The 57671-nt window shown below is 34.7% G+C and carries 48 protein-coding genes (2 of these 48 only partly in view); 39 read left to right on the top strand and 9 right to left on the bottom strand.

Going from position 1 to position 57671, the window contains the following annotated elements:
- The 4 genes from M2919_RS03535 to mnmA form a co-directional block, all read left to right on the top strand.
- On the top strand, positions 1–665 hold the 3' portion of the coding sequence (locus M2919_RS03535) for an acyltransferase family protein (RefSeq protein ID WP_248849298.1). The gene continues 361 nt to the left of window position 1, outside the view; only the last 665 of its 1026 coding nucleotides appear in the window; its start codon lies beyond the left edge, outside the window; the stop codon is at positions 663–665.
- A gap of 2 nt (positions 666–667) precedes the next feature.
- Complete coding sequence (locus tag M2919_RS03530) at positions 668–1816, top strand: cysteine desulfurase family protein (RefSeq protein ID WP_248849297.1); 1149 nt, start codon at positions 668–670, stop codon at positions 1814–1816.
- 57 nt (positions 1817–1873) lie between these two features.
- Positions 1874–2215, top strand: coding sequence for a DUF1831 domain-containing protein (locus tag M2919_RS03525; RefSeq protein ID WP_248849295.1), 342 nt, complete (start codon positions 1874–1876; stop codon positions 2213–2215).
- 156 nt (positions 2216–2371) lie between these two features.
- Positions 2372–3499 (top strand): tRNA 2-thiouridine(34) synthase MnmA, encoded by a 1128-nt coding sequence (gene mnmA, locus M2919_RS03520; RefSeq protein WP_248849294.1) that lies wholly within the window; start codon positions 2372–2374, stop codon positions 3497–3499.
- Positions 3500–3539: 40 nt separating this feature from the next.
- Here mnmA and M2919_RS03515 read toward each other — a convergent pair whose 3' ends face one another.
- Positions 3540–4439 (bottom strand): helix-turn-helix transcriptional regulator, encoded by a 900-nt coding sequence (locus tag M2919_RS03515; RefSeq protein ID WP_248849291.1) that lies wholly within the window; start codon positions 4437–4439, stop codon positions 3540–3542.
- A gap of 204 nt (positions 4440–4643) precedes the next feature.
- On the opposite strand from M2919_RS03515, the gene M2919_RS03510 reads away from it, so the two are divergent.
- A complete protein-coding gene (locus tag M2919_RS03510) occupies positions 4644–6392 on the top strand; it encodes an ABC transporter ATP-binding protein (RefSeq protein WP_248849290.1) in 1749 nt (582 codons plus the stop codon).
- Positions 6392–8170 carry an ABC transporter ATP-binding protein gene (locus tag M2919_RS03505; RefSeq protein WP_248849288.1) on the top strand — a complete coding sequence of 593 codons (1779 nt, stop codon included), beginning with the start codon at positions 6392–6394 and terminating at the stop codon, positions 8168–8170. Before M2919_RS03510 ends, M2919_RS03505 begins: the two co-directional genes overlap by 1 nt.
- Before the next feature lie 65 nt (positions 8171–8235).
- Here M2919_RS03505 and M2919_RS03500 read toward each other — a convergent pair whose 3' ends face one another.
- The 3 genes from M2919_RS03500 to M2919_RS03490 all read right to left on the bottom strand — a co-directional run bounded on the left by M2919_RS03500 (position 8236) and on the right by M2919_RS03490 (position 11475).
- Positions 8236–9231: a D-2-hydroxyacid dehydrogenase gene (locus M2919_RS03500; protein ID WP_202585544.1), complete on the bottom strand. Its 996-nt coding sequence runs from the start codon at positions 9229–9231 to the stop codon at positions 8236–8238.
- A 17-nt stretch (positions 9232–9248) separates the two neighbouring features.
- The gene (locus tag M2919_RS03495) at positions 9249–10298 is read right to left on the bottom strand and encodes a PTS sugar transporter subunit IIC (RefSeq protein WP_248849286.1); all 1050 of its coding nucleotides are present in this window, start codon (positions 10296–10298) and stop codon (positions 9249–9251) included.
- Positions 10299–10776: 478 nt separating this feature from the next.
- Positions 10777–11475: a DsbA family oxidoreductase gene (locus tag M2919_RS03490; RefSeq protein WP_222317318.1), complete on the bottom strand. Its 699-nt coding sequence runs from the start codon at positions 11473–11475 to the stop codon at positions 10777–10779.
- Positions 11476–11715: 240 nt separating this feature from the next.
- On the opposite strand from M2919_RS03490, the gene sufC reads away from it, so the two are divergent.
- Genes sufC through sufB form a run of 5 tightly spaced genes read left to right on the top strand, consistent with a single transcriptional unit; the run spans position 11716 to position 16887 of the window.
- Positions 11716–12483: a Fe-S cluster assembly ATPase SufC gene (sufC, locus tag M2919_RS03485; protein WP_248849284.1), complete on the top strand. Its 768-nt coding sequence runs from the start codon at positions 11716–11718 to the stop codon at positions 12481–12483.
- Between the two features lie 15 nt (positions 12484–12498).
- Positions 12499–13782: a Fe-S cluster assembly protein SufD gene (sufD, locus tag M2919_RS03480; protein WP_248849282.1), complete on the top strand. Its 1284-nt coding sequence runs from the start codon at positions 12499–12501 to the stop codon at positions 13780–13782.
- A 1-nt stretch (position 13783) separates the two neighbouring features.
- Complete coding sequence (locus tag M2919_RS03475; protein WP_248849280.1) at positions 13784–15019, top strand: cysteine desulfurase; 1236 nt, start codon at positions 13784–13786, stop codon at positions 15017–15019.
- Positions 15006–15479, top strand: coding sequence for a Fe-S cluster assembly sulfur transfer protein SufU (gene sufU, locus M2919_RS03470; protein ID WP_248849279.1), 474 nt, complete (start codon positions 15006–15008; stop codon positions 15477–15479). Before M2919_RS03475 ends, sufU begins: the two co-directional genes overlap by 14 nt.
- A 7-nt stretch (positions 15480–15486) precedes the next feature.
- Positions 15487–16887, top strand: a complete 1401-nt coding sequence (sufB, locus tag M2919_RS03465) for a Fe-S cluster assembly protein SufB (protein WP_023606136.1) — start codon at positions 15487–15489, stop codon at positions 16885–16887.
- Between the two features lie 97 nt (positions 16888–16984).
- On the opposite strand, the gene M2919_RS03460 is transcribed toward sufB, so the two are convergent.
- Positions 16985–18127 carry a site-specific integrase gene (locus M2919_RS03460; RefSeq protein ID WP_248849277.1) on the bottom strand — a complete coding sequence of 381 codons (1143 nt, stop codon included), beginning with the start codon at positions 18125–18127 and terminating at the stop codon, positions 16985–16987.
- Positions 18128–18939: 812 nt separating this feature from the next.
- On the opposite strand from M2919_RS03460, the gene M2919_RS03455 reads away from it, so the two are divergent.
- From M2919_RS03455 to M2919_RS03425, 7 genes are all read left to right on the top strand, one after another.
- Positions 18940–19203, top strand: coding sequence for a hypothetical protein (locus M2919_RS03455; protein ID WP_248849275.1), 264 nt, complete (start codon positions 18940–18942; stop codon positions 19201–19203).
- A 71-nt stretch (positions 19204–19274) separates the two neighbouring features.
- Positions 19275–19559, top strand: coding sequence for a YjcQ family protein (locus M2919_RS03450; protein ID WP_248849273.1), 285 nt, complete (start codon positions 19275–19277; stop codon positions 19557–19559).
- A 176-nt stretch (positions 19560–19735) separates the two neighbouring features.
- Complete coding sequence (locus tag M2919_RS03445) at positions 19736–20704, top strand: Kiwa anti-phage protein KwaB-like domain-containing protein (protein WP_248849271.1); 969 nt, start codon at positions 19736–19738, stop codon at positions 20702–20704.
- 24 nt (positions 20705–20728) lie between these two features.
- Positions 20729–21307, top strand: a complete 579-nt coding sequence (locus tag M2919_RS03440) for a hypothetical protein (RefSeq protein WP_248849269.1) — start codon at positions 20729–20731, stop codon at positions 21305–21307.
- 165 nt (positions 21308–21472) lie between these two features.
- Positions 21473–22078 carry a hypothetical protein gene (locus M2919_RS03435; protein WP_248849267.1) on the top strand — a complete coding sequence of 202 codons (606 nt, stop codon included), beginning with the start codon at positions 21473–21475 and terminating at the stop codon, positions 22076–22078.
- A gap of 1 nt (position 22079) precedes the next feature.
- On the top strand, positions 22080–23156 hold the full coding sequence (locus M2919_RS03430; protein ID WP_248849473.1) for a YecA family protein: 1077 nt from the start codon (positions 22080–22082) through the stop codon (positions 23154–23156).
- 399 nt (positions 23157–23555) lie between these two features.
- Positions 23556–24197: a hypothetical protein gene (locus M2919_RS03425; RefSeq protein WP_248849265.1), complete on the top strand. Its 642-nt coding sequence runs from the start codon at positions 23556–23558 to the stop codon at positions 24195–24197.
- 91 nt (positions 24198–24288) lie between these two features.
- Here M2919_RS03425 and M2919_RS03420 read toward each other — a convergent pair whose 3' ends face one another.
- Entirely contained in the window at positions 24289–25467 is a 1179-nt protein-coding gene (locus M2919_RS03420) for an ROK family transcriptional regulator (protein ID WP_248849264.1), read from the bottom strand.
- 208 nt (positions 25468–25675) lie between these two features.
- Between M2919_RS03420 and M2919_RS03415 the strand changes: the two genes are divergently transcribed.
- The 6 genes from M2919_RS03415 (at position 25676) to M2919_RS03395 (ending at position 31251) form a co-directional block, all read left to right on the top strand.
- Positions 25676–26575: a DUF7916 family protein gene (locus M2919_RS03415; RefSeq protein ID WP_248849262.1), complete on the top strand. Its 900-nt coding sequence runs from the start codon at positions 25676–25678 to the stop codon at positions 26573–26575.
- A 20-nt stretch (positions 26576–26595) separates the two neighbouring features.
- The gene (locus M2919_RS03410; protein ID WP_376715799.1) at positions 26596–27873 is read left to right on the top strand and encodes a PTS sugar transporter subunit IIC; all 1278 of its coding nucleotides are present in this window, start codon (positions 26596–26598) and stop codon (positions 27871–27873) included.
- Between the two features lie 168 nt (positions 27874–28041).
- Positions 28042–28512, top strand: a complete 471-nt coding sequence (locus M2919_RS03405) for a FeoA family protein (protein ID WP_248849261.1) — start codon at positions 28042–28044, stop codon at positions 28510–28512.
- A 3-nt stretch (positions 28513–28515) separates the two neighbouring features.
- Positions 28516–30663: a ferrous iron transport protein B gene (gene feoB, locus M2919_RS03400; RefSeq protein WP_248849260.1), complete on the top strand. Its 2148-nt coding sequence runs from the start codon at positions 28516–28518 to the stop codon at positions 30661–30663.
- Positions 30664–30674: 11 nt separating this feature from the next.
- On the top strand, positions 30675–30806 hold the full coding sequence (locus M2919_RS10040; protein WP_274981396.1) for a hypothetical protein: 132 nt from the start codon (positions 30675–30677) through the stop codon (positions 30804–30806).
- A gap of 145 nt (positions 30807–30951) precedes the next feature.
- Positions 30952–31251: a hypothetical protein gene (locus M2919_RS03395; RefSeq protein ID WP_248849258.1), complete on the top strand. Its 300-nt coding sequence runs from the start codon at positions 30952–30954 to the stop codon at positions 31249–31251.
- Positions 31252–31300: 49 nt separating this feature from the next.
- Here the strand turns inward: M2919_RS03395 and M2919_RS03390 are convergent, their stop codons facing one another.
- On the bottom strand, positions 31301–32032 hold the full coding sequence (locus M2919_RS03390) for a response regulator transcription factor (RefSeq protein ID WP_248849257.1): 732 nt from the start codon (positions 32030–32032) through the stop codon (positions 31301–31303).
- Between the two features lie 12 nt (positions 32033–32044).
- On the bottom strand, positions 32045–33640 hold the full coding sequence (locus M2919_RS03385; protein ID WP_248849256.1) for a sensor histidine kinase: 1596 nt from the start codon (positions 33638–33640) through the stop codon (positions 32045–32047).
- A 161-nt stretch (positions 33641–33801) separates the two neighbouring features.
- Here M2919_RS03385 and M2919_RS03380 point away from each other — a divergent pair, with 161 nt between their 5' ends.
- The 3 genes from M2919_RS03380 to M2919_RS03370 all read left to right on the top strand — a co-directional run bounded on the left by M2919_RS03380 (position 33802) and on the right by M2919_RS03370 (position 37264).
- Positions 33802–35553 (top strand): flavocytochrome c, encoded by a 1752-nt coding sequence (locus M2919_RS03380; RefSeq protein WP_248849254.1) that lies wholly within the window; start codon positions 33802–33804, stop codon positions 35551–35553.
- Between the two features lie 171 nt (positions 35554–35724).
- Positions 35725–36678: a VOC family protein gene (locus tag M2919_RS03375; RefSeq protein ID WP_248849253.1), complete on the top strand. Its 954-nt coding sequence runs from the start codon at positions 35725–35727 to the stop codon at positions 36676–36678.
- A 1-nt stretch (position 36679) separates the two neighbouring features.
- Positions 36680–37264: an alpha/beta hydrolase gene (locus tag M2919_RS03370; RefSeq protein ID WP_248849252.1), complete on the top strand. Its 585-nt coding sequence runs from the start codon at positions 36680–36682 to the stop codon at positions 37262–37264.
- 58 nt (positions 37265–37322) lie between these two features.
- Here the strand turns inward: M2919_RS03370 and M2919_RS03365 are convergent, their stop codons facing one another.
- Complete coding sequence (locus M2919_RS03365; RefSeq protein WP_248849251.1) at positions 37323–38831, bottom strand: helix-turn-helix domain-containing protein; 1509 nt, start codon at positions 38829–38831, stop codon at positions 37323–37325.
- 294 nt (positions 38832–39125) lie between these two features.
- Between M2919_RS03365 and M2919_RS03360 the strand changes: the two genes are divergently transcribed.
- The 12 genes from M2919_RS03360 to M2919_RS03305 form a co-directional block, all read left to right on the top strand.
- A complete protein-coding gene (locus M2919_RS03360) occupies positions 39126–39797 on the top strand; it encodes a peroxiredoxin (RefSeq protein ID WP_126761990.1) in 672 nt (223 codons plus the stop codon).
- 231 nt (positions 39798–40028) lie between these two features.
- Complete coding sequence (locus M2919_RS03355) at positions 40029–41492, top strand: peptide MFS transporter (RefSeq protein ID WP_248849250.1); 1464 nt, start codon at positions 40029–40031, stop codon at positions 41490–41492.
- A 127-nt stretch (positions 41493–41619) separates the two neighbouring features.
- Positions 41620–42348 carry a helix-turn-helix domain-containing protein gene (locus M2919_RS03350; RefSeq protein ID WP_248849249.1) on the top strand — a complete coding sequence of 243 codons (729 nt, stop codon included), beginning with the start codon at positions 41620–41622 and terminating at the stop codon, positions 42346–42348.
- Between the two features lie 137 nt (positions 42349–42485).
- Positions 42486–45500: a histidine kinase gene (locus tag M2919_RS03345; RefSeq protein WP_248849248.1), complete on the top strand. Its 3015-nt coding sequence runs from the start codon at positions 42486–42488 to the stop codon at positions 45498–45500.
- Positions 45478–46545 carry a response regulator gene (locus M2919_RS03340; protein ID WP_248849247.1) on the top strand — a complete coding sequence of 356 codons (1068 nt, stop codon included), beginning with the start codon at positions 45478–45480 and terminating at the stop codon, positions 46543–46545. Before M2919_RS03345 ends, M2919_RS03340 begins: the two co-directional genes overlap by 23 nt.
- 181 nt (positions 46546–46726) lie before the next feature.
- Positions 46727–50416, top strand: a complete 3690-nt coding sequence (locus tag M2919_RS03335) for a SpaA isopeptide-forming pilin-related protein (RefSeq protein ID WP_248849246.1) — start codon at positions 46727–46729, stop codon at positions 50414–50416.
- Between the two features lie 66 nt (positions 50417–50482).
- Positions 50483–52342 (top strand): SpaH/EbpB family LPXTG-anchored major pilin, encoded by a 1860-nt coding sequence (locus tag M2919_RS03330; protein WP_248849245.1) that lies wholly within the window; start codon positions 50483–50485, stop codon positions 52340–52342.
- Between the two features lie 75 nt (positions 52343–52417).
- Positions 52418–53233 carry a class C sortase gene (locus M2919_RS03325; protein WP_126761978.1) on the top strand — a complete coding sequence of 272 codons (816 nt, stop codon included), beginning with the start codon at positions 52418–52420 and terminating at the stop codon, positions 53231–53233.
- The gene (locus tag M2919_RS03320; RefSeq protein ID WP_248849244.1) at positions 53226–53930 is read left to right on the top strand and encodes a class C sortase; all 705 of its coding nucleotides are present in this window, start codon (positions 53226–53228) and stop codon (positions 53928–53930) included. The genes M2919_RS03325 and M2919_RS03320 overlap by 8 nt, the downstream gene beginning before the upstream one ends.
- Positions 53931–54212: 282 nt before the next feature.
- A complete protein-coding gene (locus tag M2919_RS03315; protein WP_248849243.1) occupies positions 54213–54575 on the top strand; it encodes a DUF7006 family protein in 363 nt (120 codons plus the stop codon).
- 1039 nt (positions 54576–55614) lie between these two features.
- Complete coding sequence (locus M2919_RS03310) at positions 55615–56520, top strand: AraC family transcriptional regulator (RefSeq protein ID WP_248849242.1); 906 nt, start codon at positions 55615–55617, stop codon at positions 56518–56520.
- A gap of 60 nt (positions 56521–56580) precedes the next feature.
- Positions 56581–57671, top strand: the 5' portion of a protein-coding gene (locus tag M2919_RS03305; RefSeq protein ID WP_248849240.1) for a sugar ABC transporter substrate-binding protein. The gene runs 163 nt beyond the window's last position; only the first 1091 of its 1254 coding nucleotides appear in the window; the start codon lies at positions 56581–56583; the stop codon falls past the right edge of the window.

Raw genomic sequence — 57671 nt, 5'->3', positions numbered from 1 at the left:
ATGTTGCGTTGTATCTATTTGACCGTTTTACGCCCTTAATGGGGATGACGATTGCGATTATAATCGGATTATTAGCAGGCTATGCTCCAGGCATCGATCAGTTTTTGAGTTTATCACGGACGATGGTCTTTTTTCCCTTTTTTCTATTAGGTTTTTATTTACAGGCCTCTTTTTTTGAAAAAACAAAGAAACCAGTAATGAGAGTCGTAGGGATCATTCTTTTTGTCTTATTAGCCAAGCTAGTGACTTATGCAGAAGTTTGGAATAAGTATTGGTTTTTTGGGTCGAAGCCTTACGACCATTTTTTAGAAAACCCTGAAGTAGGTGGGGTCGTCCGTTTATTCGTCTACTTGATCAGTTTTATTGCCATTTTTGCTTTTTTCACATTGGTTCCACGAAAAAAATATCGCTTCACCTATTTAGGCGAGAATACATTGTATGCTTATTTATTACATGGTTTCATTGTTAAAAGTCTTAGAAGTATGGATATGGGAGAATTAACATTAAAACCTTGGCTATTTTTCGTAATTGTCGCATTAAGTATTGTGATGACGGCTTTATTCACACGTCCTATTTTTAAGAAAAGTTTAGACCGAATGTTTAGTATGGTGAGTGATAATTTGATAAAATGGAAAAGCAAGGATAAAACACGAAAGAAGGAATAAAGTTGAAAAGAGTTTATTTAGACCACAGTGCGACCACGCCGGTTCATCCTTCTGTGATTGAAACAATGGTAAAGAGTTTAACGGAAGATTATGGCAACCCGTCTAGTATCCATGCTTTCGGACGTTCTGCTCATGCACGGTTAGAGAAATCGCGTGAACAAATCGCGCAACAAATCGGCGCTAAAGCGGATGAAATCTTTTTTACAAGTGGGGGTACGGAAAGTAATAACTGGGCGTTTTATCAATTGAAACACGCTTCAGTTTCACGCCCACATCTCATCACGACTAAAGTAGAGCACCCGTCAGTATTACATACGGCTGAGTTTTATGAACAAGCAGGTATAGAAGTGACCTATTTAGAGGTAGATTGTCATGGTAATATTTCTATAGAAGCATTAAAAAATGCCTTACGACCAGAAACAGTCTTGGTTTCGATAATGACGGTGAATAATGAGATGGGCGTGCGTTATCCTATCCGCGAAATCGGTCAACTATTACATGATCATCCAGCAAAATTTCACACAGATGCTGTTCAAGCATTAGGTCATGAAGTAATAAATGTACAAGAACTGGGAGTAGACTTCTTAAGTGCCACAGCCCATAAATTAAATGGACCAAAAGGTGTTGGGCTTTTCTATGCTCGTACAGGGACCCCATTACACGCTATGTTGCATGGTGGTGAGCAAGAGTTAAAAAGACGACCAGGCACTGAAAATTTACCAGGAATTATGGGATTCGCTCAAGCATTGACGCGTTTAAATCCGACTCTTCAAATGGATAATCAGGCACGTTATCAAAAATTCCAAGAAACAATCATCACAGCTCTATCCGAAGCGCGTGTTGCTTTTCACGTAAATGGAGCGAAAGCGCCGAAAAGTCCACATATTTTAAACCTTCATTTAGAAGGGATTCCAAGTCAGCAAATACTCATGCAATTAGATTTGCAAGGCTTTGCGATTTCAGTTGGCTCCGCTTGTACGGCGGGGAATATCGAACCGTCACACGTCTTAACTGCCATGTATGGCGAAGGACATCCGGCAATTAATGAGTCCGTGCGGATTAGTTTTGGTGAAGGCGTCACGGAAGAAGATGTCGAACACTTTGCAGCAGCCCTCGTGAAGATTTGTCGAAAACGCCAACAAATAGACTAGAGTTCTGACTGAAAATTGCTTATAATAAAGCTATCATAGAAAAAATGAGGTGATAATATGGCATTTGATAAAGTTTCAACAGTATTAGGATCAGATGTGAGCTATCAACTAAGTGATCAAGCGAAAACTTATACATTTAAAGATTTAGGGTTTAGTGAGTCCAAACAAGGCAACTTGCAGTATAACCGACCATTAGATATGATGGCAAATAGTAAAGGTCCTCGTTTAAAGATAACTGTCGCAAAAGATTTAAAAACGTTTAAAATGAGTATCACGACAGCGAATGGCATGCGTCAATTAAATATTTTTGAAAACGACGACCAACTAGAATTACAACAAAACTTTCAATTCATTATGAATGAAATGATTAATCGTCATTGTTTTGAAGTCGTATCATAAATGATTGGTAGAAAAGAGAGTTCTTATGATAAGAATTCTCTTTTTTGTATTAAAAAGATGAAAAAACTTTGAAAAGAACGTATAATAAGAAGACTGAAAAATCCGACCTTCAAATCGTAGATGATTCAGAATCTAAAAAGAAATGATGGTGTAAACATGACAGACAATAGTCAAACACGTGTTGTCGTGGGAATGAGTGGTGGCGTAGACTCTTCTGTGACGGCGCTACTACTAAAAGAGCAAGGATATGATGTAGTAGGAATCTTCATGAAAAACTGGGATGATACCGATGAAAATGGTGTTTGTACGGCGACAGAAGATTATCGAGATGTCGAAAAAGTAGCGAATCAAATTGGGATTCCTTATTATTCTGTAAACTTCGAGAAAGAATACTGGGATCGCGTTTTTGAATACTTTTTAGCAGAATATCGCGCGGGACGTACGCCCAATCCAGATGTAATGTGTAATAAAGAGATAAAATTCAAAGCGTTCCTTGAGTATGCCATGGATTTAGGAGCCGATTATGTTGCTACAGGACATTACGCACGGGTTATACGAGATGAAAATGGTGTGAGCCATATGTTACGTGGTGTGGATCACAATAAAGACCAAACGTATTTTTTAAGTCAGCTTTCTCAAGAACAACTTGCGAAGACGATGTTTCCTTTAGGCCATTTAGAGAAGCCAGAAGTTCGACGTTTAGCTGAAGAAGCTGGACTTGCCACAGCTAAGAAAAAAGACTCGACTGGTATTTGTTTTATCGGAGAAAAGAATTTTAAAGAATTTCTCAGCCAGTATTTACCGGCAAAACCTGGAAAAATGGTGACGGTGGATGGTGAAGTGAAAGGCGACCACGCCGGATTAATGTATTATACGATAGGGCAACGTCAAGGACTAGGTATTGGCGGAGGCGGCGCGTCAAATGAGCCGTGGTTCGTGATTGGCAAGCGTTTGGAAAAAAATGAGCTAATAGTCGGTCAAGGGTTTCATCATGAATGGCTTTATGCGACGCATTTAACTGCAAGCGACATTCACTTTACGGTTAATGATTGGCAAGCGAAGACATTTGAATGTACGGCTAAATTCCGTTATCGTCAAAAAGATACGGCTGTTAAAGTGGTACTAGATGAAAATGATTCGACCAAAGCAACCGTCTATTTTAGTGAACCAGTGCGTGCTATTACACCCGGACAAGCGGTTGTCTTTTATGATGGTGAAGAGTGTTTAGGTGGCGGATTGATAGACGCAGCCTTTTATGAAGAAATCGAGCGACAATATATTTAAATAAAAAAGAGGTCTGTTCGCTTTTGAACAGACCTCTTTTTTATAAATCGGACGGTAGCGTAGATGGAATGTCAAAGGGAGAAAAAGTCTCCGTTTGATAGTGTGACGGCGAGACTCCGTAGTGTTTTTTAAAAAGTTTACTAAAGTAAAAAGGGTCATCATATCCGACGCGTTTTGCGACTTCTTTAATTGTCAGTTGATTATTCTGTAATAAAAGAGCAGCACGGTTTAATCGGATTTGAATAAGATAGTTAATCGGCGAATCTTTCGTGACTTCTTTAAATACTTTTGAAAGGTAGTTGGGACTGATATACATTGTTTCAGCTAAAGAGTCCAGGGTAATATCCTGAGCATGATGGGTTTCTAGATAGTAAATAATATTGTTAACAATCCGTTCTTTATCTTGATAGGAGCGATCGGTTAAAGAGGTCATCATCTCTGTGTTCTCAATCACGTTTCCTTGTCTTAACAGCATGACTAATAACTTCATAATAAGCGACTTAATCATTAATTCATAACCAAGTGCGCGTTCATTTTTTTCTGTTAAGATAGCTTGGCATAAATCAAGAAAGATAGCTTGTTCGTGTTTTAATTCAATAAAAGTCGTTTCAAAAGGGAGATAGTTTCGTTTTAACCCTTCAAAAGTTACGTTATTTAAACCAATGTGTAATTGGTGACTATAAGTATGTTCTTCTTGTATATGCTGATGTGGTGTGCCTGGATGGTAAAGCATGACACAGCCTTTAGTTGCATGATAGCGATGATGATGAACATGATAAGTTGCTTCGCCATCTAGGATGATACTTAATTCGACAAAATCATGTGCATGTTCTTTTCCTAAAGCTGTTCCTTCATCATAAGAGTCAAAGGCATATAAAATATCAGGATTGAAGGTCTTGGTATCGATTTGTATCAACGTTAAAGCCTCATTTCTTTCCAAATTGTCTTCTCTTTATAGTTTACCTTAAATTGCTAGAAAGAAAAGTGAAAGCTGTTAAAAACTTTACTCGTCATCATGATGAAGAAAGTGAGCGAGATGACGAAGAAGCGAGTGATATAATCCATTCGATTAAGAAAGATAGTCTATTCAAATAATGCCAGCTATCATCTAAACTAAGACAAAGTGATAAAAGGAGGAAAAAAGATGAATAACTATCAGTGGATTTGGCAATATAGCAAAGACCGTAAGAAAACCATATTTTTAGGTATTATTTTATTAGTGACTAGTTCATTACTGATGATTGCCAACCCACTTATTATCGGGCAGTTGATTGATCGAGTCATAGGAGCAGGGGAAACGGAGAAACTAATACCACTATTAATGTGGATGATTGGCTTGACCGTCTTACGCACGGTGTTTCGCTATGCGTATCAAATAACTTTTGAGACAATCGGTCAGCATACTGTTTTTGGCGTTCGTCAGCATTTATTTCAAAAATTGCAATTATTAGATTTTGATTTTTTTAATCGAACGCGTGTGGGGGATATTATGGCCCGAATGACCGGGGATATCGAGGCCATCCGACATTTTGTTTGTTGGGTGACGTACAATATTGTCGAATCTGTCTTTTGGTTTGTAATGGCTATCGTAGTAATGGCATGGATAAATCCGGTGTTAATGCTGTCTTTAGTCGCCGTTACCCCTGTGATCTATTATTTAACGCGTCAGATGTCAGCTGAAGCACATCCTGTTTTCTTAGAAATTCGTCAAAGTTTTTCAAAGTTAAATAGCTTAGTTGAAGAAAATATTAGTGGAAATCGTGTAGTCAAAGCGTTCTCGAGAGAAGACTTTGAGATTGAAAAATTTAACGAAGCAAACGAAGCCTTTAAACAAAAAAATTTAGCTTCAGCACGTGTTTCTATGAAATATTTGCCGTGGTTAGATGGGTTGGCAGGTAGCTTAACCTTAATTACGTTGTTAGTAGGGGGCTTTCTCGTAATAAGTGGTCAGATGACCGTCGGCGATTTAGTTGCATTTAATGGCTATTTATGGATGCTAAACATGCCCATGCGAATGAGTGGTTGGTTAATTAATGATACGCAACGCTTTAATGCTTCGTGTGTCAAAATTCGAGAAATGCTAGAAGTAAAACCATCGATTACAGCAGAAAAGCATATTGAGAAACACCCTCTTCAAGGTCATATTGTTTTTGAAGACGTTACTTTTCATTTTTCAGATGACCCAGATACCCCTATTCTGTCAAACGTATCGTTTGAAGCACTACCTGGGCAAACCATCGGTATTTTAGGTGAAACTGGCTCAGGAAAAACAACGCTAGTGAACTTAATTGCGCGTTTCTACGACCCTAGTCACGGTCGCGTATTGATTGACGGTAAAGATGCTCGTGAATGGCCGGTACGTCAATTACGCGAAAATATCGCGATGGTTATGCAAGATGTCTTTTTATTTTCAAGTACGATTGAAGAAAATATTACTTACGGCGCTCCGGAACTATCTGATGAGAGAATTCGTCACGTTGCTGAAATTGCTGATGCGAATCACTTTATTGAGCAAATGCCAGAAGGGTATCGCACGATTGTAGGCGAAAGAGGAGTCGGGCTATCGGGTGGGCAAAAACAACGTTTGTCCTTAGCGCGTGCTTTGGCAAAAGACCCGGCTGTCTTGATTTTAGATGACACGACAAGTGCGGTTGATATGCAGACGGAGTCTAAAATTCAAGCAGAACTGACTAAGCAGACTAAACGCACGACAACGTTTGTCATTGCACATCGGATTTCGTCAGTCCGAGAGGCTGATACGATACTCGTATTAGAAAAAGGTCGCGTCGTCGAACAAGGGACACATCAGGCGTTAGTCGAGCGTGGCGGTCGCTACTTTGACATCTATCAAACGCAACTCGGTCAATCCAGTCAAGAAGGGGGGCAATTATAATGGCACGCAATACCTTTGATCAAGATGAAACATTACAAGAGGAGTTTAATTGGCACCATTACCAACGCTTAGGTAAATACATTGCTCCATATAAACGTCCCGTCACGAAAGCTTTACTTGTCATTATTTTTGCCAATATGTTGGCCATGTTAGGACCTTACTTTACAAAATTAGCCATTGACCGTTATCTACCTAACCAAGATGTTAAAGGACTTGTATTAATGAGTTTGCTTTTCTTATTATCATTAATCGGTATAGGCTGGAGCATGCGTTATCGTATTTATCATATTACAGAAATCGGTCAAAATATTTTAAAAGATATGCGATATGATATTTTTAGTCATTTACAAACATTACCATTCTCTTACTTTGATAACCGACCGCACGGTAAAATCTTAATCCGTGTCGTAAATTACATCAATACTTTGAGTGATTTATTAAGTAACGGCTTGATTAACTTAATTTCAGATGTTTTCAGTCTCGTTCTGACTCTAGGTGTGATGTTGTGGCTCGATGTAAAACTAACACTTTATTCATTGCTACTATTACCTGTTTTACTGATTATCGTGTTATTAGTCAAGAAAGCACAACGAACCGCGTACCAAGAACTAAGTAATAAACAGTCAAATATGAATGCTTACATTCATGAGAGTATTTCAGGAATAAAAGTGACGCAATCTTTTACTCAAGAAGAAATGAGTTATCAAACATTTACTTCGATAAACGAAGACTACCGTAAAGCATATTTAAAAGCAGTCAGAGTTCAATTTTTACTATGGCCGGGTGTGCAAAACATTTCGGTGATGACGACTGCCTTAATCTATTTTATTGGGATAAGAAGTATAGGGGTAGATATGACAACGGGGACGTTGATTGCCTTTATCGGCTATATCAATAACTTTTGGAATCCGGTCATTAATATTGGGAATTTTTACAATTCATTGATTACAGCAACCGCCTATCTCGAGCGGATTTTTGAAACGTTAGATGTCGAGCCTGAGATTCAAGATGCTCCGCATGCGATTGAAATGCCAGAAATTCAAGGAAATGTAGTATTCGATGACGTAGTGTTTAGTTATGAAGATAATCAACCGATTCTGAATCATGTCTCACTAAATGTTGAAGCAGGACAGAGTGTGGCGCTTGTAGGACCGACAGGAGCAGGGAAAACAACGATTATCAATTTGTTGAGTCGTTTTTATGATATTGATTCTGGTCAAATCTTAATCGATGGCATTGATATTCGTGATGTCACATTAAAATCACTGCGACAACAAATGGGTGTTATGCTGCAGGATACATTTGTTTTTTCGGGTACGATTTTAGACAATATACAGTACGGAAATCCACAAGCAAGTCGAGAAGAAATCATTGCAGCAGCTAAAGTCGTCAGAGCGCATGATTTTATAAAAGAATTAAAAGACGGTTATGACACAGTCGTAGAAGAGCGAGGTAGTACCTTGTCTGCAGGCCAACGCCAATTAATATCGTTTGCGAGAGCCCTTTTAGCGGATCCTAAAATTCTGATTTTAGATGAAGCTACATCAAGTATTGATACGAAGACGGAGCAATTGTTACAAGACGGTTTACAGAAACTATTGCATGGTCGCACGTCGTTTATTATTGCTCACCGATTATCCACGATAAAAAATTGTGATAAGATTTTTTATATCGATAAGGGCAATATTCAAGAGTCTGGAACACATGATACGTTGATGGCACAAAAAGGGCGCTATCATTATTTATATCAATCACAATATGACTTACTAAAAGTTTAATCAATTGTGATAGAATGAAAAAGAGGTCGTTTGCTTATCATAAGCAAACGACCTCTTTTGAGTCATTAGTTGACACGCAACTCAGTGTCACCGGTAGTTAAAATATCTAGTACAGAGTTAAGTGAAATCTGCATGATTCTACGTACTGAAACATCTGTATAATGTGCAATGTGTGGCGTAAAGATGATTTTTTCATGCGACAATACACGCTCTAATAACGAATCATTTAACTCTTTTCCTTCAAAGTTTTTCGGAATAAAGTTTGCTTCGTTTTCATAGGTATCTAAAGCAGCTCCTGCCAGTAACCCAGTATCGAGCGCCTCGATTAACTCTTCTGTATCTACGACAGAGCCACGTGCAGCATTGATGAAATAAGCGGACGGCTTGAATTTTTTAAACATCTCTAGGTTAAATTGATGAAAATTATCTTTTGTTGCCGGAATATGTAAAGTGACGATATCAGACATTTCAACGACTTCTTCAATTGAATTTTTGTATGTGACAATTTCTTTGGCAGCTTCGCTTTCGAAAACATCAAATGCTACTATTTTAGCGCCTAGACCTTTAAATAGTTTGGCAGAGGTTAACCCGATTGAGCCTGTGCCAATCACTCCAACGGTCATTTCATTAATAACACCTGCACGAATTGAAGGTTGCCATCTAAAATCATGACCTTGAACTTTTTCTTCAATCAAGCGACTTTTACGGACTAAAGTTAATGCCGACATCAAGGCAAATTCCGCAATCGATTCAGGCGAGTAGCTTGGAACGTTACTAATAATAACACCTTGTTCTTTCGCTTCTTCTAAATCATAGTAATCTACACCGGCACTTCTTTGTGCGATTTGGTGAATACCGTATTCTTTAATAATCGGGTAGATGTCATTTGGTACAGGAGAATTTTGACTAGTTGAAATACCGTCAAATCCTTTTGCTAAAACTACATTTTCCAACGAAAGTTGTTCTTTAACTAATTTGACTTCAACATTATGGTCTTTCGCCCATTCCTTAGTTAAGTCAACTTCTTCTTCTCTAACATTAAATACAATGATTTTCTTCATGTGATAATCTCCTTTTTCTATTTGTTTTCTCCAGCAAATGTAAAAATATCATCTTTGTATAAGTTCATTTTAATAAAAATTGTATGGGTAATAATCGCAATTCCTAGTGGGACAATAAGATATTGTACGACCAAAATAAGAATATTTACTAATGGACTTTGATCCATAAATGAGTATGCATTAATGGGGCCTGCTAAACCAGTTAAACCAAAGCCAGCAGAAGCCGTTGTTCCTTGAATTTTAAATAGGTATGCAGCGATACCTGTTACAAAAGAATTAATCACGATGGGTAAAATCATAATAGGGTTTCCTAAAAAATTAGGCATTAACATTTTAGGACCTGCAAAGAAGAGTGCAAAAGTCGTCCCTTTGCTATTGACTTTAGAAGAACCGTAAGCCAAGGTGAATAATGTTGCGACAATACCGACGTTTGCTGCTCCTGAAGCCAATCCTGCCAGAGAAATAGCGTAAGCGATGGCCACAGAAGAAAGAGGGGTAACGATAATAAGTGCAAAAGAAACAGCGATAAAAATCGTCATTAATAATGGCTGTAAGTTGGTAAAGTTTTCAATTAAATTACCAAGCCCTCTTGTAATATAACCGACATAAGGAAGAGTTAACATTCCGATAAATCCAGGAATCATCGCACCTACGATAGGCAACATGACAATCCCAAGATTGGCGATTCGGTTATTGTACCAAAGAATAAAAAGTGCTGAAATAGAAGCAATTAACATCACATTAATTAAGTCACCAGTGCCATATAGCCCCCACTGACCATCTGTTAATCGGATGGAGCCTCCTCCAATCAGCGTCGCTCCCATTAATGAAGCGGCTTCAATTCCAGTAAATTTAAATTGTAAAGCAGTAAACATCCCCACCAATACTGGAACAGTAAAAGAAATCATCGTCACATTTTGTTGTAACATTGCAAATAAAGGGTGGTATCCAGAAAGCGCTTTAAATATTTCTCCAAAAATAGCGTTAGGAATTAGTCCTACAACGATCCCCATTGCTGCGCCATTTAAAATTTTGTTTAAAAAAACTTTTACATTTATTCTCTCCATATTCATTCTCCTTTTTAATGTATCTTTACTTCAACCTAATAACTCCTTTCTTAAATTGTGAAAAACTATTAATCATTTTCTCCTTTCATAAGTTATGTGAATTGTATCACGTTTAAAAAATCTAATCTATCATTATTTTTATTTTCCTAAACATTTTAATGAATTATATTCACTAATTTCTTAAAAAGATGGTTTTTTTATGGTTTTAATATAAATTTTGGATTTATTATTCTCTCCGTTTTTTGAATATATTTTCACAATAGAAGGTATTTACATCTCAATAAACTATCTGATTCTAATATTTTATAAGATATCATTTCACGGAGATGAAATATAAAAATTGATGATATTTAATGATAATAAAAATGCGGGGAAGGCAACTTTACATTAGAATTTGAAGAGAATTTACTCATAATTTAAAGATTTGACTAGTTTTTATAAAAAAAAAGCCTTTCTAAAAAGGCTTCTCATACAAAAATTATATATCGCAAGCGCCGTCCTCACAGCCAGGTGCTTGCGTATCACCCATCATCTGAAGTGGCGCAGCTTTTTTAGGTGTTGCCCCGACTTTTTCTAACACTTCTTCAAAAACAGCAATCGGTTGTGCACCGCTAACGCCGTATTTTTCATCGATAACAAAAAATGGCACGCCCGTAATCCCAATAGCTTTCGCTTGTGCTTGATCTTGACGAACCTCTGTTAAGAATTCATCCGATTGAAATACACGGCGCACGTCATCTGCATCTAAGCCAACTGACGTGCCTAACTTAACCAGCGTTTCTTCATCATTAAGATACGCCCCTTCACTAAAGTAAGCATGTAACGTTGCTTCGACAAAAGCATTTCCCAACCCTTTTGTTTTAGCGAATTGTGCCACGCGATGAGCATTGACTGTATTCGTAATCTTAATTTTTTCAAAGTCATAGTGTAAACCAGCTTGCTTCGCCATATCAATCACGCGACCGTTATTTTGTTTGGCTTCCTCATAGGACATCCCATATTTATCTGCTAGCATTTGATTGGCATCCGAATAGAAATCGACAGAAGTCGTTGGGTCGAGTTCATAGCTGTGAAAAACTAATTCAACATCTTCGTAATTTTCTAACGCTTTTTCAAGGTGACGTTTTCCAATGTAACAGAACGGACAAGCAAAGTCAGACCAAATATCAATTTTCATAAAATTCCCTACTCTCTTGATCATAATAAACTTATTTTAATTCAGTTTCACAAGCAATGTCAAAAAATCGGTTCGTCTATTTTTAGAAAGATTCTAAACAAAAAGGTAGGATATGTTATTATCCTTTAGATTTCGCAAGTGATAACGATTTTATCATTTGAAATTCATTCTCAATTGGGCTAAAATATAGAGGCTAGGAACATAGTGAAAAAATATGAATATATTTGGAGGGAAACACGCATGGCGGTTTTAGAAATAAAAGATTTACACGTGTCGATTGAAGACAAGGAGATCTTAAAAGGTGTTAACTTAACAATGAATACAGGTGAGATTCATGCGATTATGGGACCAAATGGAACAGGGAAATCAACCTTGTCAGCAGCTATTATGGGACATCCTAATTACGAAGTAACAAAAGGAGAAGTCCTGTTAGATGGTGAAAATATATTAGAATTAGAAGTAGATGAACGAGCTCGTAAAGGTATCTTTTTAGCCATGCAATATCCAAGTGAGATTGCTGGAATTACTAATGCGGAATTCATGCGTGCGGCAATTAACGCAACACGTGAAGAAGACGATAAGATTTCGGTCATGGATTTTATCACAAAATTAGATGAAAAAATGGCTTTGTTAGAAATGCCAGAAGAAATGGCAGAGCGCTACTTAAATGAAGGATTTTCAGGCGGAGAGAAAAAACGTAATGAGATTTTACAATTACTGATGATAGAACCGACCTTCGCGATTCTTGATGAAATTGACTCTGGACTTGATATTGACGCTTTGAAAGTAGTATCCAAAGGGGTTAATGAAATGCGTGGCGATGATTTTGGCGCGTTAATTATTACACACTATCAACGATTGTTAAACTATATCACGCCTGATGTGGTTCATATTATGATGGACGGTCGCGTAGTTAAAACAGGTGGAGCTGATTTAGCGAAACGTTTAGAAGCAGAAGGCTACGCTGGCATTAGTGCTGAGCTAGGAATTGAATTATCAGAAGACTAGAAGGGAAGAATGTAGATGAAAGATGTGACGTGGACAGATTATACGGCACAGATTCAAGACTATTCCCTTTCACAAGGTGAACCGGAATGGTTATTAAATCGCCGTATACAAGCGTTAGAAAAAATCGAAACATTGGCTTTACCGATGATTGAACGCGTTAAAATTCATCGTTGGCCGTTAACAGAAGTGACGACTATGATAGACGATACAGTTTCAGGAGCGGTCTATGACTTTGAACAAGTCGAAAATAATCCCTTGATTGTGCAACACAGTACGCAAACATTAGTGGAACAAATGCCCGCTCATCTAATAGAAAAAGGTGTGATTTTGACTGATATTCAAACAGCAGTTCAAGACCACAGCGATTTGGTTGAAAAGGCGTTAATGCAACAAGCAGTTCACTATGATGAAGACAGATTAACGGCGTTTCATATGGCGTTTATGAATAGTGGCATATTCTTATATATTCCCAAAAACGTTGCGATTGAAGAGCCTGTAGAAGCGTTATTTTATCAAGACAGCCATGCGAATACTAATTTTGTTAAGCATGTATTAATCGTAGCGGAAGAAAACAGTGAAGTGAGTTACTTAGAGCGATTCCAAACAGTGGGAGAGGGCACGGAAAAAGCGACAGCGAATATTGTCGTGGAAGTCATTGCCAAACAAGGAGCTAAAGTAAAATTTGCAGCGATTGACCAACTAGGTGAACACGTGACAACTTATATTAATCGACGTGCTAATGTCGGTCGCGACGCCTCAGTGGACTGGGCTATCGGTATTATGAACGACGGCAATGTTGTTGCTGATTTCGACTCTGATTTAGTGGGAGAAGGCTCACATTCAGAAGTAAAAGCTGTGGCGATTAGTGCTGGGCGACAAACACAAGGGATTGACACACGGGTAACCAATAGCGGTCGTCATTCAGTCGGGCATATCTTGCAACACGGTGTCATACGTGAACGTGGTACTTTAACCTTTAACGGTATCGGTCATATTTTAAAAGGGGCAGTCGGAGCAGATGCTCAACAAGAAAGTCGAGTTTTAATGCTTTCTGACCAAGCAAGAGGTGACGCTAACCCTATTTTATTAATCGATGAAAATGAAGTCACCGCAGGTCATGCTGCAAGTGTTGGACGTGTCGACCCGGAAGAAATGTACTATCTCATGAGTCGCGGTTTGGAAAAGACGGAAGCAGAACGTTTGGTTATTCGTGGATTCTTAGGCTCTGTTTTAACAGCGATTCCAATTAAAGCCGTGCGTGATGAATTAGCAGAAGTGATTGAAAGGAAGTTAAGCTAAAATGATGCTAGGAGATAAACGACGTAACGATTTTCCCATATTACATCAAACTGTGAACGATGAGCCATTGGTGTATTTAGACAATGCCGCAACCACGCAAAAGCCTCGTCAAGTCTTAGAAGCGATGTCTTACTACGACAAACATGACCATGCAAACGTTCATCGTGGTGTTCACACATTAGGAGCACGTGCTACTGAGGCTTATGAAGCAGCGCGTGAGAATGTTCGTCAGTTTATCCATGCTCATTCGACAAAAGAAGTCTTGTTTACGAGAGGAACGACGACCAGTTTAAACTGGGTGGCACAAAGCTACGGTGATGTTGCGGTAAAGGCTGGGGACGATATTTTACTTAGCTATGCCGAACACCATGCCAATTTAGTTCCGTGGCAACAACTTGCTAAACGTAAACAAGCGAATCTCGTCTATATCGACTTGGATGAAGAAGGTCGATTAGATATGACGGACTTTCAAACCAAACTTTCATCTAAAACCAAAATCGTCGCACTGGCACATGTGACCAATGTTTTAGGAACGATTCAACCTATAAAAGAAATCGCCCGATTGACGCATGAAGTGGGGGGCGTTATCGTTGTAGACGGTGCGCAAAGTGTGCCGCATATGGTAGTGGATGTTCAAGATCTGGACGTAGATTTTTATGCTTTTAGTGGGCATAAAATGTATGGACCAACAGGAATTGGAGTCCTATACGGTAAAGAGAAGTGGTTAGAACAAATGTCGCCCGTAGAGTTTGGTGGCGAAATGATTGAGTTTGTCCATCTTTACGAGAGTACTTGGGCGGACTTACCATGGAAATTTGAGGCAGGAACGCCAAATATGACAGGGGCGATTGGATTAAGTGCTGCAATTGATTATTTGACAACAATTGGAATGACGACGGTCATGCAGCATGAACAAGCCTTAATGGCCGACGTCTTACCTCGTTTACAAGCGATTGAAGGTGTAACTGTTTTCGGCCCGACATCACCATCGGAACATGCTGGTGTTATTGCCTTTAATATTGATGGCATTCATCCACATGATGTCGCAACCGCTATGGACATGCAAGGAGTTGCCGTACGAGCGGGTCATCATTGTGCGCAACCTTTAATGAAATGGCTTGATGTGCAGGCGACAAATCGTGCGAGTTTAGGCCTATATACGACACAGGCTGATCTCGATCAATTTATTCAGGCAGTCATTGCCACAAAGGAGTTTTTCCAAAATGGGACTATCTAGACTAGACATGTTGTATCGTCAAGTGATTTTAGATCATTCCAACCATCCACGTCACTTCGGTTTAGAAGAAGACGGCGTTCATGAAGTGGAGTTACATAATCCGACATGTGGCGATATTATTAAATTACAACTAACGATTGAAGACCAATGTATTAAAGACGCTCGTTTTGAAAGTAGTGGCTGTTCTATCAGTACGGCAAGTGCCAGTATGATGACGGAAGCGATTATCGGAAAAACAGTAGAAGAAGCGTTAGCCCTTTCTGAAACATTCTCAGAAATGGTGCAAGGACAATCAATCGAAAATGAAAAAGCACTGGGGGATGCGGCTTTATTAAAAGGAGTTGCGAAATTTCCAGCACGCATAAAATGTGCCACACTAGGCTGGAAAGCACTAGAAAAAGGCATTACCGAGCAACAAGATACGACGGAAATTCGTCAGTTGCACCAAGAAGAGGAGTGAAACCAAGATGAGTGAAACAGAAATTCCAGTAGTGGGTGATTATCAGTATGGTTTCCGTGACGATGTTGAGTCTGTTTATAGTACTGGAAAAGGACTGACGGAAGATATCGTACGCGAAATTTCACGCGTCAAAGAAGAGCCAGAATGGATGTTAGATTTTCGTTTGAAGTCACTGGCAACCTTTAACAAAATGCATATGCAAGAGTGGGGACCGGATTTATCTGATATTGATTTTGAAAACCTCACTTACTATAAAAAATCAAGTAATGAACCAGCTCGTGACTGGGAGGACGTACCTGAAAAAATCAAAGAAACATTTGAACGTTTAGGTATTCCAGAAGCAGAGCAAAAATATCTAGCCGGAGCTTCGGCTCAGTATGAGTCAGAAGTCGTTTATCATAATATGAAGGAAGAGTTTGAAAAGCTAGGAATTGTCTTTACAGACACGGACTCGGCATTGAAAGAGTATCCAGATTTGTTTAAACAGTATTTTTCAAAATTAGTTCCACCAACGGATAATAAACTAGCTGCTCTTAACTCAGCTGTTTGGTCAGGCGGAACGTTCATCTATGTGCCAAAAGGCGTCAGATGTGACGTTCCACTACAAACGTACTTCCGTATTAATGATGAAAATATGGGACAGTTTGAACGAACGTTGATTATTGTCGATGAAGGTGCAAGCGTGCATTATGTTGAAGGTTGTACGGCACCAACTTATTCAACAAGTAGCTTGCATGCTGCGATTGTTGAAATCTTTACGTTAAAAGATGCCTATTGTCGCTACACAACTATTCAAAACTGGTCAGATAACGTGTATAACTTAGTCACTAAGCGTGCGCGTGCTGAACAAGGCGCAACAGTCGAATGGGTAGACGGTAACTTAGGAGCGAAAACGACGATGAAGTATCCAAGTGTCTATCTTGAAGGAGAAGGCGCACGTGGGACAATGCTAACTGTTGCCTTTGCGAATAAAGGACAAATTCAAGATACTGGGGCAAAAATGATTCATAACGCACCCAATACTTCAAGCTCGATTGTCTCAAAATCAATCGCAAAAGGTGGCGGAGAAGTCAACTATCGTGGTCAAGTGACTTTTGGCAAGAAGAGTAAAGGCTCGATTTCTCATATCGAGTGTGACACGATTATTATGGATAATTTATCGAAGAGCGATACGATTCCATTTAATGAAATTCACAATAGCCAAGTGGCGTTAGAACACGAAGCGAAAGTGTCTAAAATCTCAGAAGAACAGCTCTACTACTTGATGAGCCGTGGTCTGTCAGAAGAAGAAGCTACTGAGATGATTGTCATGGGATTTGTTGAGCCCTTTACAAAAGAGCTACCAATGGAATACGCAGTAGAATTGAACCGTTTGATTTCTTATGAGATGGAAGGGTCTGTTGGTTAGTATTTATAGGTAGGCTAGAAACGTTGTTGTATAGACGTTTCTAGCCTTTTTATTTTGTGTTAAGTCAAGAGTGACCTTGAATTTGACCTTGACGGGGTCAATTTTCCATAAATTGAGCAAAGACATCACCAGTCTTTTTAATTGCTTTTTCTGTTACGTGGGTATAAATGTTCATTGTAGTTTTTATATCTTTATGTCCAAGTCGTTCCTGGACTTCTTGGATGTTCACACCACTCTCGAAAAGTAAACTACAATGGGTGTGCCTAAAACCATGAGGCGTGATAACTTTTAAATCCTTATTTTTACGATAAAGCCATTTTAACCAGTCGTTAGCTATTTGAGGATAGTATAAATGGTTCTTAGTATCTGTAAACATGAATTGTTTATCATCTCTAATATTAATACCTCTAGCAAAGTAATATTGCCTTTGGGTAGTTCGCCATCTTTTGAGGATATTTATTGTTTCTTGATCAATATAAATTTGTCTGACTGATGCAGTCGTTTTAGGTTCTTGGATAATTACCTTATTAAACTCATCAATAGCCAACGTTTTACCGATATTAAGTGTTTGGTTATCAAAGTCTACGTCATTCCATCGAAGACTTAAAACCTCACTTTTTCTCATTCCTGTGTAGCCTAAAATCCTAAAGAAAGTAAAAATCTTATAGTTTGCTATACCTTGTGTGAAGTCTAGAAACTCATTGAGTTCCTCCTTTGAATAAAAATTAATCTTTTTATCCTCTTCTTTTTTACGTGGAAGTGTAGTCTTAGCCATTGGATTATCTTTTATAACCTCAATAGATACACCATACTTTAATATTTGAGATGTTTGTTTTCTCAGATATGAATATTGTTTATATTCCTTGTGCCAGCTATTTACGACTTTTTGACAGAAAGAAACAGTCAACTTGTCTAGTTTAATCTTAGCAAAGACAGGCAGTATCTGATTTTTAGCATATCTTTGAGCTATGGCCACGCTAGATGGCTTAACCGATAAGCGATATTGTTCTAACCAGGTATCGTATAACTCTTGGAATGTAATCACCTTTTTACGATTAAACCCATTCTCAATAACCTCATGTTGTAACCTTTTTTCCTCTAGTTTTGCCTCTTTTAGCGTATCAAAGCCACGCCTTGTAGTTGTTAGCTGCTTTCCTGTAACCTCATCAATGCCTAGATAGGTTTTAAAAAGCCACTTCTTAGATCCGTTCTTTAGTTCGTATTGTTTAAATTGTGCCATGGTTGTTCATCCTCCTGTATTCTCTTGGACGTGTGAGATGTAAGGAGATTGTCTACTTTGATTAAGAAAGATATGTCAGCTTACTATAATTTAACAGTTATATCTCCTTCGAAAAATTCCATATCTATTTTTACTAATAACTCTTTTTTTCCGAAGTCAAACTCTTCTTTTCTTACTAAGTATCTTACACATCTTGCGAGTTCATTCTCTAATTTATTAGTAAAATCGGCTTTAAAAGTAATATTTAAATGATTTAAAAATTTCTCTTGAAATTTTTCATGTAATCCGATAGGTTGTGGCTAGGTTAATCAAAGTAAATTGACGGAAAAGTGTTAACCAATATTAACTTTTAAATCTATAGGTAAGGTTTTGGCAAGGTAAACAACCTCACAAAACCTCACTTCAAATCTTATATAAGTTTTGAGAACTTGACTAAACATGACTTTTAATTGCTTATAGAGACTGTTTTGTTATCAAATGTTCTGGATTACTACGTTATCATGCTAAGAAATGATAAGGTTAAGCTACCTATAGGCTTAGAAATGCTGAGATTAAACTTCTTATATGCTAACAAATGCTAACGTTCATGCCTATATACTAAAGATGTAAGCCTAAAATGTTAAGAAATGTTAAGGTTGAAACGAGTATATGGAACCATTTTTTATTTTACAAAGTAAAATTATTGCTTTTTACAATGTAAAATCAATCGGTCGAGAATTCGGCTGCCCTTAACTTTAAGGTGAGCACAGTTTTGTGCTGGCCTAATAATATTTTGTTATGATTGATTAAAAGGAATGATCTAGATATTAGAGATGAAGTTTGTTAATGAAGATGAAATAATCGAAAGACTATACAAGAAACTTGAGGAGCACATTGATAAAATAGTGGTGTTAAATCATATTGAAAGGCCATTAAATATGATTCAGATTGTTAAATTTTTAACAGTCAGTACAGATACTGTACTTTCATACGAAAAACTAGGTATGCCATGCGGTCACATAGGTAAACGTAAGTTTTATGATAGAAAAAAGTGTATAGATTGGCAAACAAGTGCAAAGATTGATGAATTAATATGATTTATTCTACACACTATTAACAGGGTGTGTTTTATTGTGTATAATTTTAAATAAAAGGAGTTTTGTTAGTTATGGATAAGAAGAAATTAAGATATGCAATTCTTAAAAAAATGGATGCTAAAGAGAATAATATAACCGCTGACATTTTTGGTGTGACAGAAGATGAGTTCTTTGAAAATGTTACTTTCCTCAGTCGTGAAGGCTATATTACAAAACCAATGTATGCAAGTGACATAGTTTATAGTATGAGTTTTTCAAAAATAACCGAAAAAGGAGAAAATTATTTAGAAGAAAATTCTACGTTAAACAAGGGCTATAAAATAGCTAAAGAAGTAAGAGATTGGATTAAATTGTAGTTTATTAAAGATATAAACATCTCTACCTATCATTTTACAGGGAACGTCAGTTCTCATATAATGACAATATAGTCCTTTGAGATTATATTAGCTGAGATGTAAGATACCATTGTTATCTTATGTCTTTTTTGTTTTAATAGAAGGTAAGCTAATATAATTATTTGGAGGAGATAAGTGTGACAAATAAGCAAATGGATATTAATGATATTTATGATAAAACAATAGCTATGGTAAAAGATAAAGAAAAACCTATAGAAGCATCAGTGGAGTTGTTTTTTATTAAAGAAAGTGATAATGGTAATAATATATTGCTTTATCGACCACAAATAGATAAAGGTATTCCCTCTGATTTAATAACCTTTTTTACGAATGCATTTCAAATGAAAAGTAATCGAGATAAAATTCAGGAGGAATACGATGTAGTGATGCAGCATCAAGGAAATAATTTCGTGATAGTAGAGAAAGACAAATTTGATGGAACTAAAATATTTTGGGATTTAATAGAAAAAGAAGAATATCAGACAACAATGAAAGGGTATAGTACTGAAGATTTTTTTGCTTATGGTTTTAAAGTAAAACTTTCAAATGATCAATGGTTTGCTTATATAGGTGAACTAAGTAGTTTGTCTAGACTATCTAAAACTAAAATATTAGGTAATTTGAGCGATGATAGATTAAAGAAAGTAGAAAAGAAAGATCATATAGGTTTTAATAAAAACATGTCGATGATTTTGAGTGATGATCAAATTTTGATAAAAAATATTAGAATTTTTGAGAAATGTTGCGATATGGATACTGAGTTTATAAAGCAATCTAAGCTTGTTTTAGAATCGATTAAGGCGCATAACGCAATTAAAAATATTGATAAGCTTGAAATTACAGCTTCTGATGATCCTCGTATTGCTAGAAGGTTAACTAAACTAAATAATGATCCTACAAGAGTAAGTGCTTTTTTTGGTAATATAAAAAATGTTAATAAAGTTTTGAAAGACAAAGAGTTTTCAGAACATTTTAAAGGAATAAAGTTTGATGGTAAGCAATTAGAGTATGATGAAAAATTAAGGCAACAGTTTATAACTTTGATTGCGGATGCCGCTTATAAATCTATTGTGGGTAACAAGAAAAGAATAGATAAATCTTTATAAAGAACTTAGAGTAGGTGGGAGTAAATGAAAATTACAGAAAAGTTATTAATGTACATATCTTCTTATGCTCCACTTTATTTTTTACTGATAATAAAAGAATATGACAAATTAAAAGAAAGTATTAAAAATATAAAAAAAGATGGCCTTTGTCATTCTTTGAATGTATCAGAGACATGGTTTTTTATTTTTATTTTTATCTGTATATTACTTTCAGTATATATAATGATAAAGGTAATTTTTTCAAAAAGTACTAGGAGTGTTAAGATTATTGATGGAATTGAAAATTCAGGAGACAGTATTATTAGTTATATCATGACTTATATTGTGCCTATGCTATCTATTGATAGTAACGATAATAAATCATTACTATTAAATCTGATATTATTTTGTATTATAGGAATTCTATATATATCAAATGACCTCCTTTATTTAAATCCGTTATTATCTCTTTTGGGGTTTAGATATTATTTAACACCTAGCGATCAATTAGTAATTAGTCGTATGAAGATATCTGAATTGAATTCTGCAAGAGCAAACGGGAATCAAGTTTATATTTATGAGATGACTGATAATATATCTATTTATAAGAAAATTAGAAAATAAAAAAGTAATTTGTTATCAATGTGTTGATGTTAATTTGTTTGTACAACTATCTATATATATCACCCGTGGTAATGAGATTTTTGAATCCGTGATTGAATACATCCTATTTCTAGGGTGTATTTTTTTGCACTTAGAAGGTATCATAATGATAAGGAGTGATATTTAATGAATTGGAAAAAAAGCTTTATAGGGTTGTCAATTGTTTTAGTAGTGTTTGGAGCTTTTGGTATTTATAAAGTAGTTGATACTAATAATGGTATGGAAGAAATAAAAAAGGAAAACAAAGAAATTTTAGACAGGATAAAAACGCTTGATTCAGATAATAAAAAATTAAAAGAAGAACTGAAGAAAAAAGATTTAGATATCGAAAAAATCAATAAGGAATTAGAAGATACTAAAAAAGAACTAGAAGCAAAGAAGAAAGAAGTAGCTAAAAAGAAAGAAGAAAAACAAATATTAGCAGCTCAAGAAGCTAATAACGGCACTGAACAATCTAAATATAAGAATTTAGAACAAGAAGTGAATGGTAAATATCATGAGGGAGTAGGTATGGGGATGTCTCATGCTGAAGCTTATGAGTATGCCAATGGAGTTCCGTATATTGATGAACAGGCGTTACGCGATCATGTTGCTAATATTACCGATGAAGAGGCTAACGAAAGCGTAAGGAAAAGAGATGAGTTTGCTGCAAGTTTTGAAGCTGAGCATGGTAGACAGCCAACATCAGGAGAAATACAATCTCAATGGTTGAAGGAGCAAGGGTTTGAATGATATGAAATATAAAGTAGAAAATAAAATAGGTCGCAATGATCCTTGTTATTGCGGTAGTGGGAAAAAGTACAAAAAATGTTGTTATCTAATTAAGCAGGCTAGTTATACTAAAAGTGATTTTGATAGTATTAAAGAACTAATGAACAAAGCATATAAACAAAAAAGAATAAAACAATGTTTACATCCTAATAGTGAAGAATGTGTAACTAAAATAATAAAAGCACACGCAATACAGAATAACAAAATATTAAAAAAATTGGCAGTAGATGGTCAATTGTATTCTTTAAAACCTAAAAAGAATCCTTTTGAAGTATTTGTAAAATGGGGTAGGGGTGAAGTCACAACTTTTACAGGATTTTGCCAATTCCATGATAAAATGTTATTTGCTGATATTGAAGATAAAGATTTTAGAAAAACAGAAGAACAATGTTTTAAGTATATGTATAGATGTTTATGTAGTCATCTTCATGCTAAACAAGAGACGGACCAGTATGGTGAAGTTATGAGTAGTAAAAAGCATGAGTACTACCTAGGTGTTGAGCATTCAATTAAGGATTTTTTATACGATAAATCTATTTTAGATACCTGTCTAATCAGCGAAGACTATTCTTCAAAAGTTGGTTCAATAATTTGGGAATGGGATTATGAAGTATTATTTACAGGCATTGCCTTTGATAGTCCGACAACTGATTTTGAAGGTAGAAAACTTCAAGATTTATCTAATTTAAATTTGAAAATTGGGCACTTTTTTTATACAATATTTCCGGAAAATGGAAGAACATATTGTATTATTTCATGGTTAAAAGAGTTTGAAAATGTTTTAAATCCATTAATAAATAAATTGAATGTATTAACAGATTTTGAAAGAAAAATCTATTTAAATAATATTTTTGTTAAACAATCTGATGAAGTAGTTCTTAGTCCGAAGTTATTTAATTCCCTTACTGATGATGATAAAAGGAATATTCAATTTGCTTCTCAAGGAGGGGCTCTTTTCGACGCATTTTTAGAAATGGATGGACCACCAGCTAATTATGATTTAAGTGATCCGCTATTCGATTTATTTAAACAATATTAAAAAAGAGATGATTTCTCATCTCTCAATTTATATAAACTTACATCTCACACATCCGATTTTTGACCTTGATTTTGACCTTGATGAAAATATGCTGATTTGAACATCAATGATATTTATTAATTTAAGAACATTGATATATCACTATTTAAAACGTGTAATAAGATTGAGTGATGCCTTTTACTTTAAATGGAAGGGTCAGTTGGTTAGTAAAATAGGCTCTTTGTCAAATAGGACTGATGAATTATATTTAGATTCATCAGTTCTTTAAATTATATAGATGAAAAATGAAAAAAAGTTAATTTTTACCAGGATTCTCTAGGATATATAAGAATATTAATGGCCCGTGAGTAGTTTATCTGATATAGTAAAGTTAACTTTTATAACACAAGGAGTATGAATATGAATAAAATAAACTCATGGCTAGTAATTGGCGTAAGTGTCTTAGCGATGACTGGTTGTAGCAAACATACTGATGTACAACCGAAAACTACTCAAGTCAGCGTTTCTGAAACGACAGATACAAATGAAGAAACAGTTTCATCTACGAAAGATACATTAGTGATAGAATCAAGCGAAAGTATAGCCCAAGAAGAAACAGTCGAAAAAGTAGATGAACGATTAAACGCGTATAATGCCTTACCACTTGATATAAAAATAAAATTAATCGCTACGATTGTTGACGATCGTGCTATTCCAGTAGAAATACCTGATTTTGAAAGGACGATGTTCTACGATTTTTATCAAGTTTATGAAGATGAAATTTATATTAATGTTCATTCAGGGGCCGGCGTAGGGCATCCTATCTATTTGTTTCACTATGATGAAGAGACAGTAACCCCTATAGAAGGGATAGTAAGAGTGACGCATGATGAATATCAAATGGTCGAAGGAATAAATCAGCAACCTGTGAAGAAAACTGATTTATACGACCAATATGCTGCAAATCCAGATTTATATCATAAAAATATAATCGAAACAATAGAAGCAGATTCCGAGCATGATACCAGAACTGGTTATGAAGAATTAAAAAACTTGCTATAAAGACGACGTAACAAACATACATCTTTTTATCAGTTGCTTTTAGCACGACAAAAGACTGTTGAAGTTTTATTTTCAACAGTCTTTTTTTATTCTATCTCAATAGTGTTTGTTCGACGCATAAGCCACACGCAGCAATGGCTCCGTTAGTCGGATGATAAGGTTTGAGTGATAATTTTTGTTTAGAAACAGAAGAAAGTAGGATAATATTTTTTTCTACCTGTTCTTTTAAAAGAGTAAACAATTGTGGTTCATCGAATAGTTGTCCATGAATAATAATATGATGGGTATCAATCATCATAGCAATATTATTAATCGTAATGGCTAAGTATTTGATAGCGTTATGTAAAATATTAATGACGCCCTCATCACCTAGTTGATAAGCGTTTAAAATGGTATCAACTGATAGCTTTTCGTTGATGGGACATAGTTGTCTTAAGTAAGTAGTTTCTGAATTGTTATATAGAATTTCCGACTTTTTGATAATCCATGCCTCACTTGCATAGGTTTGCAAGCAACCACGTTTTCCACATTCACAGAGTTCCCCGTCTGGATGTACCACGATATGTCCGACTTCTCCGACAAGAATATTTTCATTCCCATATAGTTTTCCGTTATAAATACTGGAACAAAACATACCGCGTCCAACATGTAAGATTGAAAAGTTTTCTAGCTTCACTTGCGGATTAAATAGACGTTCTGAAATTGCTAGACATTCAACGTTATTACTAAAATAAATAGGTTTGTTAAACAGTTCGAATACCTTATCAAAACTAAAATCTTTCCAAAAAGGATTATTTGTCTGTATTTTTTTAAGTTCTGCTTGGAAATGTCCTGGAAGTGCGATACCAAGTGCAACTGGTTGATAAGGAGAGCATTGTTTCAAAAAGTCTTGAAAATGTTGATAAAAGATATCATTTAAACTATTTTTCTCAAGACGCGTTGGCTCAATCACTTTTTGTTCTTGTAAATGTCCGTTATTGTCGCAAAGAGCAAAAGAAAAGAATTTTTCAGAAAGTTCGATGCCCATATAAAAACTGTGCTGATTGGAAATAGTGAGTAAGATTTTTTTTCGTCCTGATTTATTGGAGTCACTTTCTTCTCCTAATTCATGAATCAGTTTTTCTTCTATTAATTGTCCGGTAATGTCACTAATCGTAGCAGGGGTGATGCCTGTTTCTTTTGCGATGTCAATCCGTGAAATAGGTGATTTATTATAGAGAACCTCTAGGACTTTCAAGCGTCTTTCTTTTTGGATTTTTGTAAGTTTCATATAATCCCTCCATCTCTAGTTATTCAAGTATAGCATATTGATTATTTTTTATAAATAAAAAATAGAATATTTTGTTATTTATTAGTTGACAAATAACAAAAAATTATTTATCATAGCCTTAATGATAATAAAAAAGAAATAAATAAAGAAATGATAACGCTTATATATTATTTATATTTATTTTTTATAATTAAATAGGAGGGGTATTATGGGGAAACGATTAATTAGTGCGAATGCTTCAGAAATTCTCAATATGTCACGTGAGGAATTAAAGCAAAGCATTTTGGCAAGTGAGGGCCGTGTGATTATGTCAGAAAGTGTGGTATTTCGTGAGCCTTTTGTGGATGATATTACAAATGCGGAATTAGCACGTGCTTTTGGGGCGGATATGATTTTATTAAATGGTATTGATGTCATGCAACCTGAAATTGGAGGACTTCCTAAAGAAGAGGGAACGTTCGTCGAAACTCTGCATAAGCTAGTAGGACGCCCGGTAGGTGTAAACTTGGAGCCAGTTGATGAAGAAGCTGCCATGATAGAAAGTCGCTTAGAAATTGCTGAGGGGCGTAAAGCGAGTTTAACAACGATAAAACAAATTGAAGAATTAAAAGTCGATTTTGTCTGTTTCACAGGTAATCCAGGTACTGGTGTCAGTAATAAAGAAATCATCAAAACGGTTGAAGTGGCACGGGAACATTTTTCAGGTTTGATTATTGCGGGAAAAATGCATGGTGCAGGTGCGAGTGAGAAGATTATCGATGAAGCAACAGTGGATGCATTTATTGAAGCAGGAGCGGATATTATTTTAGTGCCGGCTGTAGGAACGGTACCTGGTTTTGATAAAGAGGATTTAAAGCCTATTATTCGTCGTGCTCATGAAAAAAATACATTAGTGTTAACCGCGATCGGAACGAGTCAAGAAAGCGCAAATCCGTCGACGTTAGAACATATTGCTATTGAAAATAAAATTTGTGGTGCAGATATTCAACATATCGGTGACGCTGGTTATGCTGGCCTAGCACCTGTTGAAAATATTTTTGCTATGAGTAAGGCGATTCGTGGTATGCGACACACAGCATCGATGATGGCTCGATCTATTAATCGTTAATAAAAAAGGAGGAGTATAAAATGGATAGAATTAATCAGTTTTTAGAAGAAAAGATGTTGCCAGTAGCGAGTAAGCTAAGTGCGAATAAAGCACTTATTGCCATCCGTGATGGGATAACTCTTGCAATGCCTCTCATCATTATTGGGTCACTGTTTATGGTGATTGCAAGTTTTCCTGTACCTGGTTGGGAAGATTGGTTAGGTAAAGTTGGGGTAGCTGGATATTTATGGAAGGGTGTCGATAGTAGCTTTGGTTTGATCGGACTAATTGCCAGTTTCGGTATTGCTTATAGTCTAACCAATCAATACGGAGTTGACGGTATCTCTTCTGGGATTGTGTCATTGTCTACTTTTATTACGGTGACCCCGTTTGTGACATCTGATGCAGGGGCGGGTATGCCGACTGGTTATATGGCAGCTAAAGGATTGTTTATTGCTATTATTTTAGGATTGATAAATGGATATGTTTATCAATGGTTTATTAACCGTGATATTCGAATCAAACTCCCAGAAACTGTTCCGTCAGCTGTTTCAAAAAGTTTCAGTGCGATTATTCCAGGTGCCGTGTTAATCACATTTTGGTTGATCGTTTTTGGTCTGCTTGATGCCTTTTCTTTACCGAATTTACATGATGTTGCACAGGTTGTTTTAGGGAAACCATTAGGGTTGTTAGGAAGTAATGTCTTTGGAACGATTATTGTTGTAGCCTTGAATAGTTTATTCTGGTTTGTGGGAATACATGGTGGGAATGTCGTTAACTCTGTTATGCAGCCAGTATGGATTGCTAATTTAGATGCAAACCGTGAAGCTTATCAAGCAGGGCTAGAATTACCACATATCTTTACAGTTGCTTTTATGGACAACTTTATCTATATTGGTGGCGGTGGTGCAACGATTGGTCTAGTGCTTGTACTAGGTTATCTAGCACGTAAAAAGAAAACAAGTCAACAAACAAAAGTGTTAGCGCCTATTACCGTTGTGCCTGGTCTTTTTAATATTAATGAACCTACGATGTTTGGTTTACCGGTCGTTCTTAATGTTATGTTATTATTACCTTTTATTGTCGCACCTATTGTGAATGTTGTAGTTGCTTACTTTGCGATGTCAACAGGTCTTGTTCCTTTAACACGAACAGTTGCGACTTGGACGATGCCACCAATTATTAGTGGATTCCTAACAACTGGAAGCGTGCGTGGTTCTCTTTTACAAATCGTATTAATTGTATTAGATGTGTTGCTTTACTTACCGTTCTTTTTAGCTGTTGAAAAACGTTTTAAACAAGAAGAATTAGGTCATTAGTTTTTAGACGAAGACACTGAAAACCTTTCGTTCTGCGAAAGGTTTTTTTGTTTGTTTTATCACAATTTATGATTGACGACTGATTACTGACGGTGTAAGATATAGATGTTGAGAATGATTATCAATATCATTAATCATGTGAAAGATTAAATTTGTAAAGGAGTATGTATGATAAAGCTTACAGAGTGTCGTCTTAATCACGTGTATGAGTTTGTTTCATTTGAAGGGGCACGTCACTATCAACGGCACTTACGTCATTTAGGTCTGAGAGTTGGAACACCGGTGATTGTTTTAAAAAATGATGTGACACAACCGCTTATCCTGTCGTTTAAAGGGACAAAAATTGGCTTGGATCAAGATTTGGCAGCAGATATTCGGGTCTGTGAAGCAGATATAGAAGAGACAGGTCACCTGAAAAAACTATCAGATATTGAGATAGGAAAAATAGTTCAAGTTGTTGAATTTTCGGTTGAAGGCGCAGTTAAACGTCGATTAATGGATATGGGTATGACAAAAGGCACAGCCCTAAAAATAAAAAGTTTTGCCCCTTTAGGAGATCCGATTGAAATAAACCTTCGTGGTTATGATTTAAGTTTACGCAAGGCAGAGGCGGCGTTAATTATCGTAAAAGAGGTGTAGGATATGAAGAAAAAGACGATGGCGCTAGTTGGGAATCCTAATAGTGGGAAGACAAGTTTGTTTAACGCTTTGACAGGCGCTAATCAATCAGTAGGTAACTGGCCAGGGGTTACGGTAGAAAAAAAGGAAGGACAAATCAAACAACACTCTGATTTACTCGTCCAAGATTTGCCTGGTATTTATTCTCTATCACCTTATACACCAGAAGAGGTCGTGGCGCGAGATTATTTAATAGAGCAACGGCCAGATGCTTTGTTAAATATTATCGATGCCAGTAATTTAGAACGACATCTTTATTTAACGACACAGTTACTAGAACTTGGTATTCCCATGATAGTTGCATTGAATATGATGGATGTGTTGGAGAAACAAGGAAGCATAATTCATACAGATAAACTAGCTTATGCTTTAGGTGTGCCGGTGATTAAAATGAGCGTTATTAAAAACAAAGGGGTGAGCGAAAGTCTTCATAATCTTGAGCAACTCTTAAAGAATGGCAACCAAGCACCAAGTTATCCATTATATGATAAGCGTTTGGAAGTTGCTTTGGAAGAAATAGCGTCAATACTTCCAGAGACGATACCGTCATCACAAAAAAGATGGTACAGTATTAAGTTTTTTGAACGTGACCAACAGGTATTAAAACAAATAAATTTATCTGAAAGTACGAGAGTAGAACTTGAAGAAATCATTACAATAACGGAGAAAATATTCAAAGAAGACAGTGAGAGTATTATCATTAACGAGCGTTATGCCTTTATTAATACGGTCGTCGCGTTATGTAGCGTGCAGAAAAATTCCAATCAATTTTCAGTCAGTGATTACGTAGATCGTGTTGTTACTAATCGTTGGCTCGCTTTTCCAATTTTTGCAGGGGTTATGTGGTTAGTTTATTATTTGTCTATTCAAACAGTGGGAACGTTTGGGACGGATTGGGTAAATGATGTTTTCTTTGGAAACTGGGTTCCTCAGACAATTGAGCATATATTAACAGTGTGGAAGATTGCTCCTTGGCTACAAGCGCTTATATTAGAGGGAATTATTGCTGGAGTTGGTGCTGTGTTAGGATTCTTACCGCAGTTAATGGTATTATTTTTATGCTTATCATTTTTAGAAGACTGTGGTTATATGTCACGCATTGCTTTTGTGATGGACCGCTTTTTTCGTCGTTTTGGTCTTTCGGGTAAGTCCTTTATTCCGATGCTTGTTTCAACAGGTTGTGGAGTACCAGGGATTATGGCTTGTCGAACGATTGAAAATGAACGTGACCGAAAAATGACGATTATGACAACGACTTTTATGCCGTGTTCTGCAAAGTTACCGATCATCGGTCTAATTACAGGTGCTTTTTTCCCACATCAAACGTGGGTCGCTCCGTCAGCTTATTTTGTTGGCATGGCTGCTATCGTATTGTCGGGAATTATCTTGAAGAAAACACGATTATTTCAAGGGGATACAGCACCTTTTATTATGGAGTTACCTGATTACCATTGGCCACGCGTTCAAAATAGCGTGAGACAAACATGGGAGCGGTCAAAATCTTTCGTGAAAAAGGCTGGAACAGTGATTTTTGCTAGCTCGGTCATTATTTGGTTTTTATCTTCATTTGACTATCAAGGACAAATGGTTGAAACAAGTAATAGTTTATTAGCTACTATGGGACGTAGTATCGCGCCTGTTTTTAAACCATTAGGATGGGGAAGTTGGGAAGCGACTGTGGCAACGATAACAGGATTGATTGCAAAGGAGAATGTTGTAGGGACATTTGGCGTGTTATTTGGTCAAATCAACAATGTTTCTGAAACAGGGAAAGAATATTGGCCGTTGTTAAGTAATCAGATTACTCCGATTGCAGGTTATTCATTTTTGTTATTTAATCTACTTTGTGCGCCTTGCTTTGCGGCAATAGGAGCTATTCGTCGTGAGATGAATGATTGGCGATGGACGACATTCGCTATTGGATATCAAACGGGATTAGCATATTTAGTAAGTTTTGTGGTGTATCAGTTTGGTCATGTGATGATTGAGGAGGCGTCGTTTAATATAGAAACATTTTTAGCTGTTTTAGTCGTGATGATTGTTGGGTATTTATTAGTGAGAAAGCCAACAGTGTCTAAAACTAAAGTAATCGAAGGGATTCAAGTATTGTAAGGAGATGACGTATGGGAACGATACTCTTAGCAAGTATTATTTTTGGTTCAGTAGCGCTTGTTATTTATAAATATGGGATAAAGAAAGAATCGAGTTGTGATTGTTCTGGAGTTGAATGTCCGGCTAAGGTGAACAAAAAATAAAGCGTTAGTGTCGAGTTTTTTAAAAATAGATTATTAATAATATTCTGTGTATATTTGAATCAAAATAAGAAAGAAAATAAGCTATATATTTATTAGAATGATAGCGCTTCTGTTATACTATTAACGAGTATAAAGGAGGAGAATAATGGATATTTTAACATTTAAAGAGCAGGTAGAAGATAAGCACGGACCGTTTGCACAAGTGTCGTTAAAAGTTTTAGTAGAAGAAAAAGGAATTGACGAGGAGATTCCTGTTAGTTTTTTAAGCGATTATCGTGGTATGTCGCTTGCGATTATGTGGGAAAGTGTTGGCATCGAAAATTTTGAATCGTTAGGATTAGCGGGTATTTATTATACAACTTGGGATAATATGAAATATAATGAAGAGGAACTAGCTATCCATATTCAAGATGAAGGTCGCCCAACTGTCATTATTAAAGCGTAAAAATAAGCCTCTTATTATTGTTCTATTCAATAATAAGGGGCTTATTTATTTAGCGAATTTGTCGGTATTCAGTGGGAGTTTTTTGAGTATGTTGTTTAAATATGCGACTAAAGTAATGTGGATTGGGATAACCAACGCGCTCCCCAATCTCTTGAATAGGCCAATGTAAATCTGATTGAGTTAGTAATTCTTTGGCTTTTTCAATACGAAAAGTGGTCAAATAGTCATTGAAAGATTTACCGGTATCACGTTTTAACTGCTTACTTAAATACGATGTATCGACAAATAATTGAGCGGCAACAGAAGTCAGTGTCAAATCAGGTTGAGCATAGCGCTCATTGATGATATGAATCGTTGCTGCCGACAAAGCTGACAACTGCTCGTTTTTAACTTGACACGATGTCTGATGAAGGATTTTTTGCTCGATTTTTTGTAAAAGAAGCCTGACATCAGAAGGGGCTAAGGGTTTTAATAAATAATCAAAAACATTTAGTTGAATGGCTTGTCTAGCATAAGCGAAATCATCATAACCACTGATGACGACAACTAACATTTGGGGATTGAAAGTTTTTAACTGTTTAATTAAATCTAAACCATTTATATCTGGAAGGTTGATATCGACAAATGCAATCGTTACATTGGGACGCTCTTTCACTTGATTTAGTGCTTCTTTGGCAGAATCAGCTTGATAAATTGTTTCGATATAGGTTGTGTTTTTTTGAATAAGTTTGGCTAGACCTTTTCTAAAAATAGGTTCATCGTCAATGAGTAATAGTTCCATCTATTGTCCTTCCTATCCTATCTTTTTTGGGAGTTGTATTTTTATTTCAAAGTGTGTGTCAGAAACAGAAGCGTGCATCTGAATTTGTACGCCATATGCGTAGGCTAATTGCATGTAGACACCGTAGAGACCAAAACCAACATTGTCGCGACATATAATAGGTTGTTTAAAAAAGTCATTGATTTTTTTGACAGTAGTTTGGCTAGGTAGTGTACCGGTATTTTTAACCATGATAAGTAGGTGATTATTTTTTTCTGCTATTTCAAGCAAAATATCAGCTTCAGATAAGTGTGAAGTTCTGACACCATGATATAAGGCATTCTCTACGAGTGGTTGTAAAATAAAATGTGGGACAGGCGTTTCAATCAATTTTTGCGGAATAGAAGCTTGAAATTGAAAAGTCTGTTCATAACGAATTCGTTGAATAGTGAGATAGTTCTCGACATGTTGCCACTCATTTTCGATGGTAGACCACTCCTGACCATCATTTAATCCAGTTCTAAAGTAATCGCTTAGAGCTTGAATCATTTCCTCCACTTTTTCATGTTCACCACTAGCAGCTAACCATTGGACGGTGTTGAGCGTATTGTATAGAAAATGCGGTTTTACTTGTTCTTGTAATAGTCGTATAGCTCGCGACGTATTTTCTTTTTGACTAGCCTCTAGCTCATCCAACATATGATTAAACTGCTTGGCCAATATCCCAATCTCATCATCTCTAATAATAGTGGAACGTATAGCTGTTTCGCGTTTGCTAATATGCTTCATCACGTCAGTCAATGACTCGATGGGTTTGATGAGAATATCTAATTGAAACAAAAAGAAAAGAAAAATCGTTCCGACTAAGATTATAAATAACCATAACATTATTTTTTGCATGTGCAATCCTGTTTTTAATAACTCCCTCTCTGTTAATTGGTAATTAATTTGCCAGTTAGGTAAAAGAGGGATATGCGATTGAAAGATAAAAAGGTCACTTTTTTCATTTTTAATAGCAGGAAGTGTAGTATTAAATTGAGTATTAATTAAAGTGCCTACACCGTCATAGACGTTTAACTCTTCTGTCATTTTTTCCATCTGTATGATATTCACCGCAGCTGCAATATATTGAATATGCTCTGATGTTTTCTGAGGCAGGCGGTATAAGATAATGATGATATCTTGATTTGCTTCTTTTGAATGAAGCGCATTGCTAATAATATAGGAGCTTTTATTGTTATCTAATAGAGCTTGATAATAAGGACGCTCCGTGATATTGAATGGTGGGGTGATCCATGAATGTGAGATTCCTTTATCGTCAACTAATCGAATAGATTCATACGTCTTTTTTTGTCTCTGTTCCAGTGCCTTCGTTTCTATAAAAAAATCACTGGTTGATAAATCGTGACGGCTACCAAATTCAGCGAGCGTGGCAACTTCACTCAGTCGTTCACTGAACCAATCATTTACTTCTTTACTTTTGGCATTGACGACTTGTTGGCTTAAACGTTGATTGAGCGGTAAAATCGATTGCTTCATTTCAAAATGAACATATGTAAATAATAAAATAAATAACACAAAAAATAGAAGTGATGTACTTAATAGGACTTTTTGTTTAATTGTTTTCATATGAACCCTTCTTCTTTAGTGAAAATAATAACAATGTACTGGATTGTGTAAAAAATGACGCATTTGTTTACAGACATCTCTTTTAAACCTCTTATAATAGAGATATATGAATGTAAATGAATAGCTTTTACATAGTATAGCATGAATGGAGGAAAAGATTGATGAAAAAAATTGGCAAAAGTTTGACGAATTTGTTAGCAATTGTACTATTAGCATCATGTGGAACTAAAGCAACAAAAGAACAAGTATTTGAGGGCACTGGAAATGGTAAACACGGCGATATTAAAGTAGAAGTGACGATGAAAGATAATCATATCGAAGATATCAAAGTCTTAAATCATGGGGAAAATAAAGTATTAGCTGAACCTGTTTATGAAGAATTAGAGCAAACTATTATTAATCAAAACTCAACAGAAGTTGATGTCGTGACAGGGTCGACTGCGACGAGTGAAGGCTACCTAGAAGCCGTGAATGATGCGATAAAAAAATCAGGCATGACTTTAGTAGCAAGTAAAAAAGTGTCAAATAAATCAGAAAAAGAACCAACTGAACAAACTTTTGATGTCGTAGTAGTAGGATCAGGCGGCGCTGGTTTTAGTGCTGCAATCGAAGCAAAAGAAGCAGGTAAATCCGTTGTTTTAATAGAAAAGATGCCAGCTGTTGGTGGGAACACCTTAATTTCTGGAGCAGAAATGAATGTACCAAATAACTGGGTACAAGAGAAATTAGGCATTAAAGGGGATTCTCCAGAAAAAATGGCGGAAGATACAATCAAAGGTGGGGATGAATTAGGTGATCCACATATGATTCAAGTCATGACGGAAAATGCTTTAGATGCTGCGACTTGGTTAAAAGATGATATTAAGGTAGAGTTTTTAGATGATCAATTATTTCAATTTGGCGGTCACTCATATAAGCGTGCGTTAATACCAAAAGGGCATACGGGTCAAGAAGTTATTACCAAATTCCGAGCAAAAGCGGATAAATTAGAAATTCCTATAAAATTAAATACGACAGCTAAAGAATTGATTCAAGAAAATAATCGTATTACAGGGGTAAAAGCTGAAAACAAAGAAGGTCAAATGATTACGTACAAAGCTAAAAATGGTGTTGTTTTAACAACTGGTGGCTTTGGTTCAAACGTCGAAATGAGAAAGAAATATAATGAAAAAATGGATGAAAGCTATATGTCCACAGTAACAGAAGGGTCTACTGGAGATGGTATCATTATGGCAGAAGCAGTGGGTGCTGATTTAACGAATATGGAAAATATTCAAACCTACCCTATCTGTAATCCTAAAACAGGTGTTATCTCGTTGTTAGCTGATACACGTTTTGATGGGGCAATTTTAGTCAATCAAGAAGGAAAACGATTTGTAGAAGAGTTAGAACGCCGTGATGTAATTTCGAATGCCATTTTAGAACAAACTGGGGGATATACTTATCAACTTTGGAATGACGATATTAACAAAATTTCAGGAACGATGAAAGTACATGAAGCAGAGTATGAAGAGTTATTAAAACAAAAAATGATTGTCAAAGCAGATACATTAGAAGAAGCGGCAGCATTCTTTGACATTGATATTCAAAATCTTAAAGAAACAGTAAAAAAAGTAAACCAATACGCAAAAGATGGAAAAGATGAAGAATTTAACCATCGTGGAGAGCTTGTTTCATTAGCGAAGGGGCCTTATTATATTGAAAAAGCAGCGCCTTCTGTCCACCATACAATGGGAGGATTAGTCATCAATGACAAAACTGAAGTCCTAAACAAAGACGGGCAACCAATTCCAGGATTATATGCAGCAGGCGAACTAACAGGTGTGATACATGGAAGCAACCGCTTAGGTGGAAATGCGATTACGGATATTATTGTATTTGGACGTATTGCTGGCCAAGAAGTTTCAAAATAAAAACAAACAGGTCTTATCCGATGAGATAAGACCTGTTTTTCCATTTAGCTAGTTTGTTTGAAATAGTTTGATAATTATGGCTTACAAAAAATAAGCATAAAACAAGCTTTATTTTCTCTTTCATGTCATAATAATAAAAAATGAATAAGTATAGTAAGGGAGGAAAAAGCGATGATGAGAGGCATTCATCATGTATCTGTGCTTAGCAGTGACGCTCAAAAAGCATATGATTTTTATCATGATATATTAGGATTAAATTTAACGATGAAAACAGTTAACCAAGAAGAAACGAGTATGTATCATTTGTTCTTTGGTGATGATATCGGACAAGAAGGAACAGAATTTACAGTCTTTGAAATGAAAGATTTTCAAACGAATCAATTTGGGACGAATGCTATTGAGCGTGTCATGTTTTCGGTTAAAGAAGAAGAGAGTCTTTCTTTTTGGCAAAAACGGTTCGAAACATGGGGCGTTACGCATTATGGAGTAGAAAATTATCATCATTATCAGATGTTGAGGTTTGAAGATTTTGATGGACAACGTTTAGGATTAGTTGTGCAAAGTGATGTGAAAAATGAGCATGCTGCCTCATATCCGGATATTCCTAATAATCATCTGATACAAGGTATTGCTTTTGTCTATTTGCGTTTGCGCTATCCAAGTGCAACGGGTCATTTTTTAGAAACCTATTTTGACTTTGAGAAAGTAGCCGCGTATCACTTGCTTCACTTACCAGTGACAGTCTATCGACCTAAAGACTATCCTGTCACTCATGAACTTCATTTAATAGAAGATAAAGTGTCACCTTTGGAAATAATAGGTACAGGAGGCATTCATCATCTTGCCTTAGGAATAGATAATATAGCATCTTTAAAGAGGCTTAAAAGGGAGTTAAGTGACAGAGCCATCACGCAATCTGAGATTAAAGAGCGCGAGTTTTTCACCTCCATTTATCTTCGAGATCCTAACCAGATTTTATTTGAAATCGCAACGCCTCCTACTTTAAATTATCAAGAAAAAAATAATGTGGGAGTGAAATGGTCTGAACAGGCGCTTGTTTTACCAGAATTTTTAGAAAATCAGCGTCAGGCTATTGAAAAGAAATTGAAGGAACAGGAGGGGTAGTATGTTAAAAGCATGGTTTACGGCAGATAAAGAGAGTAGTGAACTTATCATTACTTTTCATGGAACAGGCGGTAATATTTATAGTTTGTTACCTATCACAGGAGAAATCGCACCCAATGCGGATGTTTTAAGTTTTGAAGGAAGTTGGCAAACAGGTCGAAAAAGACGTTATTTTCCGTTACCTGAAGAAGAACCAGTGACTGCAAGCAAATCGAAAGAGTATGCTCAAGAGTTTTTACAAGAATTTGAGCAAATAGATGTTTCTCGCTATGAGAAGGTCACCGCTATGGGGTATTCAAATGGAGCTAACTATTTACTAAGTATTTTACAAATACAGCCAAATTTTGTTGAAAATGTGATACTACTTCATCCAGCAGATTTTCAGTATGAATTTCAAGCAACGTCTAGTGATACTCGGATATTGGCTACAGTGGGAGCCAATGATTATATAGCGCCTGCAGGCCCCATTATCCAAATGCAAAAACGTCTGCAAACATTTCAGTTTACTAATTTTAAGGTCAAGCTTTTAGACGGTGGACATGGTATTTCAAAAGAAGAAATCGATTTTTTAAAACAGTATTATTAAATAAGTGTCAAAAAAGCTGTCTTTCTTATATTAATGAGAAAGGCAGCTTTTTGACTATTTAAATAAAGGTGGTATCTACTGATTTTATGAGCTTTTTATGCGATTCTTGGACAATCATGGCGAGTAATTTTTCCCATAAATCATTTGAAAAATGATCGAAAATAAAAAAATGGGGGATGTTTCGCGTGTTTGGTATTTCTTGATCGGTAATAATCAGGTCGGCCTCTTGATAATTATCCACAAAAACTAACATATCCTTTGAAAAGTAATTAGCAATTTGATGTTGAAGCGCGCATTTATTAGAGTAGTAAGAAAAAGATTCGATTAATATATTTAATCGTGGCTGTTTTAATGGAAAGATGAGGCTACATATGACCTTCGTCATTTGCTGTATCCATTGTTGTTGTGTTTCGCTTGACCATAATGGAAAGGAAGTTACATGAGATGCCACGATATTTTCTATATCGATCACGAGTTGAGAACGTGTATCTGGTAAAAAAGATAAAATATGAGTATGAAAATCTTCTTTGAGTAAAGTTTTTATATCTATGTGTAAAATATCAATATAACAAGTGTGTAGCGTCAACATATAAAGGAATTCATCTATTCGTAATTGTGTAAATTCTGATAATTGATGCTGTTGGAAAAAGTGGTATAACTCTGTGATTAAGGCATTGAGTGAATTTATTATAGGGTTTGAATGTAATTGAGTCAATAGCGCACCGATTTGATTTCTCATACTACTAGTATCGATAGATGGAATAACTGTGCGAACATATAGATTATAAAAAAGTAAGCTGTCAGAAGTAGGGAAATATTGTTGTGAAAAAGGATTATTAATGATAACCATTGTCTTTAGTATCGGCTTAATTGTGTCGTGGAGATGTATATGAGATAGGTAGGGATAGCGTTCTTTATACACGCGTTGTAAGAGACGTATGTAATAGACTTCTTGATTGTTGAAATCGCAAATATTAAAGCCATCATGACTAAGGAAAGGATGAAAAAGTTCTTTTTGATTAGAGACAATCTGATCTTCTAAAACATTAAAGATATCGTAAGCTGAAGCAAGGAAAAATGTCACCTGTGTCTCTTCTCCTTTTATAGTCAAATCAAAGTGTTTGCTGTCAATATTAATGTGAAAAGGATGTAATATAACATTAAGTTGCTTTAATAATTGATAACAGTGACTTTGAGAGGTATTTAAATGAGAAGCTATGGTTAATAAGTTTGTTTCTCTCTTAAAAAATATCTGATGAAACAATTGATATTCTAGTGAATGTTTCAAATAAAACAGACAGAGTTTTTTTGTGTAGCTTGTAAAAAAACGTTCATCTTCAAGATTGGAATGGAGTCTAATATATTTGCCATTGATAATAATATCGGGAATGGAAAGCGTCGATTTTTCTATGTCGTTATTTAACTCGGCTACTAATCTTGCAATAGTTCTAGTGCTGTAATTTAACGTGTCTCTTAATTCTTTTAATTCAATTTTATTCTGATATAAAATAATAGCTAACATCCTTAGTTTTGCTAATTCATTTCTTTTCAAGAAGCTGGTTATCATAGTAAACGCCTCCTTTTAAACAATATGTGTGATAGTTAACAAATGAATTTTAACATAAAAATGAATGATTGACTATTTAGAATAAAAGAATATATAAATAAAATAAGGGATAGAGATAATATAACGATTTTATATAATTAAATAGCAAATCATATTTAAGGTAATTATGGTTTTAAGTGTGATAATCATCACATCGTATCTCTTGAATAAATATGAAAGCTGTACTAAAATAATAATATAAGGTAATTAATTATTTGATTACTATTTAGTCTAATGAGAAAGGGAGCGTAGTATATGGAAAACAGTATGGGATTACCAATTTTAGGAGCACCATTACCAGAAATGAAAGCGACAACAACTCATGGAGAGATGACGTTACCAAATGATTTAAAAGGAAAGTGGTTTGTGTTATTCAGTCATCCAAGCGACTTTACACCAGTGTGTACAACTGAATTTGTTGGCTTAGCTGCAGCACATGAAGAATTTAAAGCGATGAATACGGAGCTTGTAGGTTTATCTGTTGACTCAGTTGTATCTCACTTAAAATGGACTGAGTGGATTAAAGAGCATATGGGTCAAGAAATTACATTCCCGATTATAGCGGACTCACTTGGTCGTGTCGCAAATAAACTAGGAATGATTCATGAAGCAAAAGGAACAGATACGGTTCGTGCCGTTTTCATTGTCGATGACAAGGGAATTCTTCGTACAATGATGTACTATCCACAAGAAGCAGGCCGTAGTGTGCCAGAAATTATCCGTACTGTTAAGGCATTGCAATATGCTGATAAACACGGTACAGCTATGCCTGAAAATTGGCCAAACAACGATATTTTAGGTTCTGATGTATTGATTGAGCCAGCAAAAACAGAAGAACTTGCTCAAGAACGACGTGAAACGATGAAAGACAATAAAGACGTTGAATATCGTGACTGGTGGTTTATTAGTAAGCCTATGGAAAAATAGTTTTGATGATAAAAAGAGAACCATGCGACATAGAGCATGGTTCTCTTTTTGTATAATCATACATTTTTTGTTTTTATTATTTATCATTTATGCAAGATATTCCATTGAAAAATAAAAAAAGTGGGGGTATAATTTAATAATTGCATTTTATTTTCATTCGGATGAAGATAATTTGTAGAAAAAATTCAGAAAATTTAAGCAATTTCTGACAAAAAAACAAAGGTGGTTTTTATGAAATCCGAAGAAAAAACATTTTTTGGTCAGCCAAGAGGGTTGGCAACACTGTTCTTTACAGAAATGTGGGAGCGATTTAGTTATTATGGTATGCGAGCAATTTTACTGTACTATATGTACGATACCGTTGCGAATGGAGGGCTAGGCTTACCAAAAGCAACCTCTGTAGCGATTATGTCTGTTTATGGTTCCCTAGTATTTATGTCGAGTATTGTTGGAGGATGGATGGCCGATCGCTTACTTGGTTCACGTAAGACGGTTTTTCTAGGCGGGCTCTTTATCATGCTGGGCCATGTTGTTTTGGCCACACCGTTTGGAATTGCGGCATTATTTATTTCCATGATATTTATCGTTATTGGAACGGGGATGTTAAAATCTAATGTTTCAAGTATGGTTGGTGGATTGTATGCTCCTGAAGATGTGCGTCGTGACGCTGGTTTCTCTATTTTTTATATGGGAATCAATATTGGAAGTTTACTAGCACCGATAATTGTAGGGACGTTGGGACAAACGGTTAACTATCATTTAGGATTTTTTGTCGCAGCTATTGGAATGTTAGTTGGATTAATTGTCTATTATTTCCAAGGTAAACATACCTTAAAAGAAATTGGAAAGCAGCCTAGCAATCCTATTACGGCAACAGAACGTCCTAAAGTAATTAAAACTTTCATTGTAGCTTTAATTATTGTCGCAATTATCTTTGGAGGAGCGGCGGTTACGGGTCATCTAACGATTGATTTCTTTATTAATTTTATTAGTGTATTAGGGATAGGTCTACCTGTTTTTTATTTTACGAGAATGTTACGCTCTAAAGATGTGTCGTTAGAAGAGAGAAGCAAGGTGCGTGCTTATATTCCGCTATTTATATCAGCGATTGTTTTTTGGTCATTGGAGGAACAAGGTTCATCTATCCTAGCATTATTTGCTAGTGAACGTACGCAACAAACATTATTTGGCTTTAATGTTCCAGCGAGTTGGTATCAAATTTTAAATCCGGTTTTTGTTGTCTTATTAACACCGGTCTTTGTAACAATATGGACAAAACTTGGTAAGCGTCAACCTTCAACCGTTGTTAAGTTTTCATTGGGATTAGTTTTAGCAGGTTTATCATTTGTTTTACTAATGTTCCCAGCTATTTTGTTTGGTACGGATCAACGAGTTAGTCCATTATGGTTGATTTTTAGCTTCTTTATTATGATTTTAGGTGAGATGTGCTTGTCTCCAGTAGGACTTTCGGTTACCACTAAGCTTGCTCCGAAAGCTTTTGAAGCACAAACTTTGGCAATTTGGCTGTTAGCGGATGCCTCTTCACAAGCTATCAATGCTCAAATCTCTCGATTCTTTACACCACAAAATGAATCAGCTTATTTTGGGATTGTAGGTGCTGTGGCAGTTTTAACAGGGATAATCCTTTTTACTATTAGAAAACCTATTCAAAACTTAATGGGGAATGTTAGATAATTATCCCTCTTATAAATAGCAAAAACACCCTAGTTTCGTCATGTGTGAAACTAGGGTGTTATTTGTTCAGGATTCGTTCATTCTTTTATAGTATAGTAAATCGTGATAATGAGAGGAGCGTGATGTTGTGAAAGAAGAAATAAAGAAAGAAAACTATTTAAGAATTCATTCTTTAGGCCATATAAACTTAACTGACTCAAAAAATAACATGATATTACTTGAAAATCAAAAAGCATATGAATTATTTTTTTATCTCTTTCATCATAGCAATCAGATAATGACTAAAGATCAAATTATTGAAGATTTATTTCCACAGACGTCTCAAACAAGTGCAGATGGGTCATTCCACACGATACTATATCAGATGAGAAAAAAGTTTAATGCAATTGGAATTAAAGATGTTATTGGTTATAAAGGTGGCATCTATTATTTAAATATTGAAGTTCAAAGTGACATTAAACAGCTTGAATCTCTACTTGAGTTGACGCCGAATGAGGAACGGATACATCAATTATTATCATTGTACAAAGGGAAATACTTTGAGGGATTTTCATATAGATGGGCACAACAATATGGAAAAATAATACATACAAAGTGTATAAAATGGATGAAAGATGCGCTACATCTTGAGACATTGTCAAAAGATATATTGAATCAATTATTAATTTTATTTGAAGAGGACTATTTGACTGATTTATCATTGTTAGAAAAACTGGTAGTAAATTTAGACAGACAGAAAGAATATGTTCAGATAAAGGCTTTACTTTTAAACACTCAAAAGTATTGGGAACACTATAATGTTCTTTTTCCATTAGATTTTAAGAAGTCGTATGATGAAATATACATAAGAAAATAAAGAAACTGAACAAAAAATGAACGTAGTTTCATTTTTTGTTCAGTTTCTTTGCTTATAATGTACTTATAATAAAAAATCCACAATTAAGTCCTTTTTTAGTTTAATTATAGTATTCTTTATTAGGGAGGACTATGTGAATGGAAAATAATAGGAAATATCTTTTTTTGTTTTTTTTATTTATATTAACTGGCTTTAGATTAATTTGGTTTATGAGTTATCAACCAAATGAGCCACTTGTTAAAAATGGGAAAGTTCATTATAAATACGAAATGAATGATAGTATCAATTTAGATGGAGAGTGGCTGTTTTATAAAGATAAGTGGGTGCTGCCTACTAGAGATAAGATTAAAACGAGTCAAACAATAGAGGTCCCTCAAAGTTGGAACCGTCACTTTACAAAGAATCAAGATGAATATAAGGGGACCTATTATCTAAAAGTCACTGTGCCTGAAGAAGAAATGCATTTAGCTTTATATACTGGGAATATAAAGGGATTAAGTAATATATTTATTGGAAATGAATTAATTTATAGCCAACTAAATGAGGGGAAACAAAGAGAATTTTCACCACGTATTTTTAATTTTGAAAAGGAAGAAGGAGAAAATCAACTTAAAATTGTTGTTCAAGTCGTTAATACTCCTCATCAAGCAGGTGGTATAGTTCGAAGTATGAAACTTGGCCCACAAGAATACATTGAACACAAGACAGTGTTAAATCGAAATTCTGAAATTTTCACAAGCACAATACTGTTGATTGTAGGTCTCTTCTCTTTAAGTTTATTTTTTATAGCTAAAATTAATTCGGATTATTTACATTTTGCAGGAGTCTTTTTAAGTTTGGCTTTTTTATATATGTTAAGTACGGGAGAAAAAGCAATCTTTTACTATATTACTTTATCTCCTCAACAAAAGTTAAAACTAGAGCTTTTTTTAATAATGTTGACAGGAACTTCTTTACTGAAGTTAGTTAAGAACAATAGTAGAAATTATCGTTTATCACTTCTGGATAAAATTGAAAAAACTTATTTTATGATCAGTATAGTACTACTATTGTTACCAATTGATTTATTTTTACGTGTTTATGGACTATATTTATGGATATTTATAGGTGTATTAATTATATCGATTTGGAATATTTTAGAACTAGAGCATATTAATATGACGTCTAGAAGGGCTCTATTCTACTCTTTACTTTCAATGTTTCACCATATGATTTGGTGGCGTTTCGTAGTTGGATCAAATTATTCACTACCCCATTATCCATTTGACATTGTTTTATCTGTATTTTTCGTATTGATTGCGTGGGTAAAAAATTACGAGCACTTATTTTTGAAAACAAAAGAACTAACCAATGATTTGGAGAATATGAATCATACGCGCGAAATATTTCTCGGAAGGGTTTCTAGAGCTTTACAAGTACCGCTAAATAGTATGAATATTTTATTAGATAGTATGGTTAAACAAGAAAAAATTAATCAAGATGAGATAACGATACCTATAGATGAATTTCATCTGTTGAAAAATATAAATCTAGAAGTAAACAATTTGATAGAAAATCTAATGGGAATGACGCGAATGTCAGATGTTAATCAAATTGAAAATATACGTTTTATATCAGTCATTGATAAAATTGAATATGTCAGCAGTCTATCTAAACATGATAAGATGTATAGTCATATTAAACCTATTTTAAATATGGATGAAAATAACAATTCTATTGCTGCCAATCCTCAAATGTTTATTCAAATTCTATTTCAAATCTATTCGATTGCGAAAAAAATTGAAGGAACAAAAAAAATATATTTCGAGAATAAAAAAGTTAAAAAAGAAATTAAAATTAAGATCATATTAATTAATTCCGATATAGATGATGAACATGTTCAATTTGTTAAGATGACACTCCATGAGCCGAATTTAGCTCCAGTATTATTTGATTATACTTATGGAGTTGAAGTGCGTTTGATTCAAACACTAGTAAAAAAACAAGATGGTCGGTTAGAAATTGAACGAAGTTCTTGTGGTCTGGTGTTCAATCTCTATTTTCAACACACAGAAATTGAAAAAGAAAAAGAACATTATAAAGAAAGAATTCGTCTTTTGGAATATTATCAAGAACAAGATAATTTTGAAGGTAGAGGACGAGTTTTAGTCATAAGTGATGATTATTTGAAGTTGTTGACTTTAAAGAAGTCATTGATGAATGATGGTTATATTGTAAGAACAATGGAATCAAATGAAAATATGTATGAAACTATTCGTTCTTTTAACCCTAATATAGTTTTGATGGATGCTATTTTAAAGACACGAAATGGTTATCATATGACGGAGGTTATTAGAAAAAAATATCAACGTATTGAATTGCCAGTCATACTCATATTGACGAATGATTATGAAATAGAGATAAAAAATATCTATCATTGTGGAGCTAATGACCATATTGTTTTCCCATTAGATTATATTGAACTGACAGAAAAAGTCGGTAATTTATTATATACACAATCTACAGTAGAAGAGTCTTTAGCCTATGAGATTTCATGGCTACAAGCACAAATCGAGCCTCATTTTTTGTTTAATACTTTAAATACGATAGTGGGCTTATCTCAATTTGATGAAGAGAAAATGTATGTTGTTTTGGATGCCTTTATTGAGCTGCTACATGCAAAGTATAATTTGAGTAAACCCGATCAGCTTATCACATTAGAACAAGAGCTACATTTGGTAAAGGCTTATAGTCAAATTGAAGAGATTAGGTTTGAGGACAAACTATCTATTGTATTTGATATAGACACTCAATTGAATCTAAGAGAGATAAAAATTATCCCTCTTGTATTACAGCCTTTGGTAGAAAACGCGATACGTCATGGTATTCTACCCAAAAAAGGAAAGGGTTCAATTAAGATTTCTATTTATAGTAGAGGAAACGAAGTGATTATTCAGATTTCTGATGATGGGGTAGGGACCAATCGGACACTAGAGGAGGTATTACATGATAATTCTCAGAAAACAGGAATTGGATTAGTTAACACTTATGATCGTATCAGAAAAGTGTTAGATGCAGAGTTTATATTTAAGTCTGAAAAGAATATTGGAACAGACATTTTGATTTTTTTGAAAAAAGGTGGGATATCTCATGAGAGTGATGATTGTAGATGATGAATTAATTGCCATTAAGATGATGGAAAAACTGATCGGAAATTACGAACAGTTGAAGATAATCAAAAGTATTTCAGATCCAGAAATCGTTTTAAATGAAATAGAAACATTAAAGCCAGACTTATTATTTTTAGATATCAATATGGGAAGTTTATCAGGTATCGAGTTAGGTAACTATCTTTCTGAAATATTTCCTGAGATGAAAATAGTTTTTGTCACAGCTTATTCTGAATATGCTGTGGAAGCATTTGAGCTCAATGCTATTGACTATTTATTGAAGCCAGTGTCTAAAAAAAGATTTGATAAAATGATGGAAAAACTAAGTATGTCAAATATGGTTAGTCCAGAAAATCAAAAGTCGTTTAATTTTGTAGTATTTGATGAGGGATCTATTTATAATTCAAATGGACAAGAAGTTTTGTTAAGAACCAAAAAAGCCTATGAGATTCTTTTTTTACTGAATCATATGAAGGATAAAAGAGTCACAAAGGATAAATTGATTGAATTATTATGGCCAGATCAATCAAAAGAATCCACTACGATGATGTTACATACGACAATTTATCAAATAAGAAAACATTTTAAGGAATTCTATAACCAGAATCCTATTAAATATCAAAAAGGAGCATATTACCTCAATATAAATATAAAAGACGATATAAAATATATCGAAAAGATACTAGCTAATAAAGTATCACAACTAAATAGTCATCGTTTAGTTAAAATTTATAAAGGTAAATATTTTTATTATAATGATTACTCGTGGGCATCTGAATATCGTGAGGCATTACATTTAAAAGTGATTCACTACCTTATTGAAGCTATACAATATGATTTAATTGCTCTACCTGATTTAAAAATAGTAATGATGCGTTTTTGGGAAGATTTGGTTTTGGAAGAAAAACACATAGATTACATTTATCATTATTATAAACGTCATGGACTTATCGTTGAAGCTGTTAAATTTATAAGAGAGACGCGTTCTTTTTGGGAAGAAGAATTAGATATTCCTCTTCCTCAAACGCTTAGTGCGTTATTAGTTTGATAAATGATGATGGTAACGTTTATTAGAACATTGTAATAAAGGACTATCAAGATTATTATATTAGGTTATCACTGACGATTAACTATTCGAAAGTGATAGCCTTTTTTATATCAAATTTATTGTTCAGAAAAAGTTCATTAGCTACATGCTATGATAAAAACAAAAAGAAAGGAGTTTTAGGATGAATCGAAAAATTAATATTTTTTTAGTGATAGTATTAATTGCTTCACACTTAATAGGACCATTTCAATTATTAAGTGTGAAAGCAGAGGAACACCTTTTTGATGTGAAAATGGACACGGTTACAGATGAGAAGTTAGATGTTATTGACGTTAGTTTTAATCCTAATAAGGAGTGGGATAAAACAGTTATTGAGTTAGACTCTGAAACACAGTTCATCTCTTCATCTGTCGATGGACAAGAGAACGTTGAAGATCTTTCTTACAACGAAAAGGAGCATGAGGTCACAATAGAGAGTAAAGAGCCTATTAAAAATCTAAAGTTATTTTTAAAGACTCTTTCGCACGAGGTACAATTAATCAAACTTACGGGATATCTTGAGAATGAAATAATAGCCTCTACTCATCATCAGTATAAGACGCAGGTGGAAGAAACAGAAGATTTCAGTAGTATACCGCCGGTGGAAGTGACAGAAACAGCAAAAGAGCAGGTTCTAGAAGAGCCTTTAATAGAAACTGCTCCGGAGTTACAAAGGGACTTAAGAATCACAGCAATAAATCCCAAAGTCGAATCTGGTACCGACGCATTATTTAAATTGATTTTTAAAACAACGGGCTCTCAAGTTAAGTATCAAAATGCTAGAGTCGTTGTTGACCTTCCGCTATCTAAACATATTACCTTTACCCAAGACTTAAAAGAACTTGCGATTGAGAATGTTATTCCAAACTTTAATAAGGATACCAATCAATTAGAGTATCACTTTGACATGCTACCATCTGGAATCACCTACGAAAAAATAATTAAAGTGAGTACTGAAAATGGTTACTTAGAGAATAACAAAGAGTTAGAAGTTAAGAGTAATTTAATCTTACAAACGGCAAAAGGCGAGAAAAATCAAGTAGATCTTGCAAAAAGTAAAATTAATGCTTCTAATTCTGTCACAATGAGCAAAAAAGTAAGTAAAACAGAACGAGGTGGCAAAGCTTCCATTCCAACTTTAAATAGTTGGATTGAATGGGAAGTCAAAGTTAATATCCCATATAAAGAAACCGGGCAGATGTATTTGAAACCTGGTAGTAAGATTATAATTGAAGACACTTTACCATCAGGAATAAGCTTTGAAAGAATGAATACGAATTACAATTATCAACCCAAAATTTCAAAAAATAAACTGACCTGGGAATTCGTAGCACCATCTATTGAGGAGCAATTAAATAGTAAAAACGGATTATTTGATATTACTTTAAAGTTTTGGACAAAGGTCAATGATAATAAAACATTAATAAATAAAACGCTCATTAATAAATCAAATATTAACCTTACATTTATAGATGATAAGTATTTAACGCCTGCTGCTAAAGCAGAAGCAAATATAACAATCGTTGATTCTGTAGGTAGTACTGGCGAAGATAAAGGTAATATTGTGTATACAACCCATTATGGTCCTGCTGATGGCAATGGCGCAATCGGTGATAACAAAACAAAGAATCCTAATCCTACAGTTGACGATTCTGCAATATTACAATTTAGACATAATATATGGGGCTTTTATTATGCCAAAGAACATGATCTAAAGTCATTTAAGGTTACGTATACAATTGATGATAATCTTATTTTAGAAACTTTTACAACCCCAGGTGATGTGTGGAGATTTGCAAGAACCAATGCGGAGTATAAAGAAGATATCCCGTTACCAGTTGAACCGCAATATGATATTGTGATTCATTATATTGAAAATGGTAAAAACGGAAAAATAACTTTGAGAACTCATGAAAAAGGAAAAACATATACAAGAAATGAATTGGGCTTAAAACCTAATCAACGGGTAACTAAAATCGAGTATGATTTTAAAGGACAAATACCACAAGGATTAACTAATAATAATTCTGCAAGATATTACTTTTCGGTTAAACAAGGGTATACCGGAGAAGTAAAAAATAAACTAGATATGACTGGGGAGTCTACTTTTAATCCTAAATTAAGTTCTACTAATAAAAATAATTATAAAAGTGGATCTTACCATAAGTTCGATTATAGAAAGGATTTTCCGGAATACTATGAAGGTTCTAAAGATGCTGCAGGTGATCGAACTGCAAAGATAACCAAAGTAAAAAATAATAAAGCGCCAATATCAGAGATAAGCGTCTCATTATTAACTCATCAAAATAATAAAGTCGATTCTGGTTCAAATCGTATGAAGCTGACATTAAAAAATAATAATGCTTCAACAGGCTTAATACAAGGGCCAGTCGAAACATTGGTATTGTTGCCACCTGGTGTGACTTTAAAAGATAAACCAAACGCTAGCTACACAGGGTATAAAAATAATAGCACTAATGGAAACTATCAAATTTTAAATAACGATTATAACAATAGTGGTCGACAGCTTGTAAAAGTAACTTGGGATGATGGTTATATTCGAAAAGGTGATCAGGTTACAGCAGAGCTAGATGTTAACGTCTCGAAAAATGCTCCACAAATGCTTTATTTTGATATTTACGGTTTTACAAAGAATGAGTCGATGAAAGTTCCAAATTCAACAAATGCCTCTATCACAGATACTATCCTACAAAAAGATATGGATGAAGACTTGAATAACGATAATAAAAAAGACCAATTACGTCTAAAATCTGGAAATTTATATTATCTAGTGGGTGAATACGATTTACAAACAGAGAAGTTTGTAAAATCTTTAGACGGGGATTGGGATAAAATGGCTCGAACACTTCCTGGAGAGCGTATCGATTACAAACTTCAATTGACAAATACTACAGGTAAAGATATTTCTGCACTTACATTAATTGATGTTTTACCATCAATAGGAGATATAGGTTTGACGGACAATATTGCACGTGGTAGTCAATTCACACCGAGTTTGAACGGACCTATTAAGATACCTAAAGAATGGGAAGGGAAAGTGGCTGTATATTATAGTACAGCAAAAAATCCAAAACGAGATGACTTAGTAAGAGAAACAATTTATCCTTCAGGAACTATTCCACTAAGCAACCCTTCAAATGCAACCAATCCAAATTGGCAAACAGAAAAAACAATAACGGATTGGAAAACAATTCATTCCTTTAAGATTGAATTGTTACCAGGAAAAGAATGGATTAAGGGTCAAGGACTAGAGATATTGTTTGATATGACCGCGCCGAAAGTCTCAGAAGTTAACAATGATCAATTATTTAATACAGATGAAGATATCGCGTCACGAGCAGCATATAATTCCTTTGCGGTTGCAACAGATACAGGTCAACCAGTTGAACCATATCAAGTAGGTGTATATATGGATGCAGGTAGATTAGAGTTATTAAAAGTCGATGCCGACAATGAGCAAATAAAGTTAGCAGGAGCCCAATTTGAATTGCGAAATGAGAATGGAGACTTAATTGAAACATTGGAAACAGATTCCAATGGCCATGTTATTTCAAAACCATTAGATTTGGGGAATTATACACTACATGAGATCAAAGCACCAAAAGGATATTCATTGTTAACAAAACCTATTTCTTTTGAGATAACTAAGGATTATTTAAATATTGAGCTAAGTATAGAAAATAATAAGCAAGGTTGGTATTTACCTAATACCGGAGGAATCGGAACAACAGTCTTTTATGCCCTAGGTATTATGGTAATGTTAGGATCGCTAACATTATATATTCGAGCAAAACGCTCAGATCTTAATTAATGGAAGTTAAAGAAATAGAAGTATTTCTTCTTCAAAATAAAAAGACATAAAGAAAGGAAGAACGTAATGAAGATTGTACAAAGTATATCGCTAAGAATATTCTTAGTAGCAAGTTTAGTATTATCTGTATTTGTTCCAAGTCTAACACAGGCTTATACGTTATTAGGCAATGCAGATAATCCACAATTAACGATCCACAAGTTCGAACAAGAGCCCCTAGGAGATGAATTCGGTGATCAGGAACCACCTGAAGATGAGGACTTATATGCTAGAGCATTGCCGAACAATGGAGCACCAGGAGATGGTACTGCCGATCAATATAAACCGGCGGGAATTACACCTCTTGAAGGTGTCACATTTACACTGACTAAGACGCATCACTATAATGCTCAGACAGATACTTGGACAGAAGTATTTGGAGATGACAAGGTTACTATCGAAGCAACGACCAACGCAGAAGGAAAAGCAATATTTACAAAAGAAAATGATTTGGAACTAGGACGTTACGAAGTAAGAGAAACTGCTGGTCCTGACCATGTCATTTTAAACAATGAAGTATTTACAGTAGATATTCCAATGACAAATGTAGAGGGCGATACTTTAAATTATGATGTACATATTTATCCGAAAAACGAAACAATTCGTGGAGATATCGAACTTATCAAAAAAGATGAAAATGGTAACATCTTAAAAGGTATTAAATTTGATTTATATCATGAAAACGGAGAAAAAGTAAAAGATTCTCAAGGTACAGATATTAGTCCGCTATTTACTAATGAATATGGAAAAATTGGCGTAACCGGATTAGCAGCTGGTAAATATTATTTCCAAGAAAAAACAACAGATAAGAAATTGGCATTGAATACGTCAAAATTAGCATTTGAAATCCGCAAAGATGCTTCAGGTCAAGAAATTGAAGTGCAGTGGACTCCTCAAGATAAGTACTTAACAGATAATGGGGAATTTACTAACTACAAAAAACCAGAAATAAAAAAAGATGTAGAAGAACAACAACATATTCAAGTTGATCGAGACAAAGCTTATACCTATAACTTAACTATCAATACACCTAAGGATATTGAAAACTACGGCTTATTGGCAGTTACGGATACATTAGATAATCGTTTAGAGTATGCAGGTAGTTGGGATGTAGTGGGTACAGAGAAAGATAACATCCAATTTACACAAGAAGGTCAGACTCTTATCTGGGAAGTGAAAGACTTAAGTAAGTTGATACCTGGAGAAGATATAAAGATTAGTTTTACATCAAAAATTAAAAAAGATGCTGTTTTAAAACCAGAGGAAACAGGAATACCAAATACCGCGAAATTAGATTTTGACAATGATAAAGGCTCTTATACTAAACCAAAAGATCCAAACAATCCACCGTTAACACCACCGGAAGAACCACCAACGACACCACCTGTAACAGTTGATCCGACAGAAGGTGGATTAAAAGTGATTAAGGTAGATAAGAAAGATCCTTCTATAAAATTAGAAGGGGCAGAGTTCAAACTTACAACGGACAAAGAAGGTAAAGATGTTGTCGTTGCTACTGGAACTGTTATTGAGGTTAATGGAAATACTCATGAAGGTAATTTAGAAAAATTAGTAACTGGTAAAGATGGAGAAATTGCGATTACAGGTTTGACACCAGGAACTTATTACTTACACGAGACCAAAGCTCCTACTTATACAAATGAAAATGGTGAAGTAAAACCATATCGTCTATTAGCAAAACCACTTGAAGTAGAGGTTGAAAACAAAGTACATGATAAAGCTGTAACAGTAGAAAACTCTAAATCTGGTTGGGATTTACCAACAACAGGTGGAATGGGTACAATGCTATTTACTGCAGCAGGTTTAGGCTTTATGCTTCTAGCATTCGCTTTATATAACCGTCGTGAAGAGGACCCAGCAGTATAATGAATTGAGTTAATTGAAAAGAAAGAATTCTGATCATTAGTGATTAGAATTCTTTTGTTATAAAGGAGGTCTCTTATGCGTAACAATAAAGTCATTATCTTATTGCTCATGATGGGACTTGCGATTTTTTCGTATCCATTTATTGCCAATTATGTATCGACAACAGGACATGTGAAGCAGATTGAAAATTATGATGAAATTATGAAAGAATTGGATGAAAAACAAAAAAAAGATGCCGAGCGACGTGCAAAAGAGCATAATGAAAAAATAAAAGAAGAAGAACAAGAATTTATCGATCCTTTTGATAATGGTACAGAGAAAGCGGGAAGTAAGAGTTATTATGATGCATTAAATATTGGAGAGGTTATGGCTGTACTCGATATACCCAAACTTGATCTACATTTACCAATTTATCATGGTTCAAATGAAAAAGTTTTAAGTAAAGGTGTCGGACATTTAGAAAATTCTGCTTTGCCGGTAGGTGGTGAAGGGACTCATTCTGTTTTAACCGCTCATCGTGGTTTACCGAGTGCAACGTTATTTCGTCATCTTGATAAGTTAGAACCTGGAGATGTATATTTTATTTCTGTTTTAGACGAAACCTATGCGTATGAAGTTCAGGAACAGAACATCGTATTGCCTAATGAAACAGATTGGTTACAACAAGTTGAAGGCAAAGAGTTATCTACATTATTAACTTGCGAACCGTATATGATTAATACGCATCGTTTGTTAGTGACAGGCGAGAGAGTACCATATGAAGAAGCCAGAGAAAAAGTATCAACTAGACGAGCACCTAAATTAGATCGATTAATGGTTATTGGAGTCGTAATTTTATTTTTATTCATTTTGATGGTTCTCATAACAAAAAGGAGAAAGAAAAATGAATAAAAAAGGGAGAAAGAATACATCGTTGTTATTTTGGATTTTTTTAATTATAGGAGTGTTCTTATTAGTTTTTCCGCATGTCGTGCGTTACTATCATCATTTTAAAAACGAAAAAAGTTTTCATGAATTCATGATTAGTAATGATGCGTTAAGTGATGAGGAAGTAAATGAAATGATGGATAGAGTAAAACAATGCAATGCTAAGATAATGAAAGATTCCTCAAGCTTTATGGATCCATTTGATTCTAACCAAGAGAATGTAAAAAAAATGAAAGATTGTTTAGGAATAAATAGTGATGAGATGTTTGCTGTTTTAGAGATACCAAAGTTAGATTTAGTTGCACCGATCTATTTAGATGCTACAGATGAAGCACTCGATAAAGGGATTGGTTTAGTAGAGGGTTCTTCTTTACCAATCGGAGGAGAAGGGACTCATACAGTTTTGGCTGGACACAGAGGTTTATGGACACAAGAAATGCTGATGTATGTCGATCGAGTAGGGGTAGGAGAATATTTTTATATTCATACTATGTCTGAAACGTTGTCTTATAAAGTTTATGATCAATCGATTATTTATCCTGATGAAACAGAAATATTAGAGATTCAACCAGGAAAAGATTTAGCAACACTGATTACATGCCATCCATTAGGAGCAAACACGCAAAGGTTACTAATACATGGTGAGCGTACTGTTCGATAACGATGTTTATTCTAAAAGATTAACGTAAGCTAGACAAAGAACTGATGAAAGCAATTTAAAACTGTGGACATCTCCCCCTTTAAAGTATTAGTAATTTTAGACTCGTTATAAGAATAAATGTCGATCGTTATACAGTTAGTTAAAAAAGATTATTAATATTTGTTTGATGTCTAGCTTACATTAGTTTATTCACATGTTCAGTCTTTGTTCATACAACTTTGTTATAATAATATTAAATGATACAGTATTTAAATATAGTTTAATAATAATGGGGTGACCGAAGTGGAAGAGACAGGTAATTTCTTTGAAGAAAATATTGAAAGCTACTTGCCTAATGAAATGAATGAACAAATCAGACAAACAATTATCCATTATTTTGAAACGTTAAAATCACAAGGAAAAAAAATATTAGAAGGATTGACTATTGAAAACTATCAAGAGATGTTAGCGCGTCTCGTAGGTGTTGATCGAAAAATGCAAGTGTTATTTTCTTTTTTAGAGTTCAATAAAAAGAATCCTAAAGTAGTAGAAGCTATGGATATTGTAGAGCTTGTTGAAACAGATTATGTTAAATACCATTGGGATCAATATTCAGAAACTTCATGTGATTTCATGACGAAAAGTTTATTTTACAAAGTAGAGTAGACGTAGTGATACTTTTAAATTTTATCTCAATTAAACAATAAGATTTTTTTTAACTAAAGGTAAATTTTGTGACTCGTTGTTAAATAGGGCTGCTGAGTCAAAAAGAAATTGAAAGATGAGTGGAACTTGTTCCATTCATCTTTTTATTTTACTTCTAATGAGGTGAGTCATCATGAATATTCTTAATTTCATGTTCTCAAATGACTTAGACCCGTATGGTACCAGTTTTAAGATTTTAATATATCCATTTTTTAGCTTCAATTTTTACCGTTTGAATAAGGATATATCAAAGAGTTACGAACCCACTCTTCATAGTTAAAAGATTTTGAAGTTTATTAAGAAACCCTGAATCTAATGTTTCAGGTATTCATTCTAGTGGATGGTTAACAGTGATATGCTTCTTTCAGCGGTTCTAAATAAGATGAGAGACTGTCAACCATCAAGGCTTCTGCTTGATAAGGATAATGTAGTTCATGGCAACTACACCCTGTTTTTATTTAGTCATATTGTTGGCCTGACCATTGAATATTTATTTTTTTAAAGTATATTTTTTCAAAATGTCGTATTATAAACATGGTAGAACCATAGATGTTAATCAATAGTAACTAATCAAAGACTTCTTATATAACTTGGTCAATGAAATGGTTGATGAACAAAAAGAATACTTAATTTAAGTATTAAAAACTTAAATGGTCTAATTTGTCTTTCAAGTATCTTTGTGAATTATATAAAAATTCATAATTAGGAAAAGTGTATTTATATAATTGTTTAATAATTTAGCATTTAAAAACGTAGTAAAATGTATACCATTTATTGAACGAAAGTTAAAATATGATTAATAAATGAAAGAGTACTACTAATATGGAGTGATATTTGATATTTTAAAGAAGAGTTAAATATCGTAACTAAACACTTATAGATTTTATTGATTGTTTTGAATAAGGGCCAATTTTTTTAATATTCGGTTTGAAATCTAATAAAAAGTAGCAATACCAATAGTGATTAATATAAGATAAACCTAGAGTTAGGAGGAGTTTTTATGAAAAATCCATTACTTAACTTAGAAGATTCATTCTCTGGACATGTATTTGATATACAAAAAATCCTAACCGTCTATCAGAATGATTTCACGAAGAACTATCATTTTCCTGGAGAAAAACATGATTTTTGGGAATTGGTATATGTGGATAGTGGAGAGGTAGAAGTAACAGCTGATGATAAAACTTATCAATTAGAAAAGGATGACATGATTTTTCATAAACCAAACGAGTTTCATTCAATATCTGGTAATAAACAAGTAGCTTCAAGTGTTGTTATTATTAGCTTTGTCTGTGAATCAATTTCAATGAGTTTTTTTGAAAACGTTATCATAAAAGCGACCCATGAGCATCGGAAAATCATTGGGAAATTCATTGCAGAAGCAAAAAATGTATTTAAGAGCGACTTAGGTAGAGTATACGATCCAAGCAATCGATTAGAAGAAGCGATGTTTGGTTCAGAACAAATGATGTATATGTATTTGAGTCAATTGCTCATCTTATTAAAACGTACAGATGAGAATAAAAAAATGACTAGGAAATCAGGTTTGTTAAAGCGCCAATTTGAAAATGATGTCGTTAACGATATTATTAAGTATTTAGAAAAAAACATGTCAGAAGTCATTACATTGGATGATATTTGTAACACATTTTATTTAAGCAAAACATATCTCAAAAGAATGTTTAAAAAGGAAACAGGCTATACAGTGATGAGTTACTTGAAAGAAATTAGAATGGAAAAAGCAAAACACTTAATTCGAGAAGAAAAACTAAATATGAGTGAGATTGCTAAATTTGTAGGGTTTGACTCACTTTCATATTTTTCATCTTCATTTAAAAATCATGTTGGACTTAGTCCAAGTGCTTATCTGACATCTATCAAAAAGTTTGAAGAAAGTACCTATTAACGTCTGGTAGTAAGTCAAAATATTATTTGGCTTTTATATAAAAATGGGAGGGATTTAAATATGAAAAAAAGATTATTAGGATTACTAGTTTCAGTAGCAGCATTATCTTTGCTCGTCGGTTGTGGAAGTAAAGGAGAGTCTGAAAAAGCAGGAGGAAAGGGCAAAGAAACAACTATTTCTTATGCGTTGTGGGATAAAGAACAGCAAGTTGTTTATAAAGAAATCGCTAAGAAGTTTGAAGAAGAGAATCCGGATATAAAAATAAAATTTGAAATCACGCCATGGGCACAATATTGGACGAAATTAGAAACAGCTATTACAGGTAACAATGCTCCGGATGTCTTTTGGATGAATACACCTTATGCTCAAGATTACATAGATTCAGGCATACTGGCTCCGCTAGACGATGTTAAGTTTGATGAAGATAAGTTTGCTGATCAATACCTGACAGCATATTCAAAAGATGGCAGTTTGTATGGTATTCCTAAAGATTTTGACTCCCATGCTTTGTACTACAATAAGAAATTGTTTGATGAAGCAGGAGTAGAATATCCAAATGAAGATTGGACTTGGGATACATGGAAGGAAGCTGCTGAGAAGTTAACAAACAAAGATAAAAAAGTATACGGGATGTCGACACCAGTTACATGGCAAGGTGGATACTATGAGTTAATTTATTCAAATGGAGGCTCCCCTTTTAGTGAAGACGGAACAAAATCTGGTTTTGATAAACCAGAAACAATTGAAGCTTTAGAATTTTATCATAGTTTTTCTGAAGAAGGCTTTGCACCACCTGTTGATGAACAAGCAGAAACTAATATATATGAGATGTTATTAGCAGAAAAAGTGGCAATGGGGGTAGCTGGGTCATACGGAGTGCCGACAGTATTTGCTGATGAGTATGGTCTTGAAAACATTGACATTGCACCAATACCAAAAGGGAAAACACGGGCTGTTACTTCTAATCCGCTAGCTCATGTTATGTCATCGAAAACAAAACATCCAGAAGCTGCTAAGAAATGGATCGAATATCTTTCATCCAAAGAAGCTATGGAGATGGCAGGCGAAAGTGGTTTAGTATTGCCAGTATATGACGGTTCAGAAGGTGGATGGGTAAAAGCCTATCCAAACCAAAATTTACAAGTTTTTGT

It is taken from the genome of Vagococcus lutrae, from assembly GCF_023299185.1.
Classification (GTDB): Bacteria; Bacillota; Bacilli; order Lactobacillales; family Vagococcaceae; genus Vagococcus_A; species Vagococcus_A lutrae.
The sequence above is the reverse complement of the archived record's forward strand: the minus strand, read 5'-3'. Positions and strand labels throughout refer to the sequence as shown.

What these genes read in the sequence shown, in the direction of transcription:
- M2919_RS03370 (WP_248849252.1), top strand. Translation starts at nt 36,680, where the DNA reads ATGTTAAAAGCATGGTTTACGGCAGATAAAGAGAGTAGTGAACTTATC.
- sufC (WP_248849284.1), top strand. Translation starts at nt 11,716, where the DNA reads ATGGCGGTTTTAGAAATAAAAGATTTACACGTGTCGATTGAAGACAAG.
- M2919_RS03320 (WP_248849244.1), top strand. Translation starts at nt 53,226, where the DNA reads ATGAATAAAAAAGGGAGAAAGAATACATCGTTGTTATTTTGGATTTTT.
- M2919_RS03365 (WP_248849251.1), bottom strand. Translation starts at nt 38,831, where the DNA reads ATGATAACCAGCTTCTTGAAAAGAAATGAATTAGCAAAACTAAGGATG.
- M2919_RS03395 (WP_248849258.1), top strand. Translation starts at nt 30,952, where the DNA reads ATGGATATTTTAACATTTAAAGAGCAGGTAGAAGATAAGCACGGACCG.
- M2919_RS03390 (WP_248849257.1), bottom strand. Translation starts at nt 32,032, where the DNA reads ATGGAACTATTACTCATTGACGATGAACCTATTTTTAGAAAAGGTCTA.
- M2919_RS03415 (WP_248849262.1), top strand. Translation starts at nt 25,676, where the DNA reads ATGGGGAAACGATTAATTAGTGCGAATGCTTCAGAAATTCTCAATATG.
- M2919_RS03490 (WP_222317318.1), bottom strand. Translation starts at nt 11,475, where the DNA reads ATGAAAATTGATATTTGGTCTGACTTTGCTTGTCCGTTCTGTTACATT.
- M2919_RS03475 (WP_248849280.1), top strand. Translation starts at nt 13,784, where the DNA reads ATGATGCTAGGAGATAAACGACGTAACGATTTTCCCATATTACATCAA.
- M2919_RS03335 (WP_248849246.1), top strand. Translation starts at nt 46,727, where the DNA reads ATGAATCGAAAAATTAATATTTTTTTAGTGATAGTATTAATTGCTTCA.
- M2919_RS03505 (WP_248849288.1), top strand. Translation starts at nt 6,392, where the DNA reads ATGGCACGCAATACCTTTGATCAAGATGAAACATTACAAGAGGAGTTT.
- M2919_RS03500 (WP_202585544.1), bottom strand. Translation starts at nt 9,231, where the DNA reads ATGAAGAAAATCATTGTATTTAATGTTAGAGAAGAAGAAGTTGACTTA.
- M2919_RS03310 (WP_248849242.1), top strand. Translation starts at nt 55,615, where the DNA reads ATGAAAAATCCATTACTTAACTTAGAAGATTCATTCTCTGGACATGTA.
- sufU (WP_248849279.1), top strand. Translation starts at nt 15,006, where the DNA reads ATGGGACTATCTAGACTAGACATGTTGTATCGTCAAGTGATTTTAGAT.
- M2919_RS03435 (WP_248849267.1), top strand. Translation starts at nt 21,473, where the DNA reads ATGAATTGGAAAAAAAGCTTTATAGGGTTGTCAATTGTTTTAGTAGTG.
- feoB (WP_248849260.1), top strand. Translation starts at nt 28,516, where the DNA reads ATGAAGAAAAAGACGATGGCGCTAGTTGGGAATCCTAATAGTGGGAAG.
- M2919_RS03345 (WP_248849248.1), top strand. Translation starts at nt 42,486, where the DNA reads ATGGAAAATAATAGGAAATATCTTTTTTTGTTTTTTTTATTTATATTA.
- M2919_RS03440 (WP_248849269.1), top strand. Translation starts at nt 20,729, where the DNA reads ATGAAAATTACAGAAAAGTTATTAATGTACATATCTTCTTATGCTCCA.
- M2919_RS03380 (WP_248849254.1), top strand. Translation starts at nt 33,802, where the DNA reads ATGAAAAAAATTGGCAAAAGTTTGACGAATTTGTTAGCAATTGTACTA.
- sufB (WP_023606136.1), top strand. Translation starts at nt 15,487, where the DNA reads ATGAGTGAAACAGAAATTCCAGTAGTGGGTGATTATCAGTATGGTTTC.
- sufD (WP_248849282.1), top strand. Translation starts at nt 12,499, where the DNA reads ATGAAAGATGTGACGTGGACAGATTATACGGCACAGATTCAAGACTAT.
- M2919_RS03510 (WP_248849290.1), top strand. Translation starts at nt 4,644, where the DNA reads ATGAATAACTATCAGTGGATTTGGCAATATAGCAAAGACCGTAAGAAA.
- M2919_RS03375 (WP_248849253.1), top strand. Translation starts at nt 35,725, where the DNA reads ATGATGAGAGGCATTCATCATGTATCTGTGCTTAGCAGTGACGCTCAA.
- M2919_RS03450 (WP_248849273.1), top strand. Translation starts at nt 19,275, where the DNA reads ATGGATAAGAAGAAATTAAGATATGCAATTCTTAAAAAAATGGATGCT.
- M2919_RS03325 (WP_126761978.1), top strand. Translation starts at nt 52,418, where the DNA reads ATGCGTAACAATAAAGTCATTATCTTATTGCTCATGATGGGACTTGCG.
- mnmA (WP_248849294.1), top strand. Translation starts at nt 2,372, where the DNA reads ATGACAGACAATAGTCAAACACGTGTTGTCGTGGGAATGAGTGGTGGC.
- M2919_RS03340 (WP_248849247.1), top strand. Translation starts at nt 45,478, where the DNA reads ATGAGAGTGATGATTGTAGATGATGAATTAATTGCCATTAAGATGATG.
- M2919_RS03425 (WP_248849265.1), top strand. Translation starts at nt 23,556, where the DNA reads ATGAATAAAATAAACTCATGGCTAGTAATTGGCGTAAGTGTCTTAGCG.
- M2919_RS03495 (WP_248849286.1), bottom strand. Translation starts at nt 10,298, where the DNA reads ATGGAGAGAATAAATGTAAAAGTTTTTTTAAACAAAATTTTAAATGGC.
- M2919_RS03430 (WP_248849473.1), top strand. Translation starts at nt 22,080, where the DNA reads ATGAAATATAAAGTAGAAAATAAAATAGGTCGCAATGATCCTTGTTAT.
- M2919_RS03455 (WP_248849275.1), top strand. Translation starts at nt 18,940, where the DNA reads ATGAAGTTTGTTAATGAAGATGAAATAATCGAAAGACTATACAAGAAA.
- M2919_RS03355 (WP_248849250.1), top strand. Translation starts at nt 40,029, where the DNA reads ATGAAATCCGAAGAAAAAACATTTTTTGGTCAGCCAAGAGGGTTGGCA.
- M2919_RS03410 (WP_376715799.1), top strand. Translation starts at nt 26,596, where the DNA reads ATGGATAGAATTAATCAGTTTTTAGAAGAAAAGATGTTGCCAGTAGCG.
- M2919_RS03360 (WP_126761990.1), top strand. Translation starts at nt 39,126, where the DNA reads ATGGAAAACAGTATGGGATTACCAATTTTAGGAGCACCATTACCAGAA.
- M2919_RS03385 (WP_248849256.1), bottom strand. Translation starts at nt 33,640, where the DNA reads ATGAAAACAATTAAACAAAAAGTCCTATTAAGTACATCACTTCTATTT.
- M2919_RS03420 (WP_248849264.1), bottom strand. Translation starts at nt 25,467, where the DNA reads ATGAAACTTACAAAAATCCAAAAAGAAAGACGCTTGAAAGTCCTAGAG.
- M2919_RS03330 (WP_248849245.1), top strand. Translation starts at nt 50,483, where the DNA reads ATGAAGATTGTACAAAGTATATCGCTAAGAATATTCTTAGTAGCAAGT.
- M2919_RS03460 (WP_248849277.1), bottom strand. Translation starts at nt 18,127, where the DNA reads ATGGCACAATTTAAACAATACGAACTAAAGAACGGATCTAAGAAGTGG.
- M2919_RS03405 (WP_248849261.1), top strand. Translation starts at nt 28,042, where the DNA reads ATGATAAAGCTTACAGAGTGTCGTCTTAATCACGTGTATGAGTTTGTT.
- M2919_RS03525 (WP_248849295.1), top strand. Translation starts at nt 1,874, where the DNA reads ATGGCATTTGATAAAGTTTCAACAGTATTAGGATCAGATGTGAGCTAT.
- M2919_RS10040 (WP_274981396.1), top strand. Translation starts at nt 30,675, where the DNA reads ATGGGAACGATACTCTTAGCAAGTATTATTTTTGGTTCAGTAGCGCTT.